General features: G+C 64.5%; 51 protein-coding genes, 1 tRNA gene and 9 pseudogenes (1 of these 61 cut by a window edge). 25 read left to right on the top strand and 36 right to left on the bottom strand.

Annotated elements, in window-relative coordinates; all coding sequences use genetic code 11:
* Nucleotides 1–87 precede the first annotated feature (87 nt).
* The 12 genes and pseudogenes from ccsB to YO9_RS0103735 all read right to left on the bottom strand — a co-directional run bounded on the left by ccsB (nt 88) and on the right by YO9_RS0103735 (nt 10,093).
* Nucleotides 88–1,237 (bottom strand): annotated as a pseudogene (gene ccsB, locus YO9_RS0103685) (c-type cytochrome biogenesis protein CcsB).
* 7 nt (nt 1,238–1,244) lie between these two features.
* Nucleotides 1,245–2,069 (bottom strand): cytochrome c biogenesis ResB family protein, encoded by an 825-nt coding sequence (locus tag YO9_RS20535; RefSeq protein ID WP_317259737.1) that lies wholly within the window; start codon nt 2,067–2,069, stop codon nt 1,245–1,247.
* Complete coding sequence (resB, locus tag YO9_RS20540) at nt 2,066–2,926, bottom strand: cytochrome c biogenesis protein ResB (protein ID WP_317259738.1); 861 nt, start codon at nt 2,924–2,926, stop codon at nt 2,066–2,068. The genes YO9_RS20535 and resB overlap by 4 nt, the downstream gene beginning before the upstream one ends.
* Nucleotides 2,923–3,681, bottom strand: a complete 759-nt coding sequence (locus tag YO9_RS0103695; protein ID WP_016996290.1) for a cytochrome c biogenesis CcdA family protein — start codon at nt 3,679–3,681, stop codon at nt 2,923–2,925. The genes resB and YO9_RS0103695 overlap by 4 nt, the downstream gene beginning before the upstream one ends.
* A gap of 43 nt (nt 3,682–3,724) precedes the next feature.
* Nucleotides 3,725–4,318, bottom strand: a pseudogene (locus tag YO9_RS16635) (TlpA family protein disulfide reductase); the annotation flags it as partial.
* 41 nt (nt 4,319–4,359) lie between these two features.
* Nucleotides 4,360–5,030, bottom strand: a pseudogene (locus YO9_RS0103705) (histidine phosphatase family protein).
* A gap of 119 nt (nt 5,031–5,149) precedes the next feature.
* Entirely contained in the window at nt 5,150–5,449 is a 300-nt protein-coding gene (locus tag YO9_RS0103710) for a glutaredoxin family protein (RefSeq protein WP_016996294.1), read from the bottom strand.
* Nucleotides 5,450–5,514: 65 nt separating this feature from the next.
* Nucleotides 5,515–5,613, bottom strand: a complete 99-nt coding sequence (locus YO9_RS16640; RefSeq protein WP_005504750.1) for a 30S ribosomal protein bS22 — start codon at nt 5,611–5,613, stop codon at nt 5,515–5,517.
* A 153-nt stretch (nt 5,614–5,766) separates the two neighbouring features.
* On the bottom strand, nt 5,767–6,552 hold the full coding sequence (locus YO9_RS0103720) for a FadR/GntR family transcriptional regulator (RefSeq protein WP_031272620.1): 786 nt from the start codon (nt 6,550–6,552) through the stop codon (nt 5,767–5,769).
* Nucleotides 6,553–6,638: 86 nt separating this feature from the next.
* Nucleotides 6,639–7,979, bottom strand: a complete 1,341-nt coding sequence (gene gdhA / locus YO9_RS0103725; RefSeq protein WP_016996296.1) for an NADP-specific glutamate dehydrogenase — start codon at nt 7,977–7,979, stop codon at nt 6,639–6,641.
* Between the two features lie 42 nt (nt 7,980–8,021).
* The gene (locus tag YO9_RS16645) at nt 8,022–8,936 is read right to left on the bottom strand and encodes an ArsR/SmtB family transcription factor (protein ID WP_016996297.1); all 915 of its coding nucleotides are present in this window, start codon (nt 8,934–8,936) and stop codon (nt 8,022–8,024) included.
* Between the two features lie 10 nt (nt 8,937–8,946).
* A pseudogene (locus tag YO9_RS0103735) lies at nt 8,947–10,093 on the bottom strand (acetoin utilization protein AcuC).
* Nucleotides 10,094–10,324: 231 nt separating this feature from the next.
* On the opposite strand from YO9_RS0103735, the pseudogene YO9_RS0103740 reads away from it, so the two are divergent.
* The 4 genes and pseudogenes from YO9_RS0103740 to YO9_RS16650 all read left to right on the top strand — a co-directional run bounded on the left by YO9_RS0103740 (nt 10,325) and on the right by YO9_RS16650 (nt 13,285).
* Nucleotides 10,325–11,766 (top strand): annotated as a pseudogene (locus tag YO9_RS0103740) (TrkH family potassium uptake protein).
* Complete coding sequence (locus YO9_RS0103745; protein WP_016996299.1) at nt 11,759–12,427, top strand: potassium channel family protein; 669 nt, start codon at nt 11,759–11,761, stop codon at nt 12,425–12,427. Before YO9_RS0103740 ends, YO9_RS0103745 begins: the two are co-directional and overlap by 8 nt.
* A 79-nt stretch (nt 12,428–12,506) precedes the next feature.
* Nucleotides 12,507–13,073, top strand: a complete 567-nt coding sequence (locus tag YO9_RS0103750) for an alpha/beta fold hydrolase (protein ID WP_223286053.1) — start codon at nt 12,507–12,509, stop codon at nt 13,071–13,073.
* Nucleotides 13,074–13,096: 23 nt separating this feature from the next.
* Nucleotides 13,097–13,285, top strand: coding sequence for an alpha/beta fold hydrolase (locus tag YO9_RS16650; protein WP_223286054.1), 189 nt, complete (start codon nt 13,097–13,099; stop codon nt 13,283–13,285).
* 6 nt (nt 13,286–13,291) lie between these two features.
* Here the strand turns inward: YO9_RS16650 and proC are convergent, their stop codons facing one another.
* The 7 genes from proC to YO9_RS0103785 all read right to left on the bottom strand — a co-directional run bounded on the left by proC (nt 13,292) and on the right by YO9_RS0103785 (nt 21,818).
* Entirely contained in the window at nt 13,292–14,131 is an 840-nt protein-coding gene (proC, locus tag YO9_RS0103755) for a pyrroline-5-carboxylate reductase (protein WP_016996300.1), read from the bottom strand.
* A 208-nt stretch (nt 14,132–14,339) separates the two neighbouring features.
* Nucleotides 14,340–15,146 carry a sugar phosphate isomerase/epimerase family protein gene (locus tag YO9_RS0103760; protein WP_016996301.1) on the bottom strand — a complete coding sequence of 269 codons (807 nt, stop codon included), beginning with the start codon at nt 15,144–15,146 and terminating at the stop codon, nt 14,340–14,342.
* Nucleotides 15,146–16,123: a Ppx/GppA family phosphatase gene (locus tag YO9_RS0103765; protein WP_016996302.1), complete on the bottom strand. Its 978-nt coding sequence runs from the start codon at nt 16,121–16,123 to the stop codon at nt 15,146–15,148. Before YO9_RS0103765 ends, YO9_RS0103760 begins: the two co-directional genes overlap by 1 nt.
* A gap of 41 nt (nt 16,124–16,164) precedes the next feature.
* Nucleotides 16,165–19,044, bottom strand: a complete 2,880-nt coding sequence (topA, locus tag YO9_RS0103770) for a type I DNA topoisomerase (RefSeq protein ID WP_016996303.1) — start codon at nt 19,042–19,044, stop codon at nt 16,165–16,167.
* 120 nt (nt 19,045–19,164) lie between these two features.
* On the bottom strand, nt 19,165–21,192 hold the full coding sequence (locus YO9_RS16655) for a pyridoxamine 5'-phosphate oxidase family protein (RefSeq protein WP_223286055.1): 2,028 nt from the start codon (nt 21,190–21,192) through the stop codon (nt 19,165–19,167).
* Nucleotides 21,114–21,350 (bottom strand): DUF7059 domain-containing protein, encoded by a 237-nt coding sequence (locus YO9_RS0103780; RefSeq protein WP_031272626.1) that lies wholly within the window; start codon nt 21,348–21,350, stop codon nt 21,114–21,116. The genes YO9_RS16655 and YO9_RS0103780 overlap by 79 nt, the downstream gene beginning before the upstream one ends.
* A 3-nt stretch (nt 21,351–21,353) precedes the next feature.
* Nucleotides 21,354–21,818 (bottom strand): pyridoxamine 5'-phosphate oxidase family protein, encoded by a 465-nt coding sequence (locus YO9_RS0103785; RefSeq protein ID WP_016996304.1) that lies wholly within the window; start codon nt 21,816–21,818, stop codon nt 21,354–21,356.
* Nucleotides 21,819–22,070: 252 nt separating this feature from the next.
* On the opposite strand from YO9_RS0103785, the pseudogene YO9_RS0103790 reads away from it, so the two are divergent.
* Nucleotides 22,071–24,418 (top strand): annotated as a pseudogene (locus YO9_RS0103790) (DEAD/DEAH box helicase).
* A 57-nt stretch (nt 24,419–24,475) separates the two neighbouring features.
* Here the strand turns inward: YO9_RS0103790 and YO9_RS0103795 are convergent.
* The 7 genes from YO9_RS0103795 to ssd all read right to left on the bottom strand — a co-directional run bounded on the left by YO9_RS0103795 (nt 24,476) and on the right by ssd (nt 29,296).
* Nucleotides 24,476–24,889 carry an Rv3654c family TadE-like protein gene (locus YO9_RS0103795; protein ID WP_223286063.1) on the bottom strand — a complete coding sequence of 138 codons (414 nt, stop codon included), beginning with the start codon at nt 24,887–24,889 and terminating at the stop codon, nt 24,476–24,478.
* 40 nt (nt 24,890–24,929) lie between these two features.
* Nucleotides 24,930–25,265: a TadE family type IV pilus minor pilin gene (locus YO9_RS0103800; RefSeq protein ID WP_223286056.1), complete on the bottom strand. Its 336-nt coding sequence runs from the start codon at nt 25,263–25,265 to the stop codon at nt 24,930–24,932.
* Between the two features lie 177 nt (nt 25,266–25,442).
* The gene (locus YO9_RS0103805) at nt 25,443–25,691 is read right to left on the bottom strand and encodes a DUF4244 domain-containing protein (RefSeq protein ID WP_223286057.1); all 249 of its coding nucleotides are present in this window, start codon (nt 25,689–25,691) and stop codon (nt 25,443–25,445) included.
* A gap of 80 nt (nt 25,692–25,771) precedes the next feature.
* The gene (locus YO9_RS0103810) at nt 25,772–26,371 is read right to left on the bottom strand and encodes a type II secretion system F family protein (protein WP_016996309.1); all 600 of its coding nucleotides are present in this window, start codon (nt 26,369–26,371) and stop codon (nt 25,772–25,774) included.
* Nucleotides 26,368–27,156, bottom strand: coding sequence for a type II secretion system F family protein (locus YO9_RS0103815; RefSeq protein ID WP_016996310.1), 789 nt, complete (start codon nt 27,154–27,156; stop codon nt 26,368–26,370). The genes YO9_RS0103810 and YO9_RS0103815 overlap by 4 nt, the downstream gene beginning before the upstream one ends.
* Nucleotides 27,153–28,367 carry a TadA family conjugal transfer-associated ATPase gene (locus tag YO9_RS0103820; protein WP_016996311.1) on the bottom strand — a complete coding sequence of 405 codons (1,215 nt, stop codon included), beginning with the start codon at nt 28,365–28,367 and terminating at the stop codon, nt 27,153–27,155. The genes YO9_RS0103815 and YO9_RS0103820 overlap by 4 nt, the downstream gene beginning before the upstream one ends.
* On the bottom strand, nt 28,364–29,296 hold the full coding sequence (gene ssd / locus YO9_RS0103825; RefSeq protein WP_396350721.1) for a septum site-determining protein Ssd: 933 nt from the start codon (nt 29,294–29,296) through the stop codon (nt 28,364–28,366). The genes YO9_RS0103820 and ssd overlap by 4 nt, the downstream gene beginning before the upstream one ends.
* A 407-nt stretch (nt 29,297–29,703) precedes the next feature.
* On the opposite strand from ssd, the gene YO9_RS0103830 reads away from it, so the two are divergent.
* Nucleotides 29,704–30,351: a Type 1 glutamine amidotransferase-like domain-containing protein gene (locus YO9_RS0103830; protein WP_016996313.1), complete on the top strand. Its 648-nt coding sequence runs from the start codon at nt 29,704–29,706 to the stop codon at nt 30,349–30,351.
* 33 nt (nt 30,352–30,384) lie between these two features.
* Here YO9_RS0103830 and YO9_RS0103835 read toward each other — a convergent pair whose 3' ends face one another.
* On the bottom strand, nt 30,385–31,059 hold the full coding sequence (locus YO9_RS0103835; protein ID WP_016996314.1) for a peptidyl-tRNA hydrolase: 675 nt from the start codon (nt 31,057–31,059) through the stop codon (nt 30,385–30,387).
* 84 nt (nt 31,060–31,143) lie between these two features.
* Between YO9_RS0103835 and YO9_RS0103840 the strand changes: the two genes are divergently transcribed.
* The 4 genes from YO9_RS0103840 (at nt 31,144) to YO9_RS16660 (ending at nt 34,983) form a co-directional block, all read left to right on the top strand.
* Nucleotides 31,144–32,565, top strand: a complete 1,422-nt coding sequence (locus tag YO9_RS0103840) for an aldehyde dehydrogenase family protein (protein ID WP_016996315.1) — start codon at nt 31,144–31,146, stop codon at nt 32,563–32,565.
* Nucleotides 32,566–32,567: 2 nt separating this feature from the next.
* Nucleotides 32,568–33,122: a DUF1697 domain-containing protein gene (locus tag YO9_RS0103845; RefSeq protein ID WP_016996316.1), complete on the top strand. Its 555-nt coding sequence runs from the start codon at nt 32,568–32,570 to the stop codon at nt 33,120–33,122.
* Nucleotides 33,123–33,892: 770 nt separating this feature from the next.
* Complete coding sequence (locus tag YO9_RS19620; protein WP_016996317.1) at nt 33,893–34,021, top strand: hypothetical protein; 129 nt, start codon at nt 33,893–33,895, stop codon at nt 34,019–34,021.
* Entirely contained in the window at nt 34,018–34,983 is a 966-nt protein-coding gene (locus YO9_RS16660) for a bifunctional 3'-5' exonuclease/DNA polymerase (protein WP_016996318.1), read from the top strand. The genes YO9_RS19620 and YO9_RS16660 overlap by 4 nt, the downstream gene beginning before the upstream one ends.
* 68 nt (nt 34,984–35,051) lie before the next feature.
* Here the strand turns inward: YO9_RS16660 and YO9_RS20545 are convergent, their stop codons facing one another.
* From YO9_RS20545 to nth, 3 genes are read right to left on the bottom strand one after another with little or no spacing between them, the layout of a single operon-like run.
* Complete coding sequence (locus YO9_RS20545; protein WP_317259739.1) at nt 35,052–35,267, bottom strand: hypothetical protein; 216 nt, start codon at nt 35,265–35,267, stop codon at nt 35,052–35,054.
* Complete coding sequence (locus tag YO9_RS0103855) at nt 35,255–35,818, bottom strand: NUDIX domain-containing protein (RefSeq protein ID WP_317259740.1); 564 nt, start codon at nt 35,816–35,818, stop codon at nt 35,255–35,257. The genes YO9_RS20545 and YO9_RS0103855 overlap by 13 nt, the downstream gene beginning before the upstream one ends.
* Before the next feature lie 17 nt (nt 35,819–35,835).
* Complete coding sequence (nth, locus tag YO9_RS0103860; RefSeq protein ID WP_016996320.1) at nt 35,836–36,699, bottom strand: endonuclease III; 864 nt, start codon at nt 36,697–36,699, stop codon at nt 35,836–35,838.
* A gap of 203 nt (nt 36,700–36,902) precedes the next feature.
* Here nth and acs point away from each other — a divergent pair, with 203 nt between their 5' ends.
* The 4 genes from acs (at nt 36,903) to YO9_RS0103880 (ending at nt 40,250) form a co-directional block, all read left to right on the top strand.
* The gene (acs, locus tag YO9_RS0103865) at nt 36,903–38,855 is read left to right on the top strand and encodes an acetate--CoA ligase (protein WP_016996321.1); all 1,953 of its coding nucleotides are present in this window, start codon (nt 36,903–36,905) and stop codon (nt 38,853–38,855) included.
* A 98-nt stretch (nt 38,856–38,953) separates the two neighbouring features.
* Nucleotides 38,954–39,418, top strand: a complete 465-nt coding sequence (aroQ, locus tag YO9_RS0103870) for a type II 3-dehydroquinate dehydratase (RefSeq protein WP_016996322.1) — start codon at nt 38,954–38,956, stop codon at nt 39,416–39,418.
* A gap of 8 nt (nt 39,419–39,426) precedes the next feature.
* On the top strand, nt 39,427–39,792 hold the full coding sequence (locus YO9_RS19625) for a glycine betaine ABC transporter substrate-binding protein (protein ID WP_262925562.1): 366 nt from the start codon (nt 39,427–39,429) through the stop codon (nt 39,790–39,792).
* Entirely contained in the window at nt 39,702–40,250 is a 549-nt protein-coding gene (locus YO9_RS0103880; protein ID WP_262925563.1) for a glycine betaine ABC transporter substrate-binding protein, read from the top strand. Before YO9_RS19625 ends, YO9_RS0103880 begins: the two co-directional genes overlap by 91 nt.
* 18 nt (nt 40,251–40,268) lie before the next feature.
* Here YO9_RS0103880 and YO9_RS19630 read toward each other — a convergent pair whose 3' ends face one another.
* Both YO9_RS19630 and YO9_RS0103885 read right to left on the bottom strand, forming a co-directional pair.
* Complete coding sequence (locus tag YO9_RS19630; RefSeq protein ID WP_262925564.1) at nt 40,269–40,583, bottom strand: trypsin-like peptidase domain-containing protein; 315 nt, start codon at nt 40,581–40,583, stop codon at nt 40,269–40,271.
* 26 nt (nt 40,584–40,609) lie between these two features.
* Nucleotides 40,610–41,443, bottom strand: a complete 834-nt coding sequence (locus tag YO9_RS0103885; protein ID WP_262925565.1) for a CvpA family protein — start codon at nt 41,441–41,443, stop codon at nt 40,610–40,612.
* A gap of 250 nt (nt 41,444–41,693) precedes the next feature.
* Between YO9_RS0103885 and YO9_RS0103890 the strand changes: the two genes are divergently transcribed.
* Entirely contained in the window at nt 41,694–42,371 is a 678-nt protein-coding gene (locus YO9_RS0103890) for a Crp/Fnr family transcriptional regulator (RefSeq protein WP_016996325.1), read from the top strand.
* Nucleotides 42,372–42,449: 78 nt separating this feature from the next.
* On the opposite strand, the gene YO9_RS0103895 is transcribed toward YO9_RS0103890, so the two are convergent.
* The 3 genes from YO9_RS0103895 to YO9_RS0103905 are packed head-to-tail and all read right to left on the bottom strand — an operon-like array spanning nt 42,450 to nt 44,077.
* Entirely contained in the window at nt 42,450–43,388 is a 939-nt protein-coding gene (locus tag YO9_RS0103895) for an XdhC family protein (protein ID WP_223286060.1), read from the bottom strand.
* Entirely contained in the window at nt 43,372–43,851 is a 480-nt protein-coding gene (locus tag YO9_RS0103900) for a RidA family protein (RefSeq protein ID WP_016996327.1), read from the bottom strand. The genes YO9_RS0103895 and YO9_RS0103900 overlap by 17 nt, the downstream gene beginning before the upstream one ends.
* Before the next feature lie 31 nt (nt 43,852–43,882).
* On the bottom strand, nt 43,883–44,077 hold the full coding sequence (locus tag YO9_RS0103905) for a DUF4177 domain-containing protein (RefSeq protein WP_031272633.1): 195 nt from the start codon (nt 44,075–44,077) through the stop codon (nt 43,883–43,885).
* A 116-nt stretch (nt 44,078–44,193) separates the two neighbouring features.
* Between YO9_RS0103905 and YO9_RS0103910 the strand changes: the two genes are divergently transcribed.
* From YO9_RS0103910 to YO9_RS0103920, 3 genes and pseudogenes are all read left to right on the top strand, one after another.
* The gene (locus YO9_RS0103910; RefSeq protein ID WP_016996329.1) at nt 44,194–46,335 is read left to right on the top strand and encodes a transglycosylase domain-containing protein; all 2,142 of its coding nucleotides are present in this window, start codon (nt 44,194–44,196) and stop codon (nt 46,333–46,335) included.
* Nucleotides 46,336–46,340: 5 nt separating this feature from the next.
* Nucleotides 46,341–47,250: pseudogene (locus tag YO9_RS0103915) on the top strand (metallophosphoesterase).
* Nucleotides 47,251–47,421: 171 nt separating this feature from the next.
* Nucleotides 47,422–50,282, top strand: a pseudogene (locus tag YO9_RS0103920) (FAD-binding and (Fe-S)-binding domain-containing protein).
* Between the two features lie 94 nt (nt 50,283–50,376).
* Here the strand turns inward: YO9_RS0103920 and YO9_RS0103925 are convergent.
* On the bottom strand, nt 50,377–51,645 hold the full coding sequence (locus YO9_RS0103925; protein ID WP_016996330.1) for an MFS transporter: 1,269 nt from the start codon (nt 51,643–51,645) through the stop codon (nt 50,377–50,379).
* A gap of 142 nt (nt 51,646–51,787) precedes the next feature.
* On the opposite strand from YO9_RS0103925, the gene YO9_RS0103930 reads away from it, so the two are divergent.
* The 7 genes and pseudogenes from YO9_RS0103930 to YO9_RS19645 form a co-directional block, all read left to right on the top strand.
* Nucleotides 51,788–51,864 (top strand) — tRNA-Pro (locus YO9_RS0103930).
* Between the two features lie 199 nt (nt 51,865–52,063).
* The gene (locus YO9_RS21335) at nt 52,064–52,807 is read left to right on the top strand and encodes an alpha/beta hydrolase (protein ID WP_223286064.1); all 744 of its coding nucleotides are present in this window, start codon (nt 52,064–52,066) and stop codon (nt 52,805–52,807) included.
* 917 nt (nt 52,808–53,724) lie between these two features.
* Complete coding sequence (locus YO9_RS0103940) at nt 53,725–54,585, top strand: hypothetical protein (protein ID WP_016996334.1); 861 nt, start codon at nt 53,725–53,727, stop codon at nt 54,583–54,585.
* Nucleotides 54,586–54,696: 111 nt separating this feature from the next.
* Nucleotides 54,697–55,677 (top strand): GT4 family glycosyltransferase PelF, encoded by a 981-nt coding sequence (gene pelF / locus YO9_RS16665; protein ID WP_223286061.1) that lies wholly within the window; start codon nt 54,697–54,699, stop codon nt 55,675–55,677.
* On the top strand, nt 55,649–56,404 hold the full coding sequence (gene pelF, locus YO9_RS16670; protein ID WP_262925567.1) for a GT4 family glycosyltransferase PelF: 756 nt from the start codon (nt 55,649–55,651) through the stop codon (nt 56,402–56,404). Before pelF (YO9_RS16665) ends, pelF (YO9_RS16670) begins: the two co-directional genes overlap by 29 nt.
* A gap of 194 nt (nt 56,405–56,598) precedes the next feature.
* Nucleotides 56,599–56,952 (top strand): annotated as a pseudogene (locus tag YO9_RS19640) (putative glycoside hydrolase); the annotation flags it as partial.
* Between the two features lie 119 nt (nt 56,953–57,071).
* Nucleotides 57,072–57,289: the start of a putative glycoside hydrolase family 15 protein gene (locus tag YO9_RS19645; RefSeq protein ID WP_262925568.1), read on the top strand. It continues 229 nt past the right edge of the window; only the first 218 of its 447 coding nucleotides appear in the window; its start codon is at nt 57,072–57,074; the stop codon falls past the right edge of the window.

A 57,289-nucleotide genomic window follows, 5' to 3' on the forward strand; every position in this document is an offset into this window, starting at 1 on the left:
GAGAGCTACGGGACTTCCTTAGATCTATGGTTAGTTATCCCCGATTTCCGGTATGGAATCGGTAATAGGGAACCTTAAACCACGCGCTTATAGGCCCGAGTACGAGTGCAGACCCGGGAAGTACACGTTGACCACGGTGAAGTTGAAGACCACGCAGAGGTAGCCGACGATCGACAGCCACGCGGAACGGTTGCCGTTCCAGCCGCGCGTCACGCGGGCGTGCATGTAGGCGGCGTAGACGGTCCAGATCACGAAGGTCCAGACTTCCTTGGTGTCCCAGCCCCAGAACCGACCCCAGGCCTGGTCGGCCCAGATGGCGCCGGCGGCCAGGGTGAAGGTCCAGAACACGAAGCCCACGGAGTTCAGGCGGAACGCGAAGTTCTCCAGGGTGGTCGAGTTGGGAACCACGCGCAGGAAGCCCAGCTTGGTGTCCTCGCCCATGGCCATGTTCTTCTCCCGACGGGACTGCAGCAGCTGCAGCACGGCCATGGCGAAGGTAATGGTGAACAGGCCGGAGGCCGCCACGGCGATGGACACGTGGATGATCAGCCAGTAGGACTGCAGCGCCGGGGGCAGCGGCGAGACCGGGGTGGGGAACGCGATGGTGGCCGCGCACAGCATGAGCAGCACCAGGCCGGTGACCATGGGACCCACGAAACGCAGGTCCTTGAAAATCAGAGTGACCAGGTAGACACCTGCCACCACGAGTGCACCGGTGGAGCAGAACTCGTACATGTTGGCCCAGCACGCGGTCCGCGGCAATGCCACGGGCCACCACGGCAAAGGCGTGCAGCAGGAACGCGATGCCCATGACCACCACGGCCGCACGGGCTGCCGGGCGGCTGATGGAGTCCTTGTAGTTGAGGGCCTCGAACTCGTCGGCTCCCTTGGAGCGAGCGTCCGCGGTGGTGCGGAACTCGCCTGCGACCGGACCGCCCGCGGAGGTGCCGGAACCGGCGCCACCGTGACGAGCGGCGTCGTCACCCGCGCTGGGGCCAGACGAGGTGGCCGAGGCGCTCACGGAACCGCCGCGCGAACCAGCGCCCACGAGCTCCCTGGAGTCCTCACGATTGGTGGCGCCCTGCCGCTCGGCGTCGCGCTGAGCCTTGCCGATGGCCTTGGAGTGCGAGGCCATGTCCCACACGAAGGCCACGAACGCGACCAGGTAGGTGAAGGCCGCCAGGAGCATGAACCACTCGCTCCAGACACCTAACGTTTCGTTGATATTGCTACCCATAGATCACTCACGCCTTATCTGACGAGTTGAGGGGGAAATCGCGCACACCGCGGTCTTCCCACAGCGAGGTCCACAAGGCTGTCAGCTTCTCGGCTTCCGCTCCCAAGCGGTGATCCTCACCGCGAGCCAACAGTCCGTATTCCAGAACAGTACACTGCACGCCATTGTGGTCCTGGCCCACATACGCGCGCACCCACGCCCTGCGACGGGCGATGAACAGGGACATGATCAGTCCCACGAAAGCGGCCACGAACGAGATGAACGCGGGGATGCGTCCCGGATCGTTGTGGATGTCCAATCCCACGTACCGCTTGACGTCCACGAACTCGATGGTGCCCTTGCCGTCCGGCAGCTCGGCCGAACGGTTGGCGCCGTCCAGGGTGATGGCGCCGTTGTCGGACATCATCGAATTCATCTCTGTCAGCGAATCCACATCCAGAACGTAGACGTTCTGGGATTCACCGTTGTCCAGGCCCAGATCACCAAAGTAGGAGGACATGATCAGCACCGGATTGCTGAGCCCCGGGTCCACGGAGCGGGGCATCGTGCCTTCGTCCATGACCGCTGTGGGCAGCAACAGACCCACGAAACCGAGCTGGTCCGGAGCGGCGTCCGGCACCTTGAGCACGAGCGAGGAGGTGTAAACGGAGTCGGTGGGGATGGTCACCACGGGACCCTCATACGCCACGTCGCCCTCGCCGTCCGTCACGCGAATCACGGGGGCGTAGCCGTTGCCCACCAGGTACAGCTTGGTGCCGCCCACATTGAGGGGCTCGTTGACCTTGAGCTTCTCGCTCTTCTCCTGCGCACCGGACTCATCGGTCACGGTCACGTCCGCCTCGAAGTCCGTGGGAGCTCCGTACTGCGCGGGGTCGGTGGTGTCTCGGTGGAAGTCGCCTGGAAATTGTCCAGGCGCACCGAGAACGGGTTGAGCCAATCCGCGTTGAAGTTGGTGCCCGGAGTGAAGGAGTCGTAGGCCACCAGCGTGTTCACGAAGGACTCGTCCTCGATGATGATCTTCTGGCCCTTGTACCCGAACAGCGAGCCGATCGCCACGGAGATCAGGACACCCAGCAGCGCCACGTGGAAGAGGATGTTGCCCACTTCCTTCCACATGCCGCGCTCGGCACCCACGGACGGCGTCTCGCCGTCCAGATCGCGGGCCTCCACGCGGTAGCCACGCTTCTTGAGTGCCTTGGTTGCGTCCTGGATCGCTTCCGACGGCGACGGCGCCGCGGCACCATCGCGCCCACCCAGCAGCACGCGGCGGTACTGCGGCAGGCGGGTGAGCCGCTTGGGGGTGCGCGGTGGCTTGGAGCGCCACGCCTTGTAGTGCTGGGCCGCACGCGGAAGTACGCAACCGACCAGCGAAATGAACAACAACAGGTAGATCGCGGAGAACCAGTAGGACGAGAACACGTCGAACAACTGGAAGCGATCCAACCACGGGCCGGAGGTGGGGTTGGCCTCGATGTAGGTGTTGACAGCGTCCGGGTCCTGGATGCGCTGGGGGAACATCGAACCGGGCACCGCGGCAATGGCCAGCATGAGCAACAGCACGAGTGCCGTGGACATCTTGGTCAGCTGTGTCCACGCCCACCGGAGCATCCCCAGGGGGCCGAGTGCGGGCACCGCTGGAGAATCGTTGCGGTTGCCCTTCTGGTCACGCTTGTCGCGCACCTGCGTCATATCGGCATCACCCAATCGGTTACGAACTCGGCTTGAATCCAGGAGACCAGAGCGGACCATATGCCCGTGGCCATGGCCAGACCAATCAGCACGAGGACGGCACCGCCCACGCGTTGCAGCGTGAGACGGTGACGGCGGAAGAATTTCATGGCGCCCATCCCCCGGCGCAGCGCCAGGGCAATCAGCACGAACGGGATGCCCAGTCCCAGGCAGTAGGCGGTCGTGAGGATCACGGCCTTACCGGTGGAGGCACCGTCCACGTAAACCAGTGCCTGCACGGCGGCGAAGGTGGGTCCGATGCACGGCGCCCACCCCAGACCGAAGGTCATGCCGAGCAACGGCGCGCCCCATAGCCCGGGCGGTGGTTTCCGCTCGATCTTGCGATCGCGCTGGAACCACGAGAAACCACCCATGAACACGACGCCCATGAGGATCACGAGGATACCGAGCACCACCATGATCCACTGCTGCCCCAGGAACCACGCGAAGGCACCCAACTGGGCCAACACCACGGACATCAACACGAACACCGCGGAGAATCCCAGCACGAACAGCAGCACGCCCATGAACACGCGGCCGCGCTTCTGGTCCTGCAGATCCACGCCGGTCAAGCCGGTCACATATCCCAGGTACCCGGGGACCAGCGGCAGCACACACGGTGAGGCGAAAGAGACGAGTCCCGCGAGCAGCGCCACGGGTAGCGCGGCAATCAGTGAACCGTCGAGGATGACCTCGGCGAAGGGATTGCCGCTCATACCGTCTCGGCACCGTGTCCTTGATGAGGGCGTTCAGGGTGGAATGATCAGCCTTTCCCAACACGCGAGCCGCAACGCGACCCTCGGAGTCAAGCACCAGGGTGGTGGGTACGGCCTGCGGCGGAACATAGTCGCTCAACGCGAGGAGCACCTCGCCGTTGAGGTCCGAGGCGGAGGGATAAGGAATCTCGAAGGTGCGCTCGAAGGCTTCCGAGGTGGCCTTCTGATCGCGCAGATTCACGCCCATGAATGTGGCGTCGCCCTCGTAGTCCTTTGCGAGGCTCACCAGATCGGGAGCCTCCGCACGGCACGGCGCGCAGCCCGCGTACCAGAAGTTCAGCACGGTGGTTTCACCGCGCAGATCTTCGGCGGAGACGGTGGAACCGTCGAACATCTTGGCCTCGAACTCGACCGGTTCTCCGCGCTCACCGGGCGCGTATTCGCTCACGGAGCCGTCCCCGGCCACGTAGCCCTTGTTGCCGCCCTCATTGGCCTGCTGCGCCAGATTGTCCGAGCCCGAGCCACCGCACGCGGTCAGTGCCAGCGCGGCGCACACGGACAACGACGCCGCCGCAGCGCGAGTGCGCGAACGGCGCGGACGAGCGGTTTGAGCGGAACGGTCTCTGGCCAATTTCACGGAGATGTCACCTGACGGTACGGGGTGGGATTCGGGAGCAATTATGAGCCGGGAAGCTGGTTGACGCCTGAGTAGAAGTGCGCCGCGGGCTCCCGGTAACTGACCCGCGGAACGGCCGGCTCATCCACGTCGTCAAAGGTCAGGGAGGTGACGGACGCGAGATTGCACTCGCGGCGCCGGGGGTCGTGCGGCAGCGGACGGCCCTCGACCGACAAGCGTGTCAACCAGATCGGCAACTGGTGGGATACGGCAATGGCCTGAGCGCCGTCGCCACCGATCTCCACCGCGCGGCGGGCAAGATCGCGGACGGCCTCAGCCATGCGCGCGACCTGCTGTCGGTAGGGCTCGCCCCACGAGGGACGCAGCGGTTGAGCATGTAGGGCCAGTGCTTAGGGTTGGCCAGTTCCTGGCCGTCCACGTGCAAGCCCTGGAAGTGATTGCGGGGTTCGATGATGCGCTCTTCGGTGACCACGTCCAACCCGAGTTCACGGGCAACGGGAGCTGCGGTTTCCCGGGCACGCGTGAGCGGCGAGGAGGCCAGCACAACGTAGCGGTCACCCTGGTTCACGCGCTCCCTGAAGTCCGCCGCAGCGGCCTCCGCCATGCGCGCACCGAGCTCGGACAAATGGAAATCCGGCATGCGGCCGTAAACGATGGCGTCAGGGTTGTGAACCTGGCCATGGCGCAGCAAATGAACGGTCGCAGAAGGCATGGTTACAGTCTCTCAAAACCCCGGCTCCCGCCCAATTCAGCGGCCTCCTAGGGAACTAACGGAACTGGCACCGATCACCCTGCGATTCCAGCTCAGCACTCCCCTCACCCGGCCCTAGATCAGCTCAGGATCTCGCGCAACCGCTTCTCGTCGATGCGCAGCTGATCCCACGGGGCACCGTCCACGAACACGACCGGGATGTAATTCGCGTAGTCGCGCAGCAGCGCGGTGTCCGTGGTGATGTCCACTTCCGAGAATTCACTGCCGGTGTCCTGGCACGCGGCCCTCACCACGGTCCGGGCGTCCTCGCACAGATGACAACCATCCCTGGTGAGCAACGTCACTCGATGCGCCGGCGGATTGGCCGCCCAGTTTTCTGCAGACAGCAGCGGCTTCTTGGGATTCTGCAGCGAGCTCATGTGCCCATGCTACGGGTACGGAAAAGGCCCCGTTCCGCATGGAACGAGGCCTACCGCGAAGTCGCTTACTTCTTGTTGCGACGCTGGTGACGAGTCTTGCGAAGCAGCTTGCGGTGCTTCTTCTTGGACATACGCTTGCGGCGCTTCTTAATGACTGAACCCATAGGATCCCTCGCATTGTTGTAGACGTTGGCTGTTTGTTCGGGTCGTGCGTGAACACCACCCCGCCGCCGGTCAAACCAGGCGGCAAAATCCGATGAACGGCAAACTATTGATCCACCTTACCGCCTGTGGGGCGAATCCCTGAAAATGAGGGATCAGGCGCTGGCCTGCCGGCGGCCCTTCAAGCCCACCGGGGCATTCTCCGCCGACGCCGCCGCATCACCCTGGTCATCCGCCTCACCGTTACGACCGCGATCGGGATCGACCCCGGCCTCCTGGTACTGGTACGTGATGTGCTCCACGGTCAACCGCGAGGCCATCTGGAAGTCACCGGCCTCCAGTGCACTACAGATCGCACGGTGTTCTGCGCGGATCCGGCTGGAGGTCGTCGACCAGAGCGGGACGTGGCCCACCAGCGCCATGGTGTATTCGTACACGGAATCGCGCAGTGCGGTGAACAACGCCGTGATCGCGGTATTGCCGGAGCACTTGACCAGGGCAATATGAAAGCTCACGTATAAATTGTGGAACTGCTTCAAACCCAGATCGTCGCGGTCCATTTCCGCCATGATGGCGCGTAATTCCGCGAGCGGAACATGTTTTTCCGACGCATTCTCCAGCGACCAGGATTCCAATTCCATGCGGGCCTGAACAATGTCGCGCAATGGGTACTCAGACGTGGCCATGTGCAGCTGCAGGGCAGGCCCCGCTGAGGCCGCCGGCTCGCGCACCAGGATGGGCAGGATGGACCGGTGCGGTCCATCGAAGAGCTTGATGATCCCCTGAGACTCGAGCACCTTCAGGGTCTCCCGCATGGAGTTACGCGAGACCCTGAAGATTGCCGCGAGGTCTTTGTCAGTGGGCAGTTGCTGACCCAGCACAAGGTTGCCGTCGAACAGCTCGTTCTCGAGCCATTGCAGAACCTCACGATGAGTTGCCATGGTCACCAGCCTAAAATCGTCAGTCGAGCACGTGCCAACCTCAGCAGATGCTTCGACTCACGAGCTTACTGGGTATGACTGGGAAATCAGATCAGACCCTGGGCTGACATTGCGCGTGCCACCTTGATGAATCCGGCAATATTCGCGCCGGCCACATAGTTGCCGGGCATGCCGTATTCATCGGCGGTTTCAGCACAACGGTGGTGAATACCGCGCATGATTTCTTGCAAACGCTGCTGGGTGTAGTCAAAAGTCCACGAATCGCGGGAAGCGTTCTGCTGCATTTCCAGTGCGGAGGTTGCCACACCGCCGGCGTTGGCTGCCTTACCGGGCGCGAAGAGGATGTCTGCGTCCTGGAAGATACGGACTGCCTCCGCGGTGGTGGGCATGTTGGCACCCTCAGCCACGACCTCAACGCCGTTGGCGAGCAGCTTCTTGGCCTGGCGGCCGTTGAGCTCGTTCTGGGTGGCGCACGGCAGAGCCACGGAACCCGGGACGTCCCACACGGAGCCGTCCGAGACGAACCGTGCACGGCCGCCCTTGCGTTCGGCGTACTGGCTGATACGGGCGCGTTCCACTTCCTTGACCTGCTTGAGCAGATCCAGGTCGATACCGTCCGGGTCCACCACGTAGCCGCTGGAGTCGGACGCAGTGAGCACCTTGGCACCCAGTGACTGTGCACGTTCAATCGCGTAGATCGCCACGTTGCCGGAACCGGACACGAGCATTTCGCGACCGTCCATGTCCTGGCCGCGGGTCTTGAGCATTTCCTCGGCGAACATCACGGTGCCGTAGCCGGTGGCCTCGGTGCGCACGAGCGAACCACCCCAGGCCAGGCCCTTGCCGGTCAGAACACCGGATTCGTAACGGTTGGTGATGCGCTTGTACTGGCCGAACAGGTAGCCGATCTCGCGGCCACCCACGCCGATGTCACCGGCGGGAACGTCCGTGTACTCACCGATGTGGCGGTACAGCTCGGTCATGAAGGACTGGCAGAAACGCATGATCTCGGAATCGGATCGCCCGGAGGGATCGAAGTCCGAACCGCCCTTACCGCCGCCGATGGGCATGCCGGTCAGGGAATTCTTGAAGATCTGTTCGAATCCCAGGAACTTGACGATGCCCAGGTACACCGAGGGGTGGAAGCGCAGGCCACCCTTGTACGGGCCCAGCGCCGAGTTGAACTCCACGCGGAAACCGCGGTTGATGTGCACGCGGCCGTTGTCGTCGGTCCAGGGCACACGGAAAATGATCTGGCGTTCGGGCTCGCAGATGCGCTCCAGAATGGCCGACTCGAGCAGCTCGGGGTGGCGTGCCACCACGGGGCCCAGCGATTCGAAGACTTCGTCGACTGCCTGATGGAACTCGGACTCGCCGGGGTTGCGAGCAATGACTGCCTGCCGAACCGGAATCAAATTCTCGTGCATGGGTCTCCTGCCGTCTATCGGTTGTAGGTGCTCACCGCGCCATCAACGCCGCGAGCTGCGCCCGCGCCGCCGGAACCCGGTCAGAGTGGACAGCAGACCACTTTGACGTCGGCGTGCGCCTCCGCTGCGTGCAGGGGGAATCCCGAACTCGGGTTTCGTGGAGTTCGAATCATCGGACTCGTCAGAATCCGCGCTGGACTCAGCGGACATAACGTCGGTGTTAGCCCCCACACTAGCGCCTGTGACCTCGACCTCCGTGTCCAAGGCAACAGCATCAGGAAGCGTTGAGATGTTGGAAACTTCGGAATCCTCCAGAAGTTCTTGCAGATTTTCCTGCCCAATTTCGGCTTCTTCGTCTGTAATCACATTGAATACTGGTGCTTCTGCAACCTCGGGTTCGGATTCCAGCGGCTCGGAGGTTTCGCTGATCTCCGCTTCCACGCGGTCCTGTTCGTGCTCCTCCACGGCCTGCGCTTGAGTGAACCACGGGAGGTTCCGGGGCTCCTCCGGGGCGGGGGCCTCGGCGGCAGGAAGGGCGTCTTCGTCGGAGTCCTGAGTGGCCTCGACAGGTTCCAGTTCAACCGCGCCATCCTCGGATGTTTGCTCGGTGACTGACGGTGCCACCGCTTCGGCGGTCTCTGCCTTCTCGACGGTTTCTGCCGTTTTCTCCGCATCGGCGGTCTCAGCAGACTCGGCAGCTGCGGTCAGTAGATCTTCGATCCACGCCGTGACGTCTCGCAGGGGTTGCGGTTCCACGCTGTAGAAACGCTTCTGACCCTCAGCGCGCGTTGCCACCAGTCCGGTGTCCCGCAGCACCTTGAGGTGCTTGGAGACGGTTGGCTGGGAGACTTCCAGTTCTTCGACCAACTCTCCCACCGGGCGTGAGCCGTTGCGGAGTGCGGACAGGATCCGCCGGCGGGTGGGATCGGAGAGAGCTGAATATGAATCATTGGCCATAGGAATCACCCTAAACGTGAATCCTGATCAGGCCCCAATCAGACTCAGTCGTACCAGGGTCCAGGCCCCACTGGGGGAAGACTTCCTTGCGCGTTGCCATGATGGACCGGTCGGTCTCGTCATTGGGGTCAAAGCCGATCTCCCACGAACGCCACCATAGATCCACGTTGTCACCCATCATCTCGGGTGCGTGACCGCCGTACTTCTCGTTCATGTAGTCACGCCAATCCTGCGGAATGGCAGTGGTCACGGCGACCGGATGGCCGCTGGCGATGCCAACCAGGTGTGCCCAGGAGCGCGGTACGGCGTCGTGGCAGTCGTAACCGCCGCCACCTGTGGCGATCCAACGCCCCTCGCACACCTCGTCTGCCAGTTCGGATATCGACAGGGCAATCTGGCGCTGGCCGTCGATGCTGACGCGCAAGTGCGTGAGTTCGTCCTGGAAGTGGGAATCGCAGCCGTGCTGGGACACGATCACCTCGGGACGGAACTCGCGGACGAGAGGCGGCACCACGCGTCGTAGGCGCGCAACCACTGGGAATCGTCCGCGCGGGTGGGCATGGCCACGTTGACCGACGTGCCCGCGCACTGGCCCTCGCCGATCTCGTTGGCAAAACCCGTTCCGGGGAACAGCGACAGGCCCGTCTCGTGGAGGGAAATGGTAATGACGCGGGGGTCGTCAAAGAAAATGGACTGGGTGCCGTCACCGTGGTGGCCGTCCACGTCGATGTAAACCACGCGCTGCACACCGTTGTCGAGCAGATGCTGGATGGCCACGGCGCAGTCGTTGTAGACGCAGAAACCGCTGGCCTTGTCGCGTGCCGCATGGTGCATGCCGCCGCCGAAGTTGACGGCGTGGACGGCCTTGCCGTCCAAAATGTCCACGGCGCCTGATACGTGCCGCCCACCAGCCGGGCGCTGGATTCGTGAATCCCCTCGTAACCGGGGGTGTCCTCCGTGCCCAGCCCACATTCCGGGATTTCCCGCGTGGGGTCTTCGGACACGGCGTGGACCGACTTCACGTACTCCGCGGAGTGAGCCAGCTGGAGCACCTGATCGTCCGGGACCTCGGGGACTTCGATGCGCACGTTCTCCGCAGTGTCCAAGCCCAGTTGCTGCACCAGCCGCATGGTCGCGTCCAGACGGGACGGACGCATGGGGTGGTAATCCCCAAAGTTGTACTTGAGCAACTGGGGATCCCAATAAACACTGGTGGGGTACACGGCGCCTTTACCGTTTGTTGCGGGGCTCACACTCCCATTAGACCATTGACCACGCCTCGCTGGGCCGTGCATTGCACTGTGACGAAGAAATTAGGGCAATAATGTCCTGACTGCCCCGCGTGCAGCCACTATGGATTCATCGCTTGTGACGTTGGAGGAGGTGCGGTGAGCGAGCTCGAAGAGGCCGACCCGGTCCCCGAACACCCCGCAACAATCCCCAACGATCCGCTCCCCACACGCATGGCGCGCGGGCTGCGCGATTTCGTGGACGGAATCGCCAACTCCTCACCGGCCCGCCTGGCCGTGATCGTATTCGTGATCGTGGACCTGGCCTTTGCTGCCCTGTTGTTATTGCCCGTGTCTGCGGCACCCGGCAAGAACACAAGTGTCGCGGACGCCATCTTCACCGCGACCTCCGCCGTAACCGTGACCGGACTGACCACGGTGTCCACGGCGGACCAGTGGTCCCTGTTCGGACAGGTGATCATCCTGGTGGCCATCCAGATCGGTGGCCTGGGCACACTCACCATGACCTCGCTCCTGGCGCTGGCCATCGGACGGAAACTGGGTCTGAAGTCCAAGCTGATCACCCAGGAGGCCCTCAACATCGGTCGTTTGGGCGAAGTGGGTTCGCTGCTGCGCATCATCGTGGTCACCTCCATAACCATTGAGGCCGCATTGACCGTGGTGCTGACACTGGGCTTTCTGGTGGCCGGCGAACCCGTCCACACTGCCCTGTGGCACGGTGTCTTCTACGGCATCTCGAGCTTCAACAACGCAGGGTTCACGCCCCACAGTGACGGTTTGGTGCCTTACGATCACACGGGCCTGGATTCGTGGCTGATCCTGTTCCCGATCTGCATCGGTGTGTTTCTGGGTTCACTGGGTTTCCCCGTGATCCTGGTGCTGCGCGAAGCGGGCTTCCGCTTCACCCGCTGGAACCTCAACGCCAAACTGACCCTGCTGACCACGGGTGTTCTGCTGGTCATCGGATGGCTGCTGTTCTCCAGCTTTGAGTGGGACAACCAGGCCACGATCGGCGAAAAGCCTGTGGGCGAGCGCATCTTCCACGGATTCTTCGCGTCAGTCATGATGCGCTCCGGTGGCTTCAACCTGGTGGACATGACGGACACCTCCCCTGTCACCCTGCTGCTCACGGACGCCTGATGTTCGTGGGTGGCGGCTCCGCATCCACCGCGGGCGGTATCAAGGTCACCACCCTGGCCGTCGTGTTCTTGGCGATCCTGGCCGAGGCACGCGGTGACAAGTCCGTGATCGCGTTCTTCCGAACCATCCCGGATTCGGTGCTGCGCATTGCCATTTCGGTCATCATGATGGGTGCCACCGTGGTGCTCACCGGTTCCGCCATTCTCGTGGGGCTCACGGGCCGTCCTCTGGATCACGTGCTGTTCGAGGTCATCTCCGCCTACGCCACGTGCGGGCTCAGCGTGGGGGTTTCCGCGGACGCCCCGGACGCCGGAAAATACGTACTGGCCATCATCATGCTCATCGGCCGTATCGGCACCAACACGGTAGCCACGGCACTCGCGCTGCGATCACGGCGTAGGTTGTACTCCTACCCGGAAGAAAGGCCCATCATTGGCTAAGAACTCCTCCCACTCCGCACCGGTCCTGGTGATCGGACTGGGCCGCTTCGGATCCGCCACCGCCCTGCAACTGGTCCGCCAAGGCAATGAGGTCATGGGTGTCGAGCGCGACGCCGCTCTGGTGCAGAAGATGTCCGGACAGCTCACGCACGTGGTCGAGGCCGAGGCCACGGACATCGACGCCCTTCGGCAGCTGGGAGCCAGCGATTTCACCGCGGCGGTCGTGGGCGTGGGCACCTCGATCGAGTCCTCTGTGTTGATCACCGCCAACCTGGTGGACCTGGGCATCGACCGGATCTGGGCCAAGGCCATCTCCCCCGCCCACGGCAAGATCCTGGCGCGCATCGGCGCGCACCATGTGATCTTCCCGGAGGCGGACGCCGGCCGCCGCACCGCGCATCTGGTGTCCGGTCGGTTGCTGGACTACATCGAATTCGACGACGATTTCGCAATCGTCAAGATGTACCCGCCTCGCGAGACTCAGGGGTTCACGCTGGGCGAGTCGGACGTGCGCTCCAAGTACGGCGTAACCGTGGTGGGCGTGAAATCTCCCGGCGAGGACTTCACCTACGCCCGCCCGGAAACCATGGTGACCTCACGAGACCTGTTGATCGTCTCCGGTCACGTGGATCTGATCGAACGCTTCGCCGCGCGGCCCTAGTTCGGATCGCAGCCGCGAGCCTAGGCTGGAGCCCCGGCACCGGGTCGGGAGCCATGCGAACAACAAGGGGTTGACCACCATGGGTGAATATCGCAGCGTCCGGGACGCGAGTCTCTGGGTTGAGGAACGCGGCCAGGGTGATCCCGTGCTCCTGCTCCACGGCGGCATGAGTGACGTTGACGAATTCGAGCCGACTCTTTTCGGCCTCGCGGACACGTTTCGTGTGGTCGGCTACGACCGTCGGGGGTTCGGGCGCACTGCCGATACCGGGAACTTCACCCTCACCGAGATGGCCGCCGACGCTGCCGCGGTCATTGAGTCGCTTGGCGCTGGTCCGGCGCACGTGATCGGTTACAGCGCGGGCGGGATGGTGGCCACGAGCCTGGCCCTTGAGCACCCCGAACTGGTGCGGTCCTTGACCGTGATTAGTTCCGCGCTCGGTGCGGAGGACTGGATCATCCGTCCTCAGCCGCCCACCGGGGATTCTCCGGACGCAGGCTACCCCGCCATGATCGTGGACCGCTGCGCCCAATTGTCACCGGACGGACCCGAACACTTCCCGGAACTCGTCCGCAAGGTCTCCGAGCTGGCAACCCAGGACGTGGCACCGGCGGACGCGCTGGCTGCTACCCGGGCCGGGCGTTGATCGTCAGCTCCGACGATGATCTGGTGACCCTGGAGAGCCAGCTCGCCCTCTACAGGACACTGCAAAAGGGGGAACTGGCCGTGGTCCCTGGAACGTCACACATGCTGATGTTCGAGAAGCCCCATGTGGTCACGGACATCATCCGCAATTTCCTGAATGGAGCGGAACCGACCACGTACTTCCCGATTCACCGGGCCAGGTCGGATAACTAGCGAGAGTCAGTCGCCGCAGTATTCCTGTTCCATCTCGTCACCGCGCTCGGCAGACGCCGTGACACCGGCGGCGATCACGTCGCGGAGGCCGCGGTCGTCAAAGGTGTTGGTGGCCTTTTCGGTGGTGCCGCCGGGGCTGGTGACGGCCTTGCGCAAGGCGGCGGGATCGGCGTCGTCGGGGCTGAGCAGCACGCCCGCGCCCGCGACCGTTTCCTTGGCCAGGACGCGAGCCACGTCGCTCGGGAGACCGAGCTTCTCGCCCGCCTGCTGCATGGCCTCGGCCAGGTAGAAGACGTAGGCGGGGCCGGAACCGGAGACACCGGTAACCGCGCGGACCAGGTGCTCCTCGACCTCGACCACGGTGGCCACCGAGGACAGCACTTCCTTGACGGCTTCCAACTGTTCCTTGGTCGTGTGCGTACCGGGAGTCACCGAGATGACGCCGCGGCCCACGCTCGAGGGAGTGTTGGGCATGGTGCGCACCACGGGCTGGCCCTCGGGGAGCGCCTTCTCGAGGGCATCGATGGTGATGCCCGCGGCCACGGAGGCGACCACGGTCTTGGGCTCCAGCGCGGGAGCGATCTCACGCGCGAGGTCCAGAATGGCGTAGGGCTTCACACCCAGCAGCACGACGTCCGCACCCTTGACGGCCTCGAGGTTGGCCTTCTCATTCTCTTCGCCGGACAGCACGGTGACACCAGTGTCCTCGCGCAGTTTTTCGGCAGAAGATGCGGACTTGGTGGTTGCGCGCACTCGCTCGGCGGGCGTGCCACCGGCCAGGACGCCGCGCAAGATGGATCCGTTCATGGATCCCGAACCGAGGAAAGACAGGACGAGCTCGCTCATGCGAAAGCTCCTTTCGATAACGAATCTGGGCTTGTCTTGACCGTATCGCGCCCTCGGAGGGTAATGAAAACGTCCGGTGAAACTGCTCCTGAGAGGCAGGTTTCGGGTTTGCCAGTGGATCTTCAGGCTCTACTCGGTTGGTTCCCCACCTGGGTTCTTATGCTGGTCACACCTCAATTGGTGCGAGTGAGTAACAGGGAACGGTCCCCTAGCCCGTTTCCTCCATGTGCCGACGAGCGAACGCCAAGGATTCGGACAACCAGGCGTCCCGCTCGTCGGCATTTTTGGATTTCCGGGTGGATACTTCGACACCCACCACGCCCTGCCAGCGAGTATCGCGCAGGTATTCCAGCGTCTGCGCCACCGGCTGGACGCCGTGCCCCGGTAGCAGGTGTTCGTCCGCCATGGTGGTTCCGGACCCATCGGTCAGGTGAATGTGGCCCAGGCGGGATCCGAGTTCCTTCACGGCCGCGAGTGAATCCATGTGCGCGGTGGCCGCGTGCGAGAAGTCCCATGTGACCCAGTCATAATCCTGGCCGAGCGGGCTGTAGTGGGGTGAATACACCACGGCCTTACGGCCGGCCACGCGCCACGGGTACATGTTCTCCACGGAGATCTTGATGCCGGTCATGCGCGAGACCTCACGCACGCCCTGCACAAAATTGCGGGCGTATTTCTTCTGCCATCTGAACGGCGGGTGGACCACCACGACCTCTGCGCCGACTTGTTCGGTGAGTTTCGCGGCCATCTGGATCTTGGTCCAGGCCTTGCCCCACACCTGTTGCGTGAACAGCAGCGTGGGCGCGTGGATGGTGGAGATGGGCACCTGGTATTCCTGGATGTGATCCAGGAGCTGGTGTGTCAGCTGGCTCATGCGTTCGTGGGTGACAAGCACTTCCACGCTGTCGTAGCCCAGGCGCCGAGCGGCGTCGAACGTTTCGGGAACGCCCTTGGGGTAGAGCGAACTGGTGGACAGCGCCACGTGCGGACGGTACAGACCCTCGGTTTGGGACATCACTTGGCCACCAAGTTCTTGGGGTTGACGGTGTGGATCGCTGCCCCGGTGGTCAACCGGTCCAGTCGGCGCAGAATGAGCCCTTCGCGCAGCGCCCACGGCGAGATGCGTAGGGTTCCGATGTCCAGCATATCCATCGCGGTTTCGGCCACGATAGCGCCCGCGAGCACCTGGGCCGCGCGGTGTTCGGAGACGCCCGGCAGCTCGGCACGCTCGGACACGGTCATCGCTTCCATGCGCCGGGTCCACAACCGCAGATCCTCGGCGTGCATGATGCGCGGAACGTAGGGCCCCTGGGCCGACGGCGCTGCGCCACAGATGCGCGCGAGAGACCGGAACGTCTTGGACGTTCCCACCGCAAGGTCCGGGCGACCGCCCTTCTCGATCTTCTCCACGGCGGGCTTCAGAGTGGCGCGCACGTGCCGGCGCAACTTCTTCACGTCTGCCGGGGAAGCGACGTCGCTCCCGCCCAAGAACGTGCGGTACATGCGCCCGGCACCCAACGGAACTGAGGTCGCGACGGTGGGCAGCGCGTTGGTACCCACGGCCATTTCGAACGATCCGCCACCGATGTCGAAATCCATGATCCGACCGGCGCCCCAACCGAACCAGCGGCGCACCGCGTAGAAGGTGATGGCCGATTCCTGGTCGCCGGAAATCTCCGTGAGGGTGACCCCGGATCGGGACTGGACGTGGTCCAGGACGTCGGCACCGTTGGCTGCCTCGCGGATGGCGGACGTGGCGAACGCCAGGAGGTCCTCGGCGTCGTGCTCGACAGCGAAATCCCGCGCCTCGATCACAAAGGACGTCAGCAGGTCACGACCGTGATCGGTGATCCGCCCCTCCTGGTCCTGGTGCTCCACCAGGCGCAAGGCCATCTTGTGGGACGCGTACGGTTCCGGTTTGGAACCGGGGTAAACGTCCAACAGGAGCAGGTGAACCGTGTTGGAGCCGACGTCCAAGACTGAGAGCCGCATGTCGTTCCTTCGCTGAGCCGCGGGCCGTGACCCGAGGTGGACTACTTCTTGGTGGTCGAAGCCTTGCGCGTGGTGGTGGCTTTGGCCTTGGTACCGGCCTTGGCCTTGCTCGCGGTCTTCGACTTAGTTGCAGTCTTGGTCGCCGACTTAGTGGTGCGGGCGCGCGAGGTGGTCTTCTTGGGAGCGGGACCCTTGGCGCGCTTCTCGGCCAGCAACTGGGACGCACGAGCATTGGTCATCTGCTCGATGCTCTCAGCTCGCGGAACCGTCACGTTGGTTTCGCCATCCGTGATGTACGGGCCGAAACGACCGTCCTTGATCACCATGTGCTTCTCGGTGATCGGATCCGCACCCAGGTCAGCCAGCGGCGGTTTGGCGGCTTGGCGTCCGCGCTGCTTGGGCTGGGAGTAGATGGTCTTGGCCTCGTCCAGGGTGATCGTGAAGATCTGGTCCTCGGAGCCGATCGAACGGGAGTCCGAGCCCTTCTTCAGATACGGACCGTAGCGGCCGTTCTGCACGGTGATGGTTTCACCGTCCGTGTCCTCGCCCAGTTCGCGCGGGAGCGACAGCAGCTTGAGGGCGTCGTCCAGGGTCACGTCCTGCAGTTTCATGGACGAGAACAAGGACGCCGTGCGGGGCTTGGGCTTCTCGACCTTCTTGGGCTTGGGCTTGCCGTTCTTGTAGTACTCCGTGGGGATAGCGTCGAGCTCTTCCTGGGTGGGCTCGGGGATCACCTCGGTCACGTACGGTCCGTAGCGGCCGTCCTTGGCGACGATCATGCGACCCGAGTCCGGGTTGGTACCCAGTTCGCGGCCGTCCGCCTTACCGATCTCCATGAGTTCCTGGGCCTTGGTGGCGTCCAGTTCGTCAGGAGCAAGGTCCAGGGGCACATTGGCGCGAACCGGGTCGGTGATCTCACCGGTCTCCGGATCGACCGTTCCGGCCACTTCCAGGTAGGGGCCGAACTTGCCGACGCGCAGCATGATCTCGTCCGTGATCGGAATCGAGTTCACCGCGCGGGCATCGATCTCGCCCAAATCTTCCACGATGGGCTTGAGACCGTGTTCGGCCTGACCATCGCCGAAATAGAAGCCGGTGAGCCACTTGACGCGCTCTTCCTCGCCCCGGGCGATGCGGTCCAGGTCATCTTCCAATTCGGCCGTGAAGTCGTAGTCCACGTAATCCGTGAAGTGATCTTCCAACAGGCGCACCACGGAGAAGGCGAGCCATGACGGGATCAACGCCGAGCCGCGCACCTGCACGTAACCGCGGTCCATGATGGTTGAGATCGTGGCCGCGTAGGTGGACGGACGGCCGATCCCCAGCTCGTCCAGTGTCTTCACCAGGGAAGCTTCGGTGTAACGAGCCGGCGGAGTGGTGGTGTGCCCGTCCGCAGTGACGTCCGTGGCGTCCAGGGCGTCGCCCTCGGCCATGACCGGAAGCCGCTTGTCCTCGTCCTTGGACTTGGTGGAAACACCCGAACTCGTCTCCGGGTTCTCGTCCTTGCCTTCCTCGTACGCGGCCAAGAAACCGCGGAAGGTGATGACCGTACCGGAAGCCGAGAACTCGGCGTCGGCGCCGGACAGTTCGCCCGCGGCCGAGGAAGCGAAGGCACCCAACCGAACCGTGGCGGTGGAGCCCTTGGCGTCCTGCATCTGCGAGGCCACGGTGCGCTTCCAGATCAGTTCGTAGAGCTTGAACTCGTCCACGGACAGCTGCGAGCGCACCTGCGACGGCGTGCGGAAGGAGTCACCGGCGGGGCGAACAGCCTCGTGAGCTTCCTGCGCGTTCTTGGACTTGGAGGAGTAGATGCGTGGCTTACCGGGGACGAAGTCCTCGCCGTAAAGCTCCTTGGCCTGCTTCCGTGCGGCGTTGATCGCCTGGTCGGACAGTGCCACGGAGTCCGTACGCATGTAGGTGATGTAACCGTTCTCGTACAGCCGCTGGGCCACGCGCATGGTGGTGCGGGAGGTGAAGCGCAGCTTGCGCGCCGCCTCCTGCTGCAGGGTGGACGTGGTGAACGGTGCCGCGGGGCGGCGGGTATAGGGCTTGGTCTCGAGCGAGCGGACCGTGAACTCGGCGTCCTGCAGGCCGGCGGCCAGCGCGGTGGCGGAGGTCTCGCCCAGGTGGACCAGAGCGCCGTCGCGAGCGGACTTGAGTTCGCCGCGATCCGAGAAATCCTTACCGGTGGCCACGCGCTGGGAGTTCAGCGAGGACAGGCGCGCGGTGAAGCCGCGGCCCGCGTCCTGCCCCTCAGGGCGTGCGAACGTGCCGGTGAGATCCCAGTAGTCCGCGGAAACGAACGCCATGCGCTCGCGTTCGCGCTGCACCACCAGGCGGGTAGCCACCGACTGCACGCGGCCCGCGGACAGGCCCGAGGACACCTTGCGCCACAGCACCGGGGAGATCTCGTAACCGTAGAGGCGGTCCAGGATGCGGCGGGTTTCCTGGGCGTCCACCAGGTCTTTGTCGAGCTCGCGCAGCTGACCGAAGGCACGCTCGATGGCTTCACGGGTGATTTCCGGGAACGTCAGACGGTAGACCGGAACCTTGGGCTTGAGCACCTGCAGCAGGTGCCATGCGATGGCCTCGCCTTCGCGATCCCCATCAGTGGCCAGGTAGAGGGCGTCGGCTTCTTTGAGCTTCCGCCGCAGCTCCGTGACCTTCTTCTTCTTGTCCGGATTGACCACGTAGTACGGGTCGAAACCGTGATCCACGTCCACCGCGAACTTGCCGTACGGACCCTTTTTCATGTCCGTGGGCAGCTCAGAAGGCTGCGGCAGGTCCCGGATATGACCCATCGAGGATTCGACCTCGTAGGCGTCACCGAGGTAACCCGCAATCGTTTTCACCTTGGAGGGTGACTCCACGATCAGCAGGCTCTTGCCGGTTTCAGCGTTCTTGGTGGCCTTGGTTGGCACGGTACTCCTCGTCATGACCCGTGGAATCGAGCGGGTCTGTTCCTTCCAATGGGGGCTGCACGAAATCCCCCGTGGTTACTCACCGTCTCACAAGAGAGGTTTTACCACTTGTTCAGGTGCTCAGGCCGGATCGTGATCCGGTTCCGTAGTCATGGTGAACTCACGGCCCGTGGCCGAGTCAACATCGATCACCACAAAGTGATACTTGTACGTGGGTGCCCAGGGCTTCAACGGAAGCTGCTCGGCGGCGTCACGCTCGGCCTGGGTTTCCAAGCGACGCGCACGGCCGTGGACCACCACGGACTGCACATGGTCACCGACCACACGGTCCACTTCGAACGCCACGTGATTGTTGACCACCAGGCTTGCAAGCTTGGTGCCCTGTGCAGTGCGGAAATACAGTTTACGGTCCTTCGCCACATAGTTGACTGGGAAAATGTCAACCATGCCCGCGGCTTGCACGGCCAGACGGCCGAACGGGAGCTCCCCCAGAAGCTCCCACACCGCGTTGGTGTCGAGGGGCAGAATCGGATTATAGGTTTCGCCAGTGCTCATGACTTCAGTCTTACACTTCCACCAACAGGCCGTGGGTGATGAGCGCCTGATTTCACGTAATAATTGCTCCGACGGCCCGTTTTCCCACCCGAGCAATGAGCCGAGAGCGGTCAGGATCTGACGCGCGGTGAGCTCGCCGTCGCACACGCCCACGAAGCCCGCAGCTTCACTGCTCAGCACCACGGTGCGCCGCAATCCTCCGCCTTGCCGCAGCAGGATCAGCGCCGGGTCCTCGGCCCCGGGGCGGCCGTGACGTTCCTCGGTGACGTCCTGAGCGACGTCGTAATGCTGGTCCTGCCACGCGTCATCGCCGACGACGCCGCTCGCGACCTCCCCGCGATACATCGCCTCCGCGCGAGGCCACTCCGCGGCCAGGGTGGCCGCGATGGGCTGCTGGATCGGGTGCTCGATGTGCTCAAAAATCCGCAGGATCTCGGTCACGGCGCGGGATTGCTCAGGGCGCTCGAGGCGGACCATGCCGAAGCCGACCCAGCCCACGTGACGCGAGGTGAAGTCCGCGAGATAGTCGCGGTAAGCGGCGTCGTAGGCTTCAAGATCTCGCTGCTGAGAGGCGTCCCGCAACCAGGTTTCCGCGTACTCGCACACGTCTTGGATCTCCCGCTGGATGACCCACGCGCCGGTGCCCGGAGCAATCCACTGCTCGACGCGCTCGGACCAGATCTTCTCCGGGTCGGCGTCCGGCGTGTCGGGGATTTCCCAGTTGGCCAGCAGATGGGCGGTGGCCCCCGGGGCCATCACGGTGGGCAGTGCGGTGATCAGTTCGGAGACGAGCCGGTCCCCCGCCTTACCGCCGTCGCGGTAGGTGAAACGGTCTTCATTTTTTTCGTTGGTGCGGCGCGGGGTGATCACGAACGGCGGATTGGAGACGACCAGGTCGAATTCCTGTCCAGCCACCGGTTCGAGCAGGCTGCCCTGAATAAGGGTGACGCGATCTTCGAGGTCGAACGGGTCCAGGTCCAGAGCCCGAGCGTTGAGCAGGAGGTTGAACCGGGTGGTCGCCAGTGCGCGACCCGAGAGGTCGGTGGCCGTGACATGGCGGGCGTGCGAGAGCAAGTGGAAGGTCTGGATGCCGCACCCTGTGCCTACATCCAGGGCGGTGCCCACCTCGCGCCGTTCGGTGGAACGCACCAGGGTCAAGGAAGCGCCGCCGATGCCCAGCACATGATCGCGGCGCAGCACACCGGGACGTTGGAAGGCACCCAGGTCGCTGACCACGTAGAGCTCGCCGGCTACGTCGGTCGAATAGGGGCGCAGGTCAACGGAGGCGCGCACCAGGTCGGTATCGACCGTGTCGTTACTAGCCCCGCCGTTGTTGCGGGAGTCTTTGTTGTAGGTGCCGTTGTTCGTGCTTTTGTCGGTGGGCCTGAGGTCGTCAGTCCAGCTGTCGTCGTTCTCCAGGAGGCCCAGACGAGCGAGACCCGCGGCACCCACGGTGGGCAGAGCGACGTCGACGTCCGCGGACGGAACGGCGTCACCCAAGAGGAAGAGCGCGATCACCGTGGCCAAGTGCGGTTGCGCGTGGCCCGTGTGTTCCAGGCAACGCGCGCCGGAACCGGCTGTTCCCGCAACCACGCGTCCATGGCGCGATCACCGAGTAGATCGGTGACTCCGTCCACGGTGAAATTGCTGGCCGTCAGGTCTCCGTGGAGATCCAGGACGAGCTGAGGGTCCTGCGAGCGCGGCGAATCGGCCACCGCGCTGAACGGCGCGGCAGCGGGCGAATCAGTCAATGCTCAGTGGCCCAGGCGGAACTTGCGGCCGGTGACGCGGGTGGGGGTGATCTCCACGAACTCGAGCTTCTCCGTCTCGAGCCAGGGGCGCAGCCCCAGCGATTCCACGTGCTCGATGTCCTCGGTTTCGGTCAGCATGCGTGCGGTACCGCGCACCACCACGGAGTGGGCTTCGGAACCGGTAGCGCGGTCGATCTCAATGGTCACGTTGGGGTTCAGCTGCAACTGGAGCACCTTGGTGCCCTTGGCCGAGCGGAAGTAGAGGCGCTCGCCGTCGGTCACGATGTTCAGCGGGGTGATGTCGATTTCATCACCGTCACGAGTGGCCAACCGGGCGAAACGGGCCTGCTTGAGCAGATCCCAGCTCTCCTGCTCGGACAGCTCCTGGATGGGCGGCTGCTTGGGCTCGTCCTGCTGATCGTGCGACTTGGCAATGTTCATGGGGTGTCCCTGCTCCGGAGTGCTCATATCCCCATAATTCCATGCGCGCCGCGTTCTCGGGGAGAGCATCGCCAAAAAGGTGCAGATCACGGCCGTATGACGAACCCGGAGCCCGCTGTGGAGGGTGAGTGGCACGGGTAGCGGTCGCGGCGGCGTCGTTGCTAGACGGGGATCGTTCCAAGGCGGGGCGTTCCCGCGTGACGTCGTCGGTGGCCGGAAGAAGCGAGGTGAGTAGCGCGGGCGGCTTATGCGTGTTGCCGCGTGCGGGAGAATGGGACGGTGAGTTCTTCCCAGGACATGGTCAATCTGCTCGGCCGCGGACCGCAGCCTGAGCAGGTTCGTCATGTCCGCGAACTACCCGCACGCGATGCCGAATATGCACCGTGGCCGGAATGGATTCACCCGACCGTCCGCCAGGCGTACGAGCGGCTGGGAATCCACCAACCTTCGCGCACCAGGTCGCGGCCATGACTGCGCCGCGGCACACGATCGTGGCCACCGGAACGGCCTCCGGAAAGTCGCTCGTGTATCAATCGCTGGTGCTCAACGCCGTTCATCGCGGGAAGCTGGCGATTGCTTCTCGGCCCGGGTTGTTGCACCACCCCGAAGAAGCCACCGCGCTGTACTTGTCGCCCACCAAAGCGCTCGCTGCGGATCAGTTGATGTCCCTGCGGTCGCTGGGTTTCGACGACGTTCGCGCGGCCACCTACGACGGCGACACCGATACCGGCGAGCGCCGCTGGATCCGCGAGCACGCGGACGTCATCCTGTGCAATCCGGACATGCTCCACCACGGCATCCTGCCTAATCACACGGGCTGGTCGCGCTTCTTCCGGCGGTTGCGGTACGTGATCATCGACGAGGCCCATTCATATCGGGGCGTGTTCGGTTCGCACGTGGCCGTGCTGATGAAGCGCCTCAAGCGGATTGCCGCTCATTACGGGGCGGATCCGATCTTTGTGGGGGCCTCCGCGACGAGTGCGTCGCCTCAGGAATCCTTCGCGCGGTTGATCGGCGCCTCTCCCGACGAGGTAACGGCCGTGGAGCGCGATACGTCTCCGCACGGATCGCGCACCGTGGTGCTGTGGGAACCGGAGCAATCGCCGGGAGGGTCCGACAACAACGCGCCGTCACGACGCACGGTCACTGCCGAATCCGCAGACATGCTCACCGACCTGGTGCTGCAACAGATCCGTACGATCGCGTTCATTCGCTCGCGCCGGGGTGCCGAGACGATTTCTCAGATCGCGCACCGGCAACTCGAAGAGGTTGACCCGTCGCTGGCGCACCGGGTCGCGGCGTATCGGGCGGGTTTCCTGCCCGAGGAACGGCGGGAGCTGGAACAGGCCCTGCGCGACGGTCGCCTATTGGGGGTTGCAAGTACGTCCGCCCTGGAGTTGGGTATCGACATCGCCGGGCTCGACGCCGTTCTGGTCGCCGGGTGGCCCGGCACTCGGGCCTCATTCACGCAACAGATCGGGCGTGCGGGGCGTGCCGGTCAGCATGCGCTGGCAGCCTTGATCGCCGGAGACGATCCGCTCGATACCTACCTGGTGAATCATCCCGAGGCGATTTTCGACGTGCCTGTGGAAGCCACGGTGTTCGAGGCCTCCAACCCGTATGTCTTGGCCCCGCACCTGTGCGCCGCGGCAGCCGAACTCCCCATCCGGGCCACGGAACTTGAGCAGTTCGGGCCCACCGCTCACGATGTGGTGCAGTCTTTGGAGGCCGCCGGCCACCTACGACGGCGCCCGAGCGGCTGGTTCTGGACGCGTTCCGAACGGCCCGCGGACATGGTGTCCATCCGTTCCGGGGACGGCGGGCCCGTGCAGATCATCGAATCCGAGACCGGCGCGGTGCTGGGAACCATGGGTGCTCCGCAATCCCACTACCAAGCACACCCCGGAGCGGTGTACGTGCATCAGGGCCGCACGTACCTGGTCGAGGATTTGGACGAGGAACTCAGCGTGGCCTCCGTGCGGCACGCGTTCCCGGATTTCTACACGGTCGCCCGCGACGTCACCGAGGTACGGGTACGTTCCGTGGCTGACACCGAACGCTGGGGTCCCATCACCATTCACCGCGGCAGCGTGGACGTGACAACCCAGGTGATCAGTTTCCAGCGCAAACTCACCGCCTCCAACGAAGTGGTAGGCGAGGAACCGTTGGAGCTGCCCCCGCGTCAATTGACCACCACTGCCACGTGGTTCACCGTGGACCAGCCTCAGTTGGCCGCCATGGGCATCGAGGAACCGGACATCCCCGGCTCGCTGCACGCGGCCGAACACGCCATGATCGGGCTGCTTCCGCTACTGGCATCGTGTGACCGGTGGGATGTGGGTGGGCTGTCAACCGCATTGCACGCGGACACCGAATTGCCCACCATCTTCGTGCACGACGGCCACCCCGGCGGAGCTGGCTTCGCCGAGCGCGGTTACGACATGTTTCACCGCTGGATCACGGCCACCCGGGACGCCATTGCCGCGTGCGAGTGCGAAACCGGCTGCCCCTCCTGTGTGCAATCCCCCAAGTGCGGAAACCGCAACAATCCGCTGGATAAGGCCGGTGCGCTCAAGCTGTTGAACGGGTTGCTGCGGTTCGCTCCGGCTGCCACATCAACGGAATGAGAGCTAAGCAGCCACCGAGGGAGTACGGATAACTCACCTCACCGATATCGAACTGCATCACGGCTCCCCCGGCGGCGGTCCGGCCCGCGATATTCCAACGGCCGGACCAAGCGGCTCCAGCGGACCGAACAGGGCGATGCTCGTGCGGACATCCACGGTGGTTTGTTCCGGAGTGACCAGGTCGCAGTGATCCATGACCGCGCCGTTCTCTTGAGCCACGGCCCGGGCCACATCGCAAGGCACCCCGCTCGCTAAGCCCCGAGCCGTGTCGGCTGCAGCGAGCGCGGCGAGGTCTGCGGCTTTCGCCGCCCGGTGCATCGAGATGCCCGCCTGCCCGAGCAACAGGATCACGATCAACAGCGCGCACATGAGCACGGCGATGGTCATCCCGTGAACGGTTCCTGACCCTTCATCGGGATGGTTCCCCCTCTTGGGACTCCCACCATCGGATGTCTGGGGCTCTCGATGCAGGCCGGACCTGACGACATGACGAGAGTCCGCTGGCAGGATGCTACGGGCCCACATCTGCGTTCCTCGCTCCCTCGGTCACAGCCATGGCATCAGCTTGAAGTGTCCAGCTACTCCACTGGCCCAAGATTCCTGGAGCTGGTCCACTGACCGTCACGTTGACCCGGTCAGAGTCGGCGGTAACGGTCACCGTGGAATCATCGCCTGCGATCTCTCGTGCTCGTTCTTGGGCGATGGCCACGGTTTCCCCTCGAGCAGCGGCCCTGGCAGACGCTCGAGCAGCTTCCTCAAAACGGACCAGGGTCATTCCGGCTGCCGCGGCGGCCAGCATGACGGCGAGCAACAGCACCAGAGCGGGCATGATGACCGCGGTTTCCACGGTGACGGCACCCCTGTCGCGGGGTTCTTTGGATTCTCCGCCTGGCACTGAGCCAGGAGCGAAAAATGCGGTCGAGGATTGATGTGTTCTCACGTCGGTACCTTTCCGAGAACTCAGGTGGGTCCGTTGGGCGCGCCTCGCTGTCGAGGCGCGCCCAACGGTGTTGCCCCCATCGGATTACACCGACAGGGCCTTTTGGATGATGCCGAGCAGCAGACCCGATACGGAGTCTGAGGACAGCACAGCGGCCATGACTCCGCCGAAGGCAGCGGCCGCAAGAACGATCACGGCGTACTCCGCAGTGGACGCTCCGAGATCGGGGTGGTCCGAACTCAAGGCGAGCTCGGTGCTGGACGGCTCCAGAACGGCGTCGGGCTCGATGGCCTGCGGTACTGAAGTGGCGGTGGTGACGGTGGTGTGGGACATGGTGATCTCCTGTGTGATGGGTGTTTTGAGTGAGGTTCTGTGGTTGGTGTCGCGTCCCGCGGGCGGCGCTCGGTCGCGGTTCATGAGCCGAACACCTTGGGCAGCAAACTCATGAGCACGGGCAGCACGCCCCAGCACATGAAGGCGGGTAGACAACACAGTCCGAGCGGCAGCACCAGCCGAACGGAGAGGGCTTCCGCGGCTCGCTCGGCGCGGCGGAATTGGGCGCGCCGCACCTGTTCAGCCTGGCCGCGCAAGACCGTCGCCGACGCCGCCCCGGACGTCGCCGTGAATTCGAGCGCATCGCGGTAGTCCAGTAACGCTCTGGGTGACTCGTTGACCGATGACCACGCGGTGTCCCAGTCCAGGCCCAGTCGAAGTGCTGCGGCAACCCTTTGAAGCTCGGGATGACCGGTCCCGGCAGTGCTGTGGGCCAGCACGGAAACGGCCTCCGCGAGAGGCAATCCGGCGTCCAGTTGGGTTGCCGTCAGCTCGACGAGCGTGGCGGCGGGCAACCCGGGCGAGCTGCCGCGCGAAGCCGACTGAGCGGCGTCGTCGTATTCGGACGAGGGTGCAACCGCGGCACTGGCACCCCTTGGGGACAGCGCAACCGCGCGTGGCGATGACCAGACGAAGAACGCGACGGCTACGAAGAGTCCAGTGGTCAGGGCGATGATCATGGCCCGTCCACCCCCTCGGCGTGCCGCATGAGCTGGCGGGTCCACAACCGCCCGGCCACCGTGAGGACGGCTCCCGCAATAAGTGCGATCCGACCCCACGGTGTGGTGATCAAGGTGGTGATCGGATCGGTTCCCATGAGCATTCCGAGGCCCAGCGCGAGGACCGGCAACCAGGCGAGGACACGAACCGTGGCACGAGGGCCGGCGAGCGCACTTTCGCGGGCGGCCTGGGCATCGATCTGTGATTCGACGGAATCGGCCAAGCCGTTCAGGGTCTTCGACAGAGAGGCTCCGGAGCGTTCCGAGATCTCCCAGCACGCGGCTAGCTGCACGCTGACGGAGCGGGCCCAGCGAGCGAGTTCGTGGTCAGACACGTCCGGAGTGGACTGCGCGATCCGGCCCAGGGTGACGGAGGCTGGGACACCCAACTGCGACGCCGCATGTACGTCGCGGCACAGTTGGTCGATCCAGGCGGCAGTCGGGTTGGCGGGGCTTTGACCAACAGCTCGGGATGCTTGACCGAAGACCGCGGACGGGCTGCGGCCGGCGCTCAGCAATGCCGCGAGTCGGCGGACCAGCGTGACCCACAAGGCTGCCTCGGCGGCTCGGTCCCGTCGCCAGTGGCGGGACACGAACGACATTGACGCAAGCGAGGCGCGGGGGCGGTCTTTGTCCTGCTGTGTGATCGCGACACCGTGGGTGGTGAGCGCACGGCCGCCGACCCCACCGGCCCAGGTCAGACCAGCCGCGGCAAGAAGGGTTCCTACAACGAGGGCGAGGATCATGACGTACCCCGCCGGTGGTCCCCGGCCGGAAGCGCAGGCGCGGCTGTGGTCTCTTGGGCCGTGGTTCGAGACAGGAGCTCTGCCACACGTGGCCATCCCGGCCCCCTCACCGGTTCCCCTCCGCTCCAGCTCAGGGCGGTGCGGGTGACGAGTTGGCCGTCTGCCAGCTCAAGGGTGCACAGGGTCCCCAAGCGCCGCCCGTCCACTCCCCTGCTGACATGGGCGACCAGATCGAGGGCGCTGGCCGCCTGAAGATCGACAGCCTCTCGGTTCATCCCGGCCAGCGAACCCAATGCTGCCAACCGTGCCGGAACAGCCTGGGCGGAATTCGCGTGCACGGTTCCAGCACCGGCGTGACCGGTGTTCAGCGCAGTAAGCAGTTCGCGTACCTCTGCACCGCGACATTCTCCGACCACCAGGCGATCGGGGCGCATGCGCAAGGCTTGCCGCACCAGCTCTGCCAAGTCCACAGCACCACTGCCCTCCACATTGTCGTGGCGGGCCTGCATGCCCACCACGTGAGGATGCTCAGGGTTCAGCTCGGCGGCGTCCTCGATGAGTACCAGACGCTCGGACGGGTGGCACTGGGACAGCAGCGCGGACAGGACGGTCGTCTTACCGGATCCCGTCGCCCCGCTGATCATCAAGTTGGCCCCTGCGGACATGGCGGTACACAGCACGTCCGCCATGAACGGGTGGATGGAACCCGAGGACACCAAATCGGACAGGGACAACCGCTGAGGAGCCTGAAACCTGATGGACAGCAACGTGCCACTGGTGGACACCGGTGGGATCACCGCGTGAACGCGTAGTCCCGTGGCGGTCTGCACGTCCACGCAAGGGTTGGCGTCGTCGAGCCGACGGCCGGCCGCCGTGATGAGACGCACCGCAAGCGCGCGAACGTCCGTCTCATTCGTGAAAGGAGATGGCACCCGGGCCACGCCGCCGAGGGTCTCCACGAACACGTTCTCGTGCCCGTTGACGTACAGGTCGCTGAGCCCTTCGGTGGGCAGGAGCGGTTCGAGCGGACCCAACCCCGTGAGCTCGGCCTTGATGTGCTGCACCGCCCGGATGGACCCCACCGCTCCGAGAACGCGGCCGGTGTCCTGGATGGCGCGGGCAATCCGGGCATCGGTGAGCGCACCACCTTCCTGCAGTAGACGATTGCGGACGTCTTCCGTGAACTGGGTGTCGAGTTCCGTGCCGCTCATGACCGCACCTCCACCTGCTGGGCGATGGCACGAACGGCTTTCGTGTGCTTCGCGCGTTTGCCCCGCTGCAACACAGCACCGTTGTCGAGCTCTTGCGGAAGGCGTGGGTCGAACCTGAGGGAGCCAGCACAACCGACTCCGGTTGCCGATTCCACGACGGCTGCATCCACGTCCGCCACGTTGAGCCCGGTCAGGACGGTCATCACTGGGATCTCCCCGCAGCGCCGGACTGCCAGTGTCGCCGCCAGAACTCCCCTGACGGTGCGCGGAGTAAGCACCAGTACCGTAGAGCACCACTGAGCCTGCTCCTCGAGACGGTCCGCGTTCAGATCAACCACCAAGTCGCTCGCCGCACTTCTCAGCGCGTGGATCACGGTGCCCACCGGAACGTGAGACGCATGAGTGCCCTGCCGATCCCACGAGAGATAACGCAACTTCCCCGTACTCGGCATGGCCGCCCACAACTGGTCCGCTGCCACCGCACCGGAGAACTGGTGCAGCTCGGGCCAGCGCAGGCCGTCCTCGGATTCGGTTCCCAACACGAGATCCAGTCCCGCCGCGACTGGATCGGCGTCGACCACCGCGGTCGTGGAACCGCCGTCCGCCAGTTCCTGCGCTAGCCAGCACGCGAACGTGGAGGCGCCCACACCACCGGTGGCACCCACCACTCCGATGACGCGACCGAGCTGAACCGCCCCGCCGTCCTGATCGGAGCGCGAGAGCATCTCGGCCAGCCATTCGGCGGCGTCGGGAAGCACGACGACGGCGCTTGCCGCGCTGCGAGCGGCAAGTTCCCAGGCTCCCTGCTGGGAGGACAACGCCACGATGATGGCGCCGTTGGGTACTCGTTCCACCGCCGATGTCGCGTCCACGAGGAGCGTCTCCGCGTCCTCGGCATCGGCGAGACTGTCGGTGACTGTCAGTTCCACACGACAGCTCACACACACGGCTTCCACGGATTCGATGAGCTGCGGATCAGCACTTAGGAGATGGACCGTTCTGGTCAAGGCTGCTGCCGGTACGTCGGCGCTGCGTCGATCGACGGGCGCGCGGTCAATGGTGGTGCGCTGGGCTCTGCGCGTCCGCGGAATCACCGCCGTGTTCGGGGACCTGTGCGCTGGAGGGGTCATGCCCTTACAGTCGTCGGATCACCCGCTTAGAGGACCACCCGGGGTCCCGATTGTGGAGTCGGGGCCCAACCTCCACGGCAGGCATCAGGCCTGTGCAGTTACGTCACCGCGAGTGCACCCTCGCCACGCGGACGTCAACAAGTCAGACTTGCACCATGAACATCACACTCGTCGGCGGGGGTCCCGATTCCACGAGTCCAGGCTGTGTGGCTCCCTTTCTCGAGAAGTGCCTCACCCTCGGCTCCGGGCGTATCGGTTTGTTCCTGACCGGTGACGCGGTCACCGCTGATCACAGCGCGGCCCCGTACCTCGATCTCCTCGACGCTGTGCGTGACCGGATCGACGTCGTCCCGCTCAGCGGCGATGTCGGCGACCTGCATCGATTCGAGGCAATCGTCGTGGGCGGTGGCCGAACCCCCGATTATCACTCTGCTCTCTCCGCTTCGATGCCACAGCTGCGTGACCTGGTCGGCAAGGGTGCGCCCTACCTCGGTTTCTCTGCGGGGGCGATGATTGCCGCGGAGTACGCAATTCTCGGCGGATACACGATGGACGGCATTGAGGTGTGCGCATCCGAATGTTCAGAAGATCTGGAGGCCCTCACCGTGCAAGCGGGGATCGGTATCGTGCCGTGGACCGTTGACGTTCACGCCTCGCAGGCGGGCACGCTGACTCGGGCGATTGCGGTGGTGGCGTCCGGTGGCGTGTCATCCGCCGTCGCCGTGGACGAAGACACTGCCCTCCACCTGGATGACGCGCGGTATCCTCGTGTCCTGGGATCTGGGCTGGCCTGGTGGATTACTCCTGCCGGGGATCACGTAGGAGTCAGGCTTCAATCCGCCGAGCCACAGTAGCCCGCTCACGAAAACGTTCCGGTTGATGTCCCACTACCACCACGCACGAGTCGTCTCGGTGGGCCCGTCGAGTTCGGTGAGCCCGGCGTCCACCACGGCAACCGGCCGAGTGGCAGCTGCCCACTCCGCCTCACGCGGTTCATCGACCCGCACCCTGAAGTCGTCCGCCCGCCACTGTTCCCGCTCGGCTTCGGACATGGCCTCCCATGCCAATTGCGCGGCGTGGGCGCACTGGGCCGCAAGCTTGCCACTGGTCATCTCGAGCCCCGGCCGCACCTCAACGGTGACCTTCGCGTCAGTAACGTTTGAAGCGCCGTCGTCGGGAAAAGTTGTGCCCGAAACCTGAAGTTTGTTCAGTTCCTTGGGCAGCGGTTTGACCGGGCCGGGCACAAAGGCGCGCACGGCGGCGTCGCCGAATTCCCCGCTACCTGCCTGGGTGACCGTCACGCCGTCGAGTTCCTGAACGTCGGTCCAGCGTTTGCCGTCCGCGCGGCGCACCAGTTTGCGGATACGCGCGTCGCGCCAGTGCTTCACGGCCGGGTACCAGGGGCCGTCAGGTGCGGATCGCGGGTCCGCAAGCAGGGCGACGACGGCGCGCGCGGCGGTCTCGGCCACGTCCACCTGCCGCGCAGGAGACTGCCGATCCCTGTAGACCACCAATTGCATGGCCCAGGGGATGTCGTGATCATCGGGAATCTGGTCGGACATCTTTCTACTGTGTCACGCGGCATCCGCGCTCCCCACAACCGGTGTTCTGCTGTGCATGTCAGGAGCCACCCGTAACCTGAATCCATGAACGCTGACGTTGTGGCCAGGCTCCGAAGCACCTTCCGTACCGGGCGGACCCGCTCTGTGGAATGGCGCAGGGGACAGCTCAACGCGCTCGAAGCGATGCTGCTCAATCACAAGGAGCAGTGGCAAAGGGCGCTGGGCGAAGACCTGGGGAAATCTCCGTTCGAGGCCACAATGACCGAGATCTATCCGGTGATCACCGAGCTCAAACACACACGTCGCAATCTCAAGAAATGGCACAAGGACCAGCCGGTTCGCACGCCGTTGCAGTTTTTTCCCGCCCGTTCGTGGGTGCGGTACGACCCGCTGGGTGTCGTGGTGATCATCTCGCCGTGGAACTACCCGCTGCAATTGCAGTTTTCTCCGCTCATGGGCGCGCTGGCCGGGGGTAACTGCGTGGTCATCAAGCCCAGTGAGATCAGTTCGGCCGTCGAACAGCTCTTTGCCGAGCTGGTCCCGCGCTACTTCGACCAAGAAGCCGTCGCCGTAGTCACCGGCCAGGCCGACGCCGCCACTGCCCTCATCGATGCCCGCCCCGATCACGTGTTCTTCACGGGTTCCACCGCCACGGGCACCGCGGTGGCCGAACGCGCAGCTCGCCATCTCGTTCCCGTGACCCTGGAGCTGGGTGGGAAGTCCCCCACATACGTGCACAACGATGTCGACCTTCATGCGGCCGCACGCCGGATCGTGTGGGGCAAGTTCGTCAATGCCGGCCAGACGTGTGTGGCACCGGATCACATCTATGCTTACCAGGACATTGCGGCGTCATTGGCGGAGGAACTCGCGCGAGCCGTGCGCGAGAGTTTCGGAGCTCGGCCGCAGGAATCGGAAGACTATGGGCGCATGATCCACACCGGCGCGGTGGATCGCGTGAGTGCCATGCTCCCGGCCAAGGGTTCGGAGCAGATCGTGTGCGGCGGTGACGTGGATCGGGAGGATCGCTATATCGCGCCCACCGTCCTGTACCCCGTGGCCGAATCCGATCCCGTGATGAGCGAGGAAATCTTCGGCCCGGTCCTGCCCATCCTGCCGGTGCGCGGTCCTCAGGAAGCCGTGCAGCGAATGCTCACACGGGACGCTCCCTTGGCCCTGTACATCTTCGCCACGGACAAGTCCGTTCGCGACTACATCATGGACGAGGTGCCCTCCGGTGGAGTCAGCATCGGGATCCCGGTCGCTCATGTGGGTAGTCCTTATCTGCCCTTCGGCGGTAAGGGTGCCAGTGGCCAGGGGACCTACCACGGTAAATGGTCACGCGACACGTTCACTCATCAGCGGGCGGTGCTCTCCAAACCCTTGAAACCGGAGACGCTGGGTGTGATCTATCCGCCCATCCACGGCGCGGTGAAATCCGTGTTGGACCGGGCCACCTCACCGGTCGGAGACAAGAAGCGGAGGCACCTGGGTCGTAGGATCTGACCATGAACCGGCCAACGGCTTTCTTCTTGCGTGGCATCAATGTGGGAGCCAACAACAGGGTTCCCATGGCAGAGCTGCGTGCCCTCCTCACGGAACAGCTCGGCGCTCAAGAGGTGAAGACTTACCTGCAGAGCGGCAACCTAATCTGTGTTCGTCAAGGCGACCCCGCGGAGTTCGCCAAAACGTTGTCAGCGGCCATCGAATCGGAATTCGGTGTCCTGAGCCCGGTCGTTCACCGGACGTTCGAAGAACTGTCGGCGGTGCTGGCCGCAGATCCGCTGCGCGACATCGCCACCGACGACAAGCTGTATCAAGTGCACTTCTGCGACCGTCCCGTCCCCGAGCTGGATCTGGCCGCGCTACCGATCCACGACGACGAACGCATCGTGGTTGACGGATCGGAAATCTATATTTGGTACGGCAGTGACAAGGGAATCCATGCTTCCAAACTGCCGGTCGCTCTCGGTAAACAACTGCCGGGCATGACCATCACCGCCCGGAACATGCGCACGGTTCGAAAGGTCGCGGAACTGCTGGACGTGGCGGCGCCGGACTGAAAAAGTGTGTGCGTTTCGGACGGCTTCGAACTCGAACTCATTGCGGAGCGCTGAGCCCGCCCGGAGCATGTCAGTGCCCCACGCGATAATGAGCGCATGCACATAGTGGTGGCTCCCGCGGAAACCGGGGCCGGAGGCTGGACCCTGCAGGTGGTCACGGCCAACGGTCAGCGGGCGGGGCAACCACTGACGGTCACGGACCAGGAATTCCCTGGCATAGTCTCCACACGCGAAGCCGCCGCGTTGGAAGCAGGCGTGCAGCCGCCCGTCTGGACCTGGATGGATACGTCCGTGCCCGCCGCGCTCCTGTGCGAAGCAGATGTGTGGGCCACCAAATGCCGGGACTTGGGACTGTGCGCAACGATCCTGGCCACCGCGTCTGACGCTCCGGGGTCCGGAGCACCGGACCCCGATTCCGGCGAGTCGCGGCCTATGCAGTACACCCCAGTCATCGAACCGGCAGACCCCCGACATGTTCCCGGTCCACGTCCTCGTCCGGTGGAGGACTCACAAACCTCGCTGTTCGCCATGGCCACGGACCGCGGTCCCGGCCTGGATGACTTGGTCGCAGAACTGGCCGAACAGATCCGCGCCGTGAGCACGGCACGCAACCCCAAACGGTTGGAGATGCTGCTGGGTCTCGAATCGCAGGGTGCGCTGGTGGCAGCCACCATGCGTCACCAGGGAATCCCGTGGAATCCAGGAATCCACGAGCAGATTCTCACCGACGCCATGGGCCCCGCCCGAAAGAGGGCGAACGCCCCATCCGCATGCAGGAGCTGGCCGAAGAGATCCGTCGGGTCCTGGCCGCTCCCACGCTCAATCCCGATTCTCCTCCCGAGCTCCTCAAGGCGCTGCGCACCGCCGGTGTGGACATCGATTCCACGCGTGCTGGGTGATCAAGGAGTGGACCGTGGTGGCGGGGCAACCAGATGCTCGCCGACAAGAGATCGTGGCCCCCGTCCTCGAGTACAAGAAACTGTCCCGTATCTTCTCCGCGACTGGCTGGCACTGGCTCGACATATGGGTCACCAACGGCCGCTTCCACCCCGAATACGTGGTCGGCGGCGTGGTCACCGGCCGCTGGGCGGCACGCGGCGGTGGCGCGCTACAGATCCCCAAGTTCATTCGCGATGCGGTGCGTGCAGATCCCGGCCGCACCCTGGTCGTTGCCGACGCCGCTCAACTGGAACCTCGCGTTCTGGCCATCCTGGCCCGTGATGATGCCCTGGCTCAGGCCTCGAGGGACCGAGATCTGTACGAATCCATCGCCCAGCAAGGACAGGAACGCGGCTCCGAGTTGAAGGAACGGCCCCACGCGAAGGTCGCATTGTTGGGTGCCATGTACGGAGCAACCCAGGGAGCGGCCGGCCGTTTCATGCCGCACCTCACCCGCATGTTCCCGCGGGCCGTGGGCTATGTGGAACACGCTGCCCGCGTGGGTGAACGCGGAGAACAGGTCTGCACCTATCTCGGGCGTTGGTCGCCACTTCCGGAACCAGAGTGGTTCGAGATCCAACGTGCCACGGAAACCGCCGCCGGTGAGCGCCGCGCGACCCAAGCGGCGCGGACCCATGGCCGGTTCTCCCGGAACTTCGTGGTGCAGGGATCAGCTGCCGAGTGGGCGTTGGCCTGGCTCGGACACATCCGCCAGGGCTTGCACCGGCAAGGGTTGGACGCGCACCTCGTCTTCTTCCTGCATGACGAGGTCATGGTTCACTGCGCTCAAGAACAAGCCGAACAGGTCAAGCAAGTGGTTCTGGACGCCGCCGATCAGGCGGTGCGCACCGTGTTCGGCCGTGTACCGGTGGAAGTTCCGGTGGCCACGAGCGTGGTCACCAGTTACGCGGACGCAAAGTAGACCGCGACCAGAGCAAACATGCTCCTGCCCGCTACTTGCTGAGCCTTCCCGGGCAGGTCGTCACGGGTTTACAGCGGAGCCGGACGCTTGTCGTTGTGGTCCCATTCGACCGACCAATCAAGCCATTCCAAGATCCGATCGATCACAATGCCGGTGAACCCCCACACGGTGACGGTTTCGCCGGTCTCGTTGACCCGCACGTCAAAGGCCGGAGATTTATAGGTCTGATTCCCTCGGGTCACAGTCGCGTAGTAACGGTGCGCGGGGTTGATCAGATCCAGCACCGGAACCCGGAACACCAGCGAGGACTCGGCATGGTCGACCACATCCACCTCGGACTGGCTCTGCCACCACCCGATGACGGGTGTAACCATGTGATTACTGATGGGCAGTGGAACAGGGTGCAAGGTTCCGAGCACCTCCACGCGTCCGGGTCCAGTCCCGTTTCCTCATGGGCCTCCCGCAGCGCACCGCGCACGTGCGGAGCGCTCACCTCGCCACCGGGAACGGTCATCAGTTCACCCAACTCACCGTCCGGTGGATCCAGGCGACCGCCTGGGAACGCCACCTGACCGGGGTGCGAGCGCAGGTTCGCCGAGCGTTGGACGAGCAACACGTCCAAGTCGCGCCCCGGCCCCTCACCGTGCTCCTCGTATTCCGAGGGCACTTGGTCCAGCGCACCGAACAGGATCAGCACGGCAGACTGCCGGTAGTCCTCGGCAAGCTCTCCAATCCGCCACGGCTCGCGGTCCTCCATGTAGACCGTGTGCCCCTCTTGGGCCAACTTCAACAATTGTTCGCGGGCGTGAACGGTTCCGGGCGACGTAGGTTTCATGGGTGTCCTTTCACGACTCACGCGCTGAGCGTGTGCCCCTCGGCCCGCAGCTCTCGCCGCGTGGCACCGTTCATGTACCGGTCCAGCAGTTCTTCGCGGCCGGGTTTCAATTCATAGGCGAGTAGCTTGCGCGCCACCTGCGGATCGGTGGGGCCCTCTCCGTAGGAGGGGCACAAATCCGCGATCGGGCACACTCCGCAAGCGGGCTTCCGCGAATGGCAGATGCGGCGGCCATGGTAGATCAGCTCGTGGGACAGCTCCGTCCAAACCTTGGGCGGAAACAGGGCGGTGACGTCCTTTTCCACCTTGACCGGGTCCTCCTGGGTGGTCCATCCCAGCCTGCGGGCAAGCCGCCCGAAGTGCGTGTCCACGGTGACGCCCGGAACCCCGAACGCGTTGCCGAGCACCACGTTCGCGGTCTTGCGCCCCACCCCCGGCAGCGTGACCAGATCCTTGAGTTTCCCGGGCACCTCGCCGTTGTATTCGTCCACCACGCGATTGGCGAGCGCTTGGATTGATCGTGCCTTGGAGCGGTAGAAGCCCAGCGGCCGCACGATCTCCTGCACGGATTCGGACTCAGCCTCGGCCAAATCCTGCGGCCCGGGGTAGGTCGCGAACAGGATGGGCGTCACCGAGTTCACGCGCACGTCGGTGGTCTGCGCGGACAGCACCGTGGCCACGAGAAGCTGCCAGGCGTCGTCGAAATCCAATTCGGCCACGGCGTACGGGTAGGTTTCGGCGAGAATCCGCTGGATCTTCCGCGCTCGGCGGGTCACGGAGAGTGAGCTTTCCTCCCCCGCCCGACGACGCCGCGCTGCCGCCTTGGCTGCCTCATCCGGCGTGACGTGGCGGATGTGCTCGGCAGCTACGGGGTTGTCCATAGTCTCGATCATGCTGGGCCGGGCACCCCGGGTCAAACGCGTTTCGAGGCCCGGGATGTCACAGCACGACTTGATATTCCACGCCCGCGGTTCGGTTGGGTGTGGCAACGAGAAGTCCACTACGCTGGGATCAAATGTGAACTGCGCCACGCAGGGAGTACTTGCGCGGTCAATGGCCATGTAGCGACACACGAAGGAGTGCCATGTCTCAGGACTCAAACGCATCGGAACAGCGCACGTACGCGCCCAGCCAGGAATTTGCCGCGCAGGCGAACGCCACCGCAGAGCTGTACCAGCAGGCTGAGGATCAGGGTGAGGAGTTCTGGGCGAACCAGGCCCGCGATCTACTGAGCTGGTCCACCCCGTTCAACTCGGTCCTGGACTGGTCCAATCCGCCGTTCGCCAAGTGGTTCGAGGACGGCAAGCTCAACGCCGCCTACAACGCCGTGGACCGTCACGTGGAGGCCGGCAACGGCGATCGCGTGGCCCTGCACTTCGAGGGCGAGCCCGGTGACAGCAAGTCCTACACCTACTCGGAGCTCAAGGACGAGGTCTCCAAGGCCGCCAACGCCATGGAAGCTCTGGGTGTCTCCAAGGGCGACCGCGTGGCCGTGTACATGCCCATGATCGCGGAAGCCGTCATCACCATGCTGGCCTGCGCCCGTATCGGTGCCATCCACTCCGTGGTCTTCGGCGGCTTCTCCGCAGACGCCCTGCGCTCCCGCATTGACGACGGCGAGGCCAAGCTCGTGGTCACCGCGGACGGTTCCTACCGCCGTGGCAAGCCCACCCAGCTCAAGCCCGCCGTGGACGAGGCCCTGTCCAAGGGTGGCGAGTCCGTCAAGCACGTGCTCGTGGTCAAGCGCAACGGCAGCGACGTTCCCTTCGAGAACGGCCGTGACGTGTGGTGGCACGAGGCTCTCGAAGCCGCAAGCACCGAGCACACCCCTTCCGAGCAGGGTGCTGAAGATCCCCTGTTCATCCTCTACACCTCCGGCACCACCGGTAAGCCCAAGGGCATCCTGCACACCACCGGCGGTTACCTGACCCAGGCTGCCTTCACTCACAAGAACGTCTTCGACCTCAAGCCCGAGACGGACGTGTACTGGTGCACCGCGGACGTCGGGTGGGTCACCGGCCACACCTACATCGCCTACGGTCCGCTGCTCAACGGCGCCACCCAGGTGATCTACGAAGGCACCCCGGATTCCCCGCACCGCGGCCGCTTCTGGGAGATCGTGCAGAAGTACGGCGTGAGCATCCTCTACACCTCCCCCACCGCCATCCGCACCATGATGAAGTGGGGCGAGGACATCCCCGCCGAATTCGACCTCAGCACCCTGCGCCTGCTGGGGACCGTGGGCGAGGCCATCAACCCGGAGGCGTGGACCTGGTTCCACAAGCACATCGGTGGCGGCAAGTGCCCCATCGTGGACACCTGGTGGCAGACCGAGACCGGCGCCATCATGATCTCCCCGCTGCCGGGCGTGACCGAGGCCAAGCCGGGTTCGGCACAGATCCCGCTGCCGGGTATCGCCGTGGACGTCGTGGACGACGCCGGCAATTCCCTGCCCAACGAGACCGACGGTTTCCTGGTCGTCCGCAAGCCGTGGCCGTCCATGCTGCGCACCATCTGGGGTGACGACGATCGCTTCGTCAACACCTACTGGGCCCAGTTCGGCGACAAGTACTTTGCCGGTGACGGCGCCAAGCGCGACGCCGACGGCGACGTTTGGATCCTGGGTCGCGTGGACGACGTCATGAACGTGTCCGGCCACCGTCTCTCCACCCCGGAGATCGAGTCCGCTCTGGTGTCCCACCCGTCCGTGGCCGAGGCCGCAGTGGTGGGTGCCGCGGACGAGACCACCGGTCAGGCAGTGTTCGCGTTCGTCATCCTCTCGGACCAGGCGACCTCCGAAGGCCGCGACCAGGCTGAACTCTCCGAAGAGATCCGCGCTCACGTGGGCAAGGAGATCTCCCCGATTGCCAAGCCCAAGAAAGTCCTGATCGTCCCCGAGCTGCCCAAGACCCGCTCCGGCAAGATCATGCGCCGCCTCCTCAAGGACGTGGCCGAGGATCGTCCCGTGGGCGACGTGTCCACGCTCGCGGACCAGACGGTCATGCAGCAGATCGTGGATTCGCTCGGCGCCAAGTAGCCGTTCGCTTTCATCGACCGCCGACGCCGCTCGGTGACCTTTCGTCCGAAACGGTCGCCGAGCGGCGTCGTCGCGTTGAAGTCGTGTTGAATGGGTCCATGAGCGAGCTTCCCATCTTCGTGTTGAACGGCCCCAACCTGAACACCCTCGGAACACGCAAGCCCGAGATCTACGGCCACACCACGCTGGCGGACGTTGAAGCCAACGTGCGCGCCAAGGCCTCCGAGTTCGGACTGGACGTGGTCTTCGAACAGTCCAACTACGAGGGCCAGATCGTCGAGTGGATCCAGCGGGCACGCACCGAGGCCTGCGGAATCGTGATCAACCCCGCGGCCCTCACCCACTACTCGATCGCCGTGCACGACGCGCTGGAAATGTGTGAGATCCCCATCGTGGAGGTGCACATCTCCAACGTGCACAAGCGCGAATCCTTCCGCCACGTCTCCTTCGTCTCCCCGCAGGCCACGGCCGTCATCGCCGGTGCCGGTGTACTCGGGTACGAGTTGGGCGTGCAGGTAGTGGCCAATGAATTGAACAAGACGTCATCGAAGTCGACCAGTTAGGCCCCTCCATGACCTCCGCTGAGCACCGCTCCTCCGACGCTCTGATCTACGGGCGCATCGACGAATCCTTCCACCAGGTGGCCGCCGCCTTGGTGGAGGAGGTCCTGCTGCGGCTGGGCCACACGGTGGATGTGGTCGAGGGGCCACACCCGGAGATGTACCCGCAGCTGGCGGCCGGTGACATGGATCTGTTCGCGGACGCGTGGCTGCCCGGCGGGCACGAGGTGTACTGGGACCAGGTCAAAGACACTGCAGTGGAAGCACCGTGCTCTACGAGGGCTGCATGTTCTACTGGGCCGTTCCGGCCTACATCCCGGAGGATGTGGTCTCCTCGCTCGAGGACCTGGCAAAGCCCGAGGTGGCCGAGCGGATGACCACGCTCACGGTTCAGGGCACCACTCCGGGCGCGGGACTCACCATGCGGTCCGAGAAACTCATCGAGTCCTACGGCCTGGCCGCTGTGGGCTGGCACCAGGAAATGGGTGACTTGCAGGCCATCATCGACACCGTGAACCAGCGGATGAACGCCGGGGATTGGTTCGCCACTCCCCTGTGGCAGCCGCAGTACCTCAACGACGTGTACGAACTGCGCCCGCTGGCCGATCCGCTTGGAGCGTTCCCGGAGCCGGATCGTGCGTCACTCTTGGCGTATCGGCAGAGCTGGGAGAACTTGCCGGAGGAGACCCGCCGCGTGGTGTCCCGGATCAACTACCCGCTGGCGGCCGTCAATGAAATGGACCGCGCCGTGAACCTCGACGGTAAGGATCCGCTGCAGGCTGCCCGCGAGTGGATGGAGCGCAACCCGGAGACGGTCAATGCCTGGTTCGCCTGATAACTACTGATCAGGAGATCACGCATTCACCCGTGGAGATGGGAGCGGTGGAGCCGCCGGCGCTTCCAGGATGTTGGTGACCTGCTCCATCGGGATCGCGTAGCCGGCCTCGCCCTCAACGGCCTTGGCGAAGATCACGCCCACCACGTTGCCGTTGGCATCCAGCATGGGCCCACCCGAGTTGCCCTGCTCCACGCGACCGGCGATCTGGATGATGCTGCGAGACAGAGTGGCGCCGGTGGTGACGTTCTGCACGGGCGCGAATGCTTCACCCTGGATGGTGGCCGGTCGCACGGTATACGGACCGCCCAGCGGGTAGCCCGCGAAGGACACCTGCTGACCACGCTCCACAGAATTACTCAGCGGCAAAGGTGCCTCGGCAGATCGGGAGCGTAGAGCACGGCGAGGTCCGAAGCGTCGTCGTACTGGACGGCGTGGGCCTGGTAGACGCGGCCGTCGCGGGTCTGGACCACGGGCTGATCAACACCCGCGACCACGTGCGCGTTGGTGACCACCAAACCGGAGGCCGCCACAAAGCCTGAGCCCGTTTGGTTCTGGGCGCACTGATCGGCCGTGCCGTAGACCTGCACCACGGACTGGCCGGCGGCCTCGACCGCATTGGAGTCGGTGGTCTGTTCGGGCTGGGGAGCGTCCTCGACCGGGAAGAGCAGGGAATCGAGCTGACGGATCCCCTGCGAACCGGCCACGGCGTCGCGGGTTTCGGTCATGGCCTCACGCACGGGCTCTGGTGTGTAGCGCTCAATGGCGCGCAGCACCGAGGATCCCGCTACCTGTTGAGAGAGCTGGGGCATGCCCAACTGGCCGACCAGGGAACCCAGAAGCGCGAGAACGATGGCAGCCACAGCCACGTTGAGTGCGCCACCGCCGATGCGGTCCAACACACCCAACCCTGTCTTTTCGGTGAGACGCGCCAGATAGTTCCCCACGATCCCGCCGAGAATTTGCCCCAGGACCAAAAGCCCCAGAACGGTGACGAGAACAAACGGAATCCGCAGTTCAGAACCCACCTGCGACGAGATCCACGGGCCCGCCCAGAAGGCGGCGACCGCGCCCAGCACAAAGCCCACCAGAGCGGCGAGGGAGCGGAAGAAACCCCTGGACAGCCCAGCGATCAGGTAGCCCACCAGCACCATCACCAAGATGATGTCCAGCAGATTGAGGGCCAGGTTCATGTACGTCCTTCGAGGTCGCGCCGCAGACCGCGGGCGGTAGACAAGTAGTTAGTGAGCTTAGGGGCCGGGTCTGAGAAAATCGTGAAACCAGGCCGTGCGTTACGCTGATCACGGACCGTCATAAACCCGTCACACGTTGCGTTCACACTCAGCGCAAGGGCTTGTCAGCCCCGACAAGTGTGAAACTCGTTACGATGGTGACAAATAGCGCCCTCCGCTGGCGCACCCCCAACTGTTGAGGAGAACCACCTTGGATACCGACGTCCTCCGCCGCGCCCCACTGTTTGCTTCACTGGACGATGAGGCTTTTTCCGCGCTGACCGAGGAGATCACCGAGGTTGACCTCTCCCGCGGCTCCGCCCTCTTCTACGAAGGCGATCCCGGAGATCAGCTCTACTTCATCATTTCCGGCAAGATCAAGCTCGGCCGCACCGCCAGCGACGGCCGCGAGAACCTGGTGGCCATCATGGGCCCGGGCGAAATCTTCGGCGAGATGGCGCTGTTCGACCCGAGCCCCCGCTCCACGTCAGCCACCGCGGTGTCCGAAACTCGCCTGGCCGGCCTGAAGCACGAGAACCTGCGCAAGGTCATCACCCGCTCTCCCGAGGTTTCGGCCCAGCTGCTGCAGGCTCTGGCTCGCCGCTTGCGCCGTACCAACGAGAACCTGGCCGATCTGGTCTTCTCGGACGTTCCCGGTCGCGTAGCCAAGGCTCTGCTGGACCTCGCCGACCGCTTCGGCCGCCCCGCCACGGACGGCATCCTGGTGGCTCACGAGCTCACCCAGGAAGAACTGGCTCAGCTCGTGGGCGCGTCCCGCGAAACCGTGAACAAGGCGCTGGCCGAGTTCGTGCAGCGCGGTTGGATCCGCCTGGAGGCCCGCGCCGTGGTCATCCTGGACCTGCAGCGCCTCAAGCAGCGTTCCCGCTAGGACTTCAGCGCGGCGGTCGCGTTTCGCGCACCGCCCCGCCGACGACGCCGCGGTACCCACTCGGGTGCCGCGGCGTTTTCAGTTGTTCAGTACGAGCACCGGGTCCCCGTTGCGGACCTCCAACGAGGGAGTCTGCACGGTCATGTCCCGGCGTGCGCTGAGGAATGCGATCGACGAGCTCGACGCCGCGATCATGCGCAGAATCGTCTGGACGCCCGGGGTGGCCACTTCACCGAGGTTGAATTCTTGGCCCGAAGCTTCACGCTCGTCATTCCGATCATTACCGTGCTCGGCGAACAAGGCAGGCACCGCGGTGCCGTGAGGGTCTTCGAGCAAGATTTTCGCGTCCACCCACCCCAACCACGACTTCTTGGTCCGGGTTTTCAGAGGTGAGCATCGCTGCCCCACGGGAAGCACCGCGGCGAAGTATCTGAGGTCCACGCGCTGGTGGACAAAGTCGGAGGTCATCCAGCGTGCCAGGGGGCGCAGGAGTTCAGATCTGAAGGCGAACACCCTGTTGGACAGCACTTCCGCGAAGGAGATGTCCAGGTCGGACAGTTGTTCTCGCGCGAGCATCCAATCGGCGCCGTCCACGTGTTCGGCTATCCCGTCGCCTTCGGAACCGGCAAAGAGCAGGCCGGTCTCCACGAACACGCTGCGTGCGGCGGCCACCACCGCGCGGCGTGCCAGACCGATGTCATCCGAACCGAGTTTCTTGCCCCACTCCGTGGGCCGGGGCCCGGACCAGGTGAGCGGTTCGTCGTCGCTGGGTTCCAGAAGGCCTCCCGGGAAGGACAGTTGCCCGAAGGACGGACGATCCGGGCGGAACATCATGAGCGCCTCGAGGCCGTGATCACCGTCTCTGACCACGACAACGGAGGCCGCGTGCCTGGGGGCCGAGCCGTGGATGCCCACGCCCCGATCCAACCAGGCCAACGCGGCCTTTCGATGTGCCTGCGGAACGTGGAACAGCCGTTCCGAGGATCCGCGGGCGGTCGTTCTAGCTGAACACGACAATCAGTTCGACCTCCACGGGCGAGTTCAGTGGCAGCACACTCACGCCCACTGCCGACCGGGCGTGTTTGCCCTTCTCGCCAAAGATGTCACCCAGAAGCGTGGACGCGCCGTCGATCACGCCGGGCTGACCGTAGAAATCGGAGGCGGACGCCACGAACCCGGTGACCTTAACGACCCGGACCACACGGTCCAGGTCTTCGATCTGGGCCTTCACGGCGGCCACTGCGTTGAGCGCGGAACGGGCGGCCAACTCCTTGGCGCGCTCCGGACTGACGTGGTTCTCACCCTCGGTCTCGCTCACCACACCCTTGGCGGGCAGGGCGCCGTCGATGAACGGCAGCTGACCGGCGGTGTAGACGTACTTGCCGGAGACCGCCGCCGGCGCATAAGCCGCCACCGGTGCGGCGACCTCGGGCAGGGTGAGGCCTAGTTCTTCAATGCGTTCTTCAATCGAGCTGCTCATTGTTCTGGGTGGCCCTTTCGATGCAGGTCGACTAGTTCTTGGGTCGCTTGAAATAGGCGATGGGGTTGGTCTGGACGGGTGCGTTGACGTTGGCGGCCGGAACATCGGCGGCCTGCGTGCCCGGCAGGACGGTCACCAACTCCCAGCCATCGTCACCCCAGTTGTCGAGGATCTGCTTTGTAGCGTGGATCATGAGCGGAACGGTTGCATACTCCCAAGTGGTCATGATCACCACCCTAGTGCCAGCCCCCGGTTGTGTCCGTCCAAAGTTTGCTGACGAACCACTGTGACAGTGCTCTCGGGTGCACCCTTGCTCCCAGTCCTGGCTTGTACACTGGCGCAATGGCATCACGCAAGAATTCGGACTCTGAGTCCACCTCGGTCTTCGGCAACGTTGTGGCCTTCATCGCCACCGCAGTAGTCGCAGGCATCGTGGCAGCAGGGTTACTCGTTCCGCCCGCGGCAGCAGTCGGCATGGCTTCCAACGCTTCCATCGGCTGGTTCAAGTCCCTCCCGGATGAGATGGAGATGGGACCGCTGTCCCGTTCGTCCACCGTGGTCGCTCGCGACGGAACCGAAATTGCCACCTTCTTCGCTCAGAACCGTGAACCGGTCGAGCTGAAGGACATGTCTCCGAACATGCAGGCCGCCATCCTGGCCATTGAGGACCGTGAGTTCTACAACCACGGTGGCGTGGATCCCGGCGGCATTGTGCGCGCCATGGGCAACAACATCTTGCGTCCCAGTGCCCGTCAGGGCGCTTCCACCATCACCCAGCAGTACGTGAACAACCTGCTCATCGACCAGCAGGTTCGTGCCGGCGAACAGGCCAGCACCATTGGCGCGGACAAGGGCGTGGTGGACAAGATCAAGGAGATCAAACTCGCGCTGTCCATGGAACAGGAAATGTCCAAGGACGAGATCCTGGAGGGTTACCTGAACATCGTGTTGTTCGGTGGCCAGAACTACGGCGTTGAGGCAGCTGCCCAGTACTTCTGGGGTATCCCCGCCTCCGAGCTGAACATCCAGCAGTCGGCGACACTGGCCGGAATGGTTCAGTCCCCCAACTACTACAACCCGCAGGTCAACCCGGAAGCCTCCGAACAGCGCCGCAACCTGGTGCTGGACACCATGCTGCAGACCGGTGCCATCAACGAGCAGCAGCATGATCAGGCGGTAGCGGCTCCCCTGGATCTGGACATCCACGCGAGCAACTCCGGCTGTACCGCTGCGGCAACCGCCCCGTACTTCTGCGACTACGTGCAGAACGAGTTCATGCAGTCCGAGGCCTTCGGTGCCACCCCGGACGAGCGTTTGGCCACCCTGCAGCGCGGCGGCCTGACCATTCACACCACGCTGGACATGAAGGCACAGCGCGTCGCCGAGCGCGAGGTCAACAACACCCAGCCGCGTGACAACAATCCGGACAACGTGTCCACCGCCCTGGTGTCCTTGGAGCCCGAGAACGGTCACATCGCGTCCATGGCCCAGAACACCTTCTATTCCGGTGCCGAGGGTGACTCCAACACCACCTACAACTTCAACGTGGACACCACCATGGGTGGTGCCGGTGGCTTCCAGGTGGGCTCTACCTACAAGCCGCTCACCTTGGCTCAGTGGATCAACGCCGGCAAGGGTGTGAAGGCCACCATAGACGCTCGCCGCACCCATTACCCCGCTGACTACCAGTGGCGCGCGTCCTGCCTGCCCGGCGGTGTGAAGTACGAGCCCGGCGACGACGGCAACGGCTTCGAGTTCCAGAACGCCGAGCGCGGCTACGAGCGCCAGATGCAGGTCGACTACGGTCTGTACAACTCGATCAACTCCGCACTGTTCGCCATGGCTGCTGATCTGGACCTGTGCGACATCGGCAAGATCTCCGAGGACCTGGGCATCCACGACGGCAAGACCGGCGATCCCGTGGACACCACCATCCTGTCCTCGCTGCTGGGTGGTTCCGTGGACATCGCTCCCATGACCATGGCGCGCGCGTTCTCGGCCTTCGCCAACGACGGCGTGATGTGCGAGGTCCGCTCCATGACCAAGGTCGAGGACTTCACCGGCAAGACCTACGACGTTCCCGCGGACAAGTGCGAACGAGCCATCAAGGAAGAAGTGGCCCAGGGCGTGAACTACACCCTGAACCAGACCTTGACCCGCGGTTCCGGTTGGCAGCGTGACATCGGACTGCCGGGGGCATCTGCAGCCAAGACCGGTACCACCGACAACTCCACCCAGACGTGGATGATGGGCTACACCAAGGGCCTGTCCACCGCCTCGTGGGTCGGTAACTACGAGTTGGGCTCCCGTTCGTTGAACGGCCTGTCCATCGGCGGCCGCTCGGGTGGTACTGACACCGACTGGGTGGACGGCTCCACGTACGCCGGTGCGCAGTGGCAGAACTACATGCGTGAAGTAGCCCGCGACTACGACACCTCGCAGTTCTCGGATCCGCCCTCCCGCGTGCTGTCCACGAACAAGTGAGTTCCATGAGTAACGGTGCCCGCGCAGCCGCGACACTTACCGCAGGGGTAGGTGCCGTGGGCGCGGGCACCGCCGCATGGGCGGTCTTCGGCGAGCGGCGCAGGTTCCAGCTCCGGCAAGAGACGTTGCGGGTACTGCCCGCGGGTTCCCGACCGTTGCGGATCCTGCACATTTCCGATCTGCACACGGTCCCCGGGCAGGAAGCCAAGAAGCGCTTCGTGCAGTCGCTGGCGGCCCTTCGCCCGGATCTGGTGATCGACACGGGTGACAACCTCTCCCACGTGCGGGCACTGCCGTACCTGTTGGAAATCCTGGAGCCGCTGTTCAAATTTCCCGGCGTGTACGTGCCCGGCTCCAATTGCTACTTCGCCCCGGAGCTCAAGAATCCGTTCCGGTACTTGTGGAAGACCACGGCCAGCGAGGATCCGGTCGACAACACGCGGCTACCCACCGAGGACATGCACCGCGCGTTCGACGCCGCCGGCTGGACCGGGCTCATCAACCGCCACGATCGCTTGCGCGTGCGGGACACAGTGCTCGACTTCTCGGGTGTGGACGATCCGCACCTCGCGTACGACCGCCACCCCGGTTTCCCGGCGAGTTCCACCCAAGCCGACGACGACGCCGCCGCCCTCCGGATCGGAGTGGCACACGCTCCGTACCTGCGGACCCTGGACCGCTTTGTCGCGGACGGTGCTGACCTGATCTTCGCGGGACACACCCACGGCGGTCAGGTCTGCCTGCCGGTGGCCGAGCCTGGTGAGCAACTGCGATTTGGATCCCGCGATCTGCAAGGGCCTGATCAATCACCGGGGTGTTCCGGTGAACATCTCGCAGGGGCTCGGTGAATCTCGCTTCGCCCCCGTCCGATTGTTCTGCCCGCCCCAGGCCATTCTGGTCACGCTCACGGACTGACGACTTTGTTTGGTGCCCGCTGTCAGTTGATGGCGGGATCCCTAGCGGACTACCCGGTTGGCACACCCGGGACAACCGATGGAGCCACCCCTCACGCGGCATTGCCGTGTGCATGTCCGCCTGTGGTCTTACCATGGGTGTCAGCACCGTCACACCCCGCAGGAGCATCCCATGAGCGCACCCGTCCGCGAACAGTCCGCCACAACCGCAGAGCAATTCGTCGCGCAGGTGCGCGAGGCATGCGGTGCGCGCAGCATCGCAGAGAGTGAGTTGGAGCGGCGGGTGCTCGCTCACGATGCCTCCCACTATTTGCTTCAGCCCCAAGCCGTGGTGCGTCCCCAGAGTGCGGAGCACGTGGGCAGCGTATTTGCGGCCGCAGCTCGTCACGGCCTGGGACTGACGTTGCGTTCTGGTGGCACCTCGCTGTCCGGGCAGGCCGTGACCGATCAAGTTCTAGTGGACACCCGCCGCCACTTCCGTGACGTGGAGGTCTTGGACAACGGGACCCGGGTGCGCGTTCAACCCGGTGTGACCGTCCGACAGGTCAATGCCCGTTTGGCCCCGCACGGATACAAGCTGGGTCCGGATCCGGCAAGTGAGGCCGCGTGCACCGTGGGCGGGGTAGTCGCCAACAACTCATCGGGCATGGCGTGCGGGACCGAGTTCAACACCTACCGCACCTTGGAATCCATGACCGTGGTGCTGCCGTCGGGAACGGTGATCAACACCGCGGACCCGGATGCGGACGCCCAGCTGCGCGCCGCCGAACCCGAACTGCACGAGGGCCTACTCCGACTGCGGCAACGGGTCATGGACAATCCTGAGTCCGTGCGAACCATCGAGCGGTTGTTCGCCATGAAGAACACGATGGGCTACGGGCTCAACGCGTTCGTCGATTTCGAGGAACCCGTGCGGATCCTCGAGCACCTCATGATCGGTTCCGAGGGCACCCTGGTTTCGTGGCGCAGGCGGTCTTCCGTACCGTCCCCGTTCACCAGTTCGTGGCCACCGGCCTGCTGGTCTTCCCCACGGTGGTCGCCGCGACGAGTTCCGTGCCGCAATTGGTGGACGTCAACTCCGCCACCGTGGAGCTGCTGGACGCCACCTCGTTGAAGGTTTCCCAGCGCACCGGCCAGGCTCCCCCGGTGATCATGGACATCTCCGTGGATCAGCAGGCCGCATTGCTCGTGGAATACCAAGCGGATTCGGAATCGGAGGTGCGGGACCAGGCGCGAGCGGCGTCGTCGTTGTTCGACGAGCTGGGCCTGGAAAGCCCGGCGCAACTGACCACCGATCCCAAGGAACGTGCGAGCCTGTGGACCGTGCGCAAGGGGCTCTACACGACCGTGGCCGGCAACCGACCGACCGGTTCCAATGCGCTGCTCGAGGACATCGTGGTGCCGGTGCCGCAGCTGGGCGAGACGTGCGAGGAACTGACCACCTTGTTCGACGCGCACGGCTACCAGGATTCGGTGATCTTCGGGCACGCCAAGGACGGCAACGTGCACTTCATGCTCAACGAGCAGTTCACGGACCCGGAGCAGCTCAAGCGCTACGAACGGTTCACCGAGGACATGGTGGATCTTGTCCTCGACCGCGGCGGCGCGCTCAAGGCCGAGCACGGCACGGGACGCATCATGGCACCGTTCGTGCGGCGGCAGTACGGCGACGAGCTGTACGAGGTGATGCTCGACCTCAAGCGTCTGATCGATCCGGACTACCGCTTCAACCCGGGCGTGATTCTCACCGATGATCCCACCGCGTACCTGCGCGATCTCAAGACCGCGCCCACGGTGGAGGAAGAGGTCGACCGGTGTGTGGAGTGCGGGTACTGCGAGCCGGTCTGTCCGTCGCAGAATCTTACGCTCACCCCGCGCCAGCGCATCGCGGGTCGTCGCGAGATCGCGGAAGCCGAAATCGCGGGCGAAACGGAGTTGGCCGCGCGGCTGTCCCGCGAGTACGACTACGCCGGCCTGGAGACGTGCGCCGTGGATGGCATGTGCGTGACCGCGTGCCCCGTGCACATCAACACCGGTGACCTGGTGCGGCGCCTGCGGGCAGAGAACCACTCGAAGGTCGCGGATTTCGTGTGGGCGGGCCTGGCACGCTCGTGGTCCGTGACGGCACCCGGCGCAGCCTTCGCATTGTCCGTGGCCAAGCGACTGCCCGCCGCGTTGCCGATCAGTGCGACCACGGTGGCCCGCGCTGTCGTGGGCGCGGACAACGTTCCGCAATACAAGCCTCAACTCCCAGCGGGCGGCCGCTCGCGGGATTTCTTGACGACGTCGCCCGCGAACGTCCCTGCCGAACAGTCCCAGGCCGTGTTCTTCCCCGCGTGCATCGGCGCCATGTTCGGCACGGTGGACGGTTCAGGGCCTTCCGTGTCTGAAGCGTTCTTGAAGCTGTGCCAGCGGGCGGGCGTGCACGTGAGCATTCCCGAGGGGATCACCGCCACGTGCTGCGGTACTCCCTGGAAGTCCAAGGGCCTGCCCACCGGCTACGAGACCATGTCCCACCGCACGCTGGAAACGCTGTGGGAGGCCTCCGATCACGGTCGGTTGCCGGTCGTGTGCGATGCGTCCTCGTGCACCGAGGGGTTGGAGACCATGCAGACCTTGGCGGCGGGATCGGAGAAGTACGCGACGCTGCGCTTCGTGGACGCCGTGGAGTTCGTCTCGGAGCACGTGTTGGACCGACTCACGGTCTCCGAGCCGGTGCGCTCCGTGGCCGTGCACCCCACGTGCTCCTCCGTGCAGCTGGGCATCAACGATCACCTGATGCGCCTGGCCAATGCCGCTGCCGAACGAGCGACCGTCCCCTTCGCGTGGGGTTGCTGCGGGTACGCCGGTGACCGCGGCATGCTGCACCCGGAGCTCACCGCTGCCGCAACAGCTCCGGAGGCCGCTGAGGTGAATGCCACGTACTACGACGCGTACGTCTCTCTCAATCGCACGTGCGAACAGGGCATGACCGAAGCCACTGGCAAGCCCTACGAGCACGTGCTGCAGGTTCTCGAGCGCGCAAGTAGGTGACGCGGGGGCAGGGAAGGCTGCGAGCGACGTCGTCCTCTACGTAGTGATGCGGGACGGGGCCGTCGTTCGATCGGCGGGTAAGTGAGCGGTGCCGTCAGACCGCCCGACGGGGGTGCGGCACGGCTCGCGAGGCCGCTCGCGCCACGGGGACGGTCGACACGAGGCACACCACCACGCCGAAGGCCAGACATGCGATGAAGCCACGGACCGGGCCGATGCCGAAGAGATCGCCCACGAAAGGACCCAGAACGGCAAGCACGAACGGCACCGCGAAACCGGTGTAGGTGAGGGTGTAGAAGACGCCGATGAGCGCGCCCAATTCGTGGGGTTCGGCGACGATTTCCACCTCGCGCAGGCCGGACACCATCATGATGCCGTAGCTGCAGCCCAGGATGATCGCCGCGGGAACCACCAGCAGGGCGCTGTGGAGTTCGATGGCCACGGCACCCAGCACCAGGCCCGCGCTCGCCGCGCCCAGGCCCACGACCGACAGAGGCAGCCAGCCGTACGTGGCGAGTTTCGCGGCGACCGGTTGGATGAAAACGCCCGAGAACATGCCCACGCCAGAGATGAGGCCGAGGTAGGCAACCGGATATTCGACCGTGTCCGTGACGAAACCGGGGATGCTCGTGAACGCGACGGTTGCCGTACCGAAGACCCACGGAGCCCACGCGGCGACCGCCCAGAAGAACCGTCCCGTCAGAGCGATGCGCGGAACGAGCGGCGGCCGTTTGACGCGCCCCTCCGCGGGGAACTGCGTTTCGGGGACGCCCCAGACGAGCGGGATGGTCACGATGACCAGGGCAATGTGCAGCAGGTAGGGCGTGATCTGCGGACCCGGTAAAAACTCCGCGAACTGGCCGGCGATGAGCGGTCCGCCGCCGAAGCCCGCTGAGAGGACAATGGTCGCTCGCCGCGGTCCGGCCGAGGGCCGATCCACACACAATTGCTTGATCCACGCCGAGCCCGAGGACATGGCCATGCCCACTCCGAAGCCCATGATCCAGCGGCCCACGTAGAGCACCCATTCGGGAGCTTGGCTACCCGCAGCCAGAATGCCGGACGCCACGGCCACGAGGATCAGTGCCGGTCTCACGACTGCTCGGCGGCCGTAGTGATCGGAGATGGGGCCGAAGATCAGGAGCGCGGGCACCAGACCCGCGGCGTAGATGCCGAACATCGCGGTCACCGACGCTTCAGAAATGCCGTCCTGATCTCGGTAGACCTCCAGCATGGGCGCGAAAAGGTTGGTTCCGAACCCCACGGCGAACATCGCGAGACCCACGCGGATCCAGGTGCGAGAGGTGATGGTGCCGCCCTTCGACGGAGAGTTGTTGTCACCGGAGGCGGGCCGCGCATTCATATAGGGGACCTTACCTGTGATTCCCGACACGGTGGTCAGTAAGTCATCCGCGCCCGCCTGTCTGCGACCATCCTTGGATTTCACAATCCCGCGTGAGTCCCGCTATGCTGGAGCAGTTGTTTGCGGGCACGCCTGCTTACATCGGGATGTGGCGCAGCTTGGTAGCGCGCGTCGTTCGGGACGACGAGGTCGCAGGTTCAAATCCTGTCATCCCGACCAATGATCCCCTTGTCTTCACCATTCGTGATGGCAAGGGGATTTTTCATATTGGGAGGCCACAGTGACCACTCCGCATGACCGCCGTTACAAGAAGCACGTTCCCGCGGTGATCGGCGAGAAGATCCGCCGCTCTCACGACACCTGGCACTGGCGTGATTCCCAGGTCCACCTGGATCGAGTGGGCCACCCCGATGCCCCCGTGCGCATCCTCCTGGTTCACGGCGCTGGCGGGAACAGCGATGCGTTCTGGCCGTACGCGGCCCACTTCGCTTCCCTCGGGGCGTACGTCACCGTGCCGGACCTCCCCGGGTACGGCATGACCGTGACGAAGAACCCAGGGCGCATCCGCTACGACCATTGGCGCGAGCTCCTGATCGACCTGATTCGCGCCGAGGACGACGAGCGCCCCCTGATCATCCTGGGCGCCAGCATGGGTGGCCTCTTGGCCTACGACGCCGCCGCGGCCACAGGTCTCGCCGCTCGCCTGATCGTCACGTGCCTCCTGGACCCCCGCGATCCGCGCGCGCCGATTGACCTGGCACCCACTCGTGGCGCGGCTCGCGGGGCCATCCTTGAAACTGATTCGCGGACCGCTGGCCGATGTTCGAGTTCCCATCCGGTGGATCGCGGACATGCGCCACGTCTCCAACGCACCTGGACTGGTTCGCGAGGTCATCAAGGACCGGCGCGGCGGCGGAGGCCGAGTCCCCCTGGGATGGATCCGCAGCTACATGGAGTCCACCCCTCTGATGGAGCCCGAGGACTTCACCAACGCCCCCGTGCTGCTGCTCCACCCCGCGGACGACCGCTGGACCCCATTGGAGATCAGCCGCCCGTTCTTCGAGCGCATCGGCGCCCAGAAGTCCTGGCGGTTGCTCGAGAACTGCGGACACTTCCCGGTGGAGGAACCCGGGTTCGAACAGATGACCCGCGCCATACGTGATGAAATTCACATTTTGACCGGACAGGCATAAGAACCGCGTCTCACTGTCCCCCATTTCGCCATTTAAATGCATTTACATTTAAATGAAACACTGCTGTGCCTTGAATTCTCGCGGTTCTTTGCGAACTTACTAATTAGTAACATTCTTTGCGCGTGCCCAGCTATTCCATCTTTTGACCCACAGTTAATCGCATATTCATGTTGAATTTTGCAATCGCACATGCCTAATCTGAATGCTGACTAGTGCGGTTGCTTGAGTGACTGCCAGACCATTCATTACATCGGGCGTTCATTCGGCGGGGGCTGAGAACGCGATCCGATTCACCAGGGGGAGAGCCTTGAGATCAATCACGTCCTTAGTTCACGACGCTTACAGCAGGCGCCGAACCGCAATTATCGTCAGCGCATTATTCTTGACGGCACTCGTCCCGATCATGGTGGATGGGCTCGCGCAATCCGGACTCACTTTGTTGACCTTGGCCGGTGGTCTCTTGGTTCTGATCACCGTGGCACTGATCATGCGTGGCAGCGCCTGGGAACCAGCACTCAAGGGGCTGAAACCCCCGTCAGTAACCGAGGCGGCATCAACCTGCTGCTCTACCTCTCACCGGTGATCTTCCTCAACATCGTTTTCCCCGTGGTCAGCCCCCAGATGGCCGCGGCGACGGTGGGAGCGTTCAGCTCACCTACGTGGTGTTGGCATCTTCGATTACCGTTCCTTGGCTGGCGCAGGCCGCGTGCATGCCCTCGTACCGAGCCATCGGTGGCCTGATGGCCGAGCGCGACATGCAGAAGATCACCCGTCGCTTCTGCGAAGTGTGGCCCGCGATGTTCGCACAGACCCTGCCCTTGGTTCTGGTGTTCGCCCTCCCGCTGTGGTTGGCCACCGGCTGGTCGCTCGAGGCCATGGCGCCTACGTGCTGCTGTGCGGCGCTCACGTTCTGTTCGTGCAGTCGCTGGTCCTCGCCAACGTGGGTGAACGCCGGGGATTGTGGGCCGTTGCCTGGGGTGCCTATGCCCTGTCCTTGGCGCTGGCACCGACCGTCTGGATTCTCCCGCCGCTGCTCGCCGCGGCGACTCAGATCGTGGCCATGGGCCGCAGCCTGACCCACGTCCGCGCCTTCGAGCGTCTTACCCAGCGCAATTGCGCGGTGGATGTTCTGCGCGGTCTCCTGCTCGGCGCGGTCCTGTGGGCGGACAAGTTCGTCCTGTTCCTGGTCACGGACGGAACCTTCCCGGTGGTCGTGGTCTTCATGGCCATGCTCCCGGCCGTGCTTGCCTACAACTTCTACTTCGTGAATCTCGCTCCGCACGTGGATCGCGCGGTGAGCGGTCTGCACAAGGCCATCGAGCACGAGCCCCTTCCCGAGATGGCCTCCCGCTCCACCATGCTCAGCTACATCGTGGACCGTTCGGTGCTGCGGACCGGTGCCGTGGGCATGGTACTGACGCTGGCGGCGTCGTTGTTGCTGGGCGGTTTGCAGCCCGAGAACGCGCTGCTGGCCGTGACCGTCTCCGTGGCCTCGTGGACTTTCATGATGCTCACGCTGCTCAGCTACGAGCTCGACTACATCGGCGAGAAGATCACCGCTCAGGTTCTCGGTGCCGCCCACCTGATCGCCGCGGGTCTGGCCTTCACCCTGCTGGGCACCAGCGGTGCGTACGCGCTGCTCCTGCTGGTCGACCTCGTCCTGGTGGTCGCCGCCTGGGCCCTCTACAAGCGGCACTGGGCCCAGCCCGAGTACACGCTGTTCTGGCGTCACGCCACGTCCTGGTAAACCAACCCACCACCGCGTCCGTTGCCTGCCCGCTCGCTTCGGGTAGTACGACGACGCCGCCCCGGCCGGGACCGTCCGGCCCCACCGATCTGCTCTTGAGGAGCCTCCCCCATGTACCCCTTTGTTCGTTCTCTCGGTAAACACCGCGCCACCGGCCCCGCAACCGATCTCGTGCCCGCGCAGGAACAGGCACAGAAGCACTACGAGGATGTGGACGTGGCCATCGTCATGGAATCCACGTACCCGTACCTCAAGGGCGGTGTCTCGGCGGTCGTCCACGACATTGTCACGGGCAACCCGGACCTGAGCTACGGCATCATCCATATTGCCTGGGACTCCAGTCAGCCGATGGAAGACCTGTACGGCATGCCGGAGAACGTGAAGTGGGTGCGGGTCATCTTCCTCAGCATGCAGGAGCATCGCCATGACTTCATGTCCGTGCGTCCCAAGGACCTGAACATGAACTCCGCTCAGCGAGCGCGACTGTCGAACCGGTTGTTCGACGCCCTGTACGCGTTGTCCGAGCACCGGGACACCGAACCGCTGTGGGAGCTGATCGACGAGGGTCTTAACGAGCGCACCCGCGAGTACCCACTGTGGGCAATCCTGGGTTCGCAAGAGTTCATGCACGCGTTGACCGAGCGGATGCCGCAGCTCGGAATGTCCCTGTCGGAGTCGTTCTGGACCCTGCGCGGTTTCTTCTCGCTGGCCTACGCGGTCCTTGGTGAGACCATGCCCAAGGCTCGTGTCTACCACGCACACACCACCGGCTACGCCGCACTTCTGGGTGCGGCAGCCGCCCGCGATCACGGGACGTCCTTCCTGCTGACCGAGCACAACCTCTACGTGCGCGACACCGTCAACACCCTGTTGGACCGCAACATGGCGCTGTCGATCACTTCCCAGGACTACCGCACCTTCGACGTCTCCCCCGAGCACCGCGCTGGATGGCTTGGTGGATCGAGATGGGGCACTTCTGCTACCCCAGCGCTGAAGTGGTCACCTACCTCTACCCCACCGCAATCACCGAGGCCGCCGAGCTCGCGCGGACATCGACAAGTCCGTGGTGCTGCCCAACGGCATGATCATTGAAGAGTTCGAGGAGAAGTACCACAAGCGTCAGGCTGCGGTGGAGCGGATTGCTGCCGATCCGGACGAGCACACCTGGAAGCTCGTGTACATCGCTCGTGTGGTGCCCATTAAGGGCCTCATGGATCTGCTGTCGAGCATGGATCTGCTCCGCAAGGCAGGGTTCCCCAACCTGCACCTGGACGTGCTGGGCCCCACGGAACACGTACCGGATTACTACGAGGCGTGCCTGGCCAAGATCGAGAGCCTGGGACTCCAGGACATGGTGACCATTCACGGCACCGTGAACGTCCGCGACATGCTCGATCAGTTCGATCTGTTGGTGCTGCCCAGCTACAACGAGGGTCAGCCCATCGTGGTTCTCGAGGCCATGGCCGCCGGCATCCCCACCGTGGGATCGAACGTGGGCGGCATGAGCCAGTTGGTCGGCGATGACCTGGACACCAACGACGGTCGGACCTGGGGCGCGTGTGGTGAGCTGCTGTCCCCCGGTGACGTGGAGGCCATGGCTCAGCAGATCCAGGCCGTGATCGGTGACGTGGACCGTTACCGCTCCTACTGCGTCAATGCCCGGGGACGTGTGGAGGACTTCTTCCAGCTCCACGAGGTCATGTCCTCCTACAACAAGCTCTACCGGATGCTGGGCAACATGGGCGAGGAACGTAACTTCGAGTACAAGGCCGGCGAGTCCCTCATGGCCAGTAGCCAGGCGTCCGAGCGCGCTTCGTGAGTGGAACGGCCCGAGTAGCTGGTGTCGATGATCTCGCTCCAGCCGCCGCAACAGGCGGGGTGGGCGCGTGGATCCGTTACGGCTGGCCCATCAGTCCGGAGCAGATCGACTTCGCGGCCGAGCACTACCGCGTGGCGATTCTGCAACCGTGGGAACTGGGTGCGGCGGCTGAGCTGAAGCGCCGCCGCCCGGACATGACCGTGCTCTGTTACAAGTGTCTGTCCTCCACGCGCAGCTACGAACCCGGCCCGATCTACAGTTCGGGGGTGTCCTATCCCGAGGCCCCGGACGAGTGGTTCGCGCAGCGGCTCAACGGAGATCGGATCCAATGGGCCCGGTACGAGGGGCACTGGCAAATGGCCGTGTGGTCCCCCGAGTATCGGGACTGGTGGGTTCACAATGTCGTGTCCGAGCTGACCGATTCGCCCTTCGACGGCGTGATGGCCGACAACGATGTGTTCGACGACTACTACGGCTTGGACCTGCCCATCCAGGATGCCCAGTCCATGGCGGATTTCCGCAACGGCGTGGGGCAACTGGTGCACGCGGCAGGGAAGGCGCTGAATGACGTCGGCAAGATCCTGGTGCCGAACATCGCCGAATCGCGGCGCGAGCCCGGGCGGTGGATCAGCCACGCAGCTACGGTGGCGGCTTTGAGGAAGTGTGGTTGGGTTTCAGCCCCGTTGACCTCTTCGATCCGGAGACCACCGAGGCGCAGCTGTCCCAGGCTGACGGGCCCGGCATCAGCATTCTTCGGGTGCCCACCGACGGCAATGATGACCACCCCAATTTCGAGTACGGCCTGGCCGCGTTCTGGATCTTCGGCGCGGGGCGCGGGGCCTACTCGGCCACCGCCCACGATGACTACAGCCGCACTCAGCACGT

This window comes from Kocuria atrinae C3-8 (assembly GCF_000286355.1).
Taxonomy (GTDB): Bacteria; Actinomycetota; Actinomycetes; order Actinomycetales; family Micrococcaceae; genus Kocuria; species Kocuria atrinae_A.

What these genes read in the sequence shown, in the direction of transcription:
- resB (WP_317259738.1), bottom strand. Translation starts at nt 2,926, where the DNA reads ATGACGCAGGTGCGCGACAAGCGTGACCAGAAGGGCAACCGCAACGAT.
- YO9_RS0103695 (WP_016996290.1), bottom strand. Translation starts at nt 3,681, where the DNA reads ATGAGCGGCAATCCCTTCGCCGAGGTCATCCTCGACGGTTCACTGATT.
- YO9_RS0103710 (WP_016996294.1), bottom strand. Translation starts at nt 5,449, where the DNA reads ATGAGCTCGCTGCAGAATCCCAAGAAGCCGCTGCTGTCTGCAGAAAAC.
- YO9_RS16640 (WP_005504750.1), bottom strand. Translation starts at nt 5,613, where the DNA reads ATGGGTTCAGTCATTAAGAAGCGCCGCAAGCGTATGTCCAAGAAGAAG.
- YO9_RS0103720 (WP_031272620.1), bottom strand. Translation starts at nt 6,552, where the DNA reads ATGGCAACTCATCGTGAGGTTCTGCAATGGCTCGAGAACGAGCTGTTC.
- gdhA (WP_016996296.1), bottom strand. Translation starts at nt 7,979, where the DNA reads ATGCACGAGAATTTGATTCCGGTTCGGCAGGCAGTCATTGCTCGCAAC.
- YO9_RS16645 (WP_016996297.1), bottom strand. Translation starts at nt 8,936, where the DNA reads ATGGCCAATGATTCATATTCAGCTCTCTCCGATCCCACCCGCCGGCGG.
- YO9_RS0103750 (WP_223286053.1), top strand. Translation starts at nt 12,507, where the DNA reads ATGGGTGAATATCGCAGCGTCCGGGACGCGAGTCTCTGGGTTGAGGAA.
- proC (WP_016996300.1), bottom strand. Translation starts at nt 14,131, where the DNA reads ATGAGCGAGCTCGTCCTGTCTTTCCTCGGTTCGGGATCCATGAACGGA.
- YO9_RS0103760 (WP_016996301.1), bottom strand. Translation starts at nt 15,146, where the DNA reads ATGTCCCAAACCGAGGGTCTGTACCGTCCGCACGTGGCGCTGTCCACC.
- YO9_RS0103765 (WP_016996302.1), bottom strand. Translation starts at nt 16,123, where the DNA reads ATGCGGCTCTCAGTCTTGGACGTCGGCTCCAACACGGTTCACCTGCTC.
- YO9_RS0103785 (WP_016996304.1), bottom strand. Translation starts at nt 21,818, where the DNA reads ATGAGCACTCCGGAGCAGGGACACCCCATGAACATTGCCAAGTCGCAC.
- YO9_RS0103805 (WP_223286057.1), bottom strand. Translation starts at nt 25,691, where the DNA reads ATGTCCCACACCACCGTCACCACCGCCACTTCAGTACCGCAGGCCATC.
- YO9_RS0103810 (WP_016996309.1), bottom strand. Translation starts at nt 26,371, where the DNA reads ATGATCATCGCCCTGACCACTGGACTCTTCGTAGCCGTCGCGTTCTTC.
- YO9_RS0103815 (WP_016996310.1), bottom strand. Translation starts at nt 27,156, where the DNA reads ATGATCCTCGCCCTCGTTGTAGGAACCCTTCTTGCCGCGGCTGGTCTG.
- YO9_RS0103820 (WP_016996311.1), bottom strand. Translation starts at nt 28,367, where the DNA reads ATGAGCGGCACGGAACTCGACACCCAGTTCACGGAAGACGTCCGCAAT.
- YO9_RS0103835 (WP_016996314.1), bottom strand. Translation starts at nt 31,059, where the DNA reads ATGTCCGACCAGATTCCCGATGATCACGACATCCCCTGGGCCATGCAA.
- YO9_RS0103840 (WP_016996315.1), top strand. Translation starts at nt 31,144, where the DNA reads ATGAACGCTGACGTTGTGGCCAGGCTCCGAAGCACCTTCCGTACCGGG.
- YO9_RS0103845 (WP_016996316.1), top strand. Translation starts at nt 32,568, where the DNA reads ATGAACCGGCCAACGGCTTTCTTCTTGCGTGGCATCAATGTGGGAGCC.
- YO9_RS19620 (WP_016996317.1), top strand. Translation starts at nt 33,893, where the DNA reads ATGCAGGAGCTGGCCGAAGAGATCCGTCGGGTCCTGGCCGCTCCCACG.
- YO9_RS0103855 (WP_317259740.1), bottom strand. Translation starts at nt 35,818, where the DNA reads ATGAAACCTACGTCGCCCGGAACCGTTCACGCCCGCGAACAATTGTTG.
- nth (WP_016996320.1), bottom strand. Translation starts at nt 36,699, where the DNA reads ATGGACAACCCCGTAGCTGCCGAGCACATCCGCCACGTCACGCCGGAT.
- acs (WP_016996321.1), top strand. Translation starts at nt 36,903, where the DNA reads ATGTCTCAGGACTCAAACGCATCGGAACAGCGCACGTACGCGCCCAGC.
- aroQ (WP_016996322.1), top strand. Translation starts at nt 38,954, where the DNA reads ATGAGCGAGCTTCCCATCTTCGTGTTGAACGGCCCCAACCTGAACACC.
- YO9_RS19625 (WP_262925562.1), top strand. Translation starts at nt 39,427, where the DNA reads ATGACCTCCGCTGAGCACCGCTCCTCCGACGCTCTGATCTACGGGCGC.
- YO9_RS0103880 (WP_262925563.1), top strand. Translation starts at nt 39,702, where the DNA reads ATGTTCTACTGGGCCGTTCCGGCCTACATCCCGGAGGATGTGGTCTCC.
- YO9_RS0103885 (WP_262925565.1), bottom strand. Translation starts at nt 41,443, where the DNA reads ATGAACCTGGCCCTCAATCTGCTGGACATCATCTTGGTGATGGTGCTG.
- YO9_RS0103900 (WP_016996327.1), bottom strand. Translation starts at nt 43,851, where the DNA reads ATGAGCAGCTCGATTGAAGAACGCATTGAAGAACTAGGCCTCACCCTG.
- YO9_RS0103905 (WP_031272633.1), bottom strand. Translation starts at nt 44,077, where the DNA reads ATGACCACTTGGGAGTATGCAACCGTTCCGCTCATGATCCACGCTACA.
- YO9_RS0103910 (WP_016996329.1), top strand. Translation starts at nt 44,194, where the DNA reads ATGGCATCACGCAAGAATTCGGACTCTGAGTCCACCTCGGTCTTCGGC.
- YO9_RS0103925 (WP_016996330.1), bottom strand. Translation starts at nt 51,645, where the DNA reads ATGAATGCGCGGCCCGCCTCCGGTGACAACAACTCTCCGTCGAAGGGC.
- pelF (WP_223286061.1), top strand. Translation starts at nt 54,697, where the DNA reads ATGTACCCCTTTGTTCGTTCTCTCGGTAAACACCGCGCCACCGGCCCC.